Source organism: Streptomyces lancefieldiae, from assembly GCF_031845825.1.
Taxonomy (GTDB): Bacteria; Actinomycetota; Actinomycetes; order Streptomycetales; family Streptomycetaceae; genus Streptomyces; species Streptomyces lancefieldiae.
This window is the reverse complement of sequence record NZ_JAVRFH010000009.1, coordinates 57672-115342: the sequence shown is the minus strand read 5'-3', so window position 1 is coordinate 115342 and position 57671 is coordinate 57672. Positions and strand designations below refer to the sequence as shown.

At 71.9% G+C, this 57671-nt stretch carries 43 protein-coding genes and 1 pseudogene (2 of these 44 cut by a window edge); 14 read left to right on the top strand and 30 right to left on the bottom strand.

The annotated features are described in order from the left end of the window. The 6 genes from RM812_RS11680 to RM812_RS11655 form a co-directional block, all read right to left on the bottom strand. Nucleotides 1-1266, bottom strand: the 5' portion of a protein-coding gene (locus tag RM812_RS11680; RefSeq protein WP_311572395.1) for an SWIM zinc finger family protein. It extends 693 nt beyond the left edge of the window; the window shows 1266 of its 1959 coding nt (coding positions 1-1266); the start codon lies at nucleotides 1264-1266; its stop codon lies off the left edge, out of view. Then, a complete protein-coding gene (locus RM812_RS11675) occupies nucleotides 1263-5276 on the bottom strand; it encodes a vWA domain-containing protein (protein WP_311572394.1) in 4014 nt (1337 codons plus the stop codon). Before RM812_RS11675 ends, RM812_RS11680 begins: the two co-directional genes overlap by 4 nt. 5 nt (nucleotides 5277-5281) lie before the next feature. After that, the gene (locus RM812_RS11670) at nucleotides 5282-6451 is read right to left on the bottom strand and encodes an ATP-binding protein (protein ID WP_311572393.1); all 1170 of its coding nucleotides are present in this window, start codon (nucleotides 6449-6451) and stop codon (nucleotides 5282-5284) included. Nucleotides 6452-6883: 432 nt separating this feature from the next. Then, nucleotides 6884-12238 carry a hypothetical protein gene (locus RM812_RS11665; RefSeq protein ID WP_394816444.1) on the bottom strand — a complete coding sequence of 1785 codons (5355 nt, stop codon included), beginning with the start codon at nucleotides 12236-12238 and terminating at the stop codon, nucleotides 6884-6886. After that, a complete protein-coding gene (locus RM812_RS11660; protein ID WP_311572392.1) occupies nucleotides 12235-13089 on the bottom strand; it encodes a DUF4132 domain-containing protein in 855 nt (284 codons plus the stop codon). The genes RM812_RS11665 and RM812_RS11660 overlap by 4 nt, the downstream gene beginning before the upstream one ends. 114 nt (nucleotides 13090-13203) lie before the next feature. Continuing rightward, the gene (locus tag RM812_RS11655) at nucleotides 13204-14289 is read right to left on the bottom strand and encodes a DNA polymerase III subunit beta family protein (protein WP_311572391.1); all 1086 of its coding nucleotides are present in this window, start codon (nucleotides 14287-14289) and stop codon (nucleotides 13204-13206) included. Between the two features lie 407 nt (nucleotides 14290-14696). Here RM812_RS11655 and RM812_RS11650 point away from each other — a divergent pair, with 407 nt between their 5' ends. Next, complete coding sequence (locus RM812_RS11650; protein WP_311572390.1) at nucleotides 14697-15092, top strand: SgcJ/EcaC family oxidoreductase; 396 nt, start codon at nucleotides 14697-14699, stop codon at nucleotides 15090-15092. 120 nt (nucleotides 15093-15212) lie between these two features. Here RM812_RS11650 and RM812_RS11645 read toward each other — a convergent pair whose 3' ends face one another. Further along, entirely contained in the window at nucleotides 15213-15551 is a 339-nt protein-coding gene (locus tag RM812_RS11645) for a MerR family transcriptional regulator (protein WP_311572389.1), read from the bottom strand. A gap of 857 nt (nucleotides 15552-16408) precedes the next feature. On the opposite strand from RM812_RS11645, the gene RM812_RS11640 reads away from it, so the two are divergent. Further along, entirely contained in the window at nucleotides 16409-16915 is a 507-nt protein-coding gene (locus tag RM812_RS11640; protein ID WP_311572388.1) for a hypothetical protein, read from the top strand. A gap of 71 nt (nucleotides 16916-16986) precedes the next feature. Here the strand turns inward: RM812_RS11640 and RM812_RS11635 are convergent, their stop codons facing one another. The 3 genes from RM812_RS11635 to RM812_RS11625 form a co-directional block, all read right to left on the bottom strand. After that, nucleotides 16987-18834, bottom strand: a complete 1848-nt coding sequence (locus RM812_RS11635; RefSeq protein WP_311572387.1) for a thiamine pyrophosphate-dependent enzyme — start codon at nucleotides 18832-18834, stop codon at nucleotides 16987-16989. A gap of 194 nt (nucleotides 18835-19028) precedes the next feature. After that, entirely contained in the window at nucleotides 19029-20120 is a 1092-nt protein-coding gene (gene speB / locus RM812_RS11630; protein ID WP_311572386.1) for an agmatinase, read from the bottom strand. 314 nt (nucleotides 20121-20434) lie between these two features. Continuing rightward, complete coding sequence (locus tag RM812_RS11625; RefSeq protein WP_311572385.1) at nucleotides 20435-20848, bottom strand: hypothetical protein; 414 nt, start codon at nucleotides 20846-20848, stop codon at nucleotides 20435-20437. On the opposite strand from RM812_RS11625, the gene RM812_RS11620 reads away from it, so the two are divergent. Then, nucleotides 20847-21716, top strand: a complete 870-nt coding sequence (locus tag RM812_RS11620; RefSeq protein ID WP_311572384.1) for a LysR family transcriptional regulator — start codon at nucleotides 20847-20849, stop codon at nucleotides 21714-21716. The genes RM812_RS11625 and RM812_RS11620 overlap by 2 nt on opposite strands. A gap of 428 nt (nucleotides 21717-22144) precedes the next feature. On the opposite strand, the gene adh is transcribed toward RM812_RS11620, so the two are convergent. From adh to RM812_RS11605, 3 genes are all read right to left on the bottom strand, one after another. Continuing rightward, complete coding sequence (gene adh, locus RM812_RS11615; protein WP_311572383.1) at nucleotides 22145-23668, bottom strand: aldehyde dehydrogenase; 1524 nt, start codon at nucleotides 23666-23668, stop codon at nucleotides 22145-22147. Nucleotides 23669-23802: 134 nt separating this feature from the next. Then, nucleotides 23803-25062, bottom strand: a complete 1260-nt coding sequence (locus RM812_RS11610) for a GAF domain-containing protein (RefSeq protein WP_311572382.1) — start codon at nucleotides 25060-25062, stop codon at nucleotides 23803-23805. Between the two features lie 111 nt (nucleotides 25063-25173). Beyond that, on the bottom strand, nucleotides 25174-25779 hold the full coding sequence (locus RM812_RS11605) for an N-acetylmuramoyl-L-alanine amidase (protein WP_311572381.1): 606 nt from the start codon (nucleotides 25777-25779) through the stop codon (nucleotides 25174-25176). A gap of 493 nt (nucleotides 25780-26272) precedes the next feature. Between RM812_RS11605 and RM812_RS11600 the strand changes: the two genes are divergently transcribed. After that, nucleotides 26273-27004 (top strand): TnsA-like heteromeric transposase endonuclease subunit, encoded by a 732-nt coding sequence (locus RM812_RS11600; RefSeq protein ID WP_311572380.1) that lies wholly within the window; start codon nucleotides 26273-26275, stop codon nucleotides 27002-27004. After that, nucleotides 27004-27729: a hypothetical protein gene (locus RM812_RS11595; RefSeq protein ID WP_311572379.1), complete on the top strand. Its 726-nt coding sequence runs from the start codon at nucleotides 27004-27006 to the stop codon at nucleotides 27727-27729. The genes RM812_RS11600 and RM812_RS11595 overlap by 1 nt, the downstream gene beginning before the upstream one ends. Nucleotides 27730-28985: 1256 nt before the next feature. Here RM812_RS11595 and RM812_RS11590 read toward each other — a convergent pair. From RM812_RS11590 to RM812_RS11570, 5 genes are all read right to left on the bottom strand, one after another. Beyond that, entirely contained in the window at nucleotides 28986-29663 is a 678-nt protein-coding gene (locus RM812_RS11590; protein WP_311572378.1) for a response regulator transcription factor, read from the bottom strand. After that, the gene (locus RM812_RS11585) at nucleotides 29660-30874 is read right to left on the bottom strand and encodes a sensor histidine kinase (RefSeq protein WP_311572377.1); all 1215 of its coding nucleotides are present in this window, start codon (nucleotides 30872-30874) and stop codon (nucleotides 29660-29662) included. The genes RM812_RS11590 and RM812_RS11585 overlap by 4 nt, the downstream gene beginning before the upstream one ends. A gap of 76 nt (nucleotides 30875-30950) precedes the next feature. Next, nucleotides 30951-33176 (bottom strand): MMPL family transporter, encoded by a 2226-nt coding sequence (locus RM812_RS11580; protein WP_311572376.1) that lies wholly within the window; start codon nucleotides 33174-33176, stop codon nucleotides 30951-30953. Nucleotides 33177-33598: 422 nt separating this feature from the next. Next, nucleotides 33599-34237 carry a response regulator transcription factor gene (locus tag RM812_RS11575; protein ID WP_311572375.1) on the bottom strand — a complete coding sequence of 213 codons (639 nt, stop codon included), beginning with the start codon at nucleotides 34235-34237 and terminating at the stop codon, nucleotides 33599-33601. Nucleotides 34238-34255: 18 nt separating this feature from the next. Next, nucleotides 34256-35506 carry a sensor histidine kinase gene (locus RM812_RS11570; RefSeq protein WP_311572374.1) on the bottom strand — a complete coding sequence of 417 codons (1251 nt, stop codon included), beginning with the start codon at nucleotides 35504-35506 and terminating at the stop codon, nucleotides 34256-34258. A 223-nt stretch (nucleotides 35507-35729) separates the two neighbouring features. Here RM812_RS11570 and RM812_RS11565 point away from each other — a divergent pair, with 223 nt between their 5' ends. Further along, nucleotides 35730-35936 (top strand): hypothetical protein, encoded by a 207-nt coding sequence (locus RM812_RS11565; RefSeq protein ID WP_311572373.1) that lies wholly within the window; start codon nucleotides 35730-35732, stop codon nucleotides 35934-35936. A gap of 13 nt (nucleotides 35937-35949) precedes the next feature. Then, nucleotides 35950-37614, top strand: coding sequence for a sulfite oxidase (locus RM812_RS11560; RefSeq protein WP_311572372.1), 1665 nt, complete (start codon nucleotides 35950-35952; stop codon nucleotides 37612-37614). Between the two features lie 572 nt (nucleotides 37615-38186). On the opposite strand, the gene RM812_RS11555 is transcribed toward RM812_RS11560, so the two are convergent. Both RM812_RS11555 and xylB read right to left on the bottom strand, forming a co-directional pair. Continuing rightward, entirely contained in the window at nucleotides 38187-39395 is a 1209-nt protein-coding gene (locus RM812_RS11555; protein WP_311572371.1) for an ROK family transcriptional regulator, read from the bottom strand. A 444-nt stretch (nucleotides 39396-39839) separates the two neighbouring features. Continuing rightward, on the bottom strand, nucleotides 39840-41285 hold the full coding sequence (gene xylB / locus RM812_RS11550; RefSeq protein WP_311572370.1) for a xylulokinase: 1446 nt from the start codon (nucleotides 41283-41285) through the stop codon (nucleotides 39840-39842). A 206-nt stretch (nucleotides 41286-41491) separates the two neighbouring features. Between xylB and xylA the strand changes: the two genes are divergently transcribed. Both xylA and RM812_RS11540 read left to right on the top strand, forming a co-directional pair. Then, the gene (gene xylA / locus RM812_RS11545; protein WP_311572369.1) at nucleotides 41492-42655 is read left to right on the top strand and encodes a xylose isomerase; all 1164 of its coding nucleotides are present in this window, start codon (nucleotides 41492-41494) and stop codon (nucleotides 42653-42655) included. A gap of 99 nt (nucleotides 42656-42754) precedes the next feature. Next, nucleotides 42755-43207, top strand: coding sequence for an NUDIX hydrolase (locus RM812_RS11540; RefSeq protein ID WP_311572368.1), 453 nt, complete (start codon nucleotides 42755-42757; stop codon nucleotides 43205-43207). Between the two features lie 156 nt (nucleotides 43208-43363). Here the strand turns inward: RM812_RS11540 and RM812_RS11535 are convergent, their stop codons facing one another. Both RM812_RS11535 and RM812_RS11530 read right to left on the bottom strand, forming a co-directional pair. After that, complete coding sequence (locus RM812_RS11535) at nucleotides 43364-44632, bottom strand: SWIM zinc finger family protein (RefSeq protein ID WP_311572367.1); 1269 nt, start codon at nucleotides 44630-44632, stop codon at nucleotides 43364-43366. Continuing rightward, entirely contained in the window at nucleotides 44629-47547 is a 2919-nt protein-coding gene (locus RM812_RS11530) for a DEAD/DEAH box helicase (protein WP_394816443.1), read from the bottom strand. The genes RM812_RS11535 and RM812_RS11530 overlap by 4 nt, the downstream gene beginning before the upstream one ends. 221 nt (nucleotides 47548-47768) lie before the next feature. Between RM812_RS11530 and RM812_RS11525 the strand changes: the two genes are divergently transcribed. Then, nucleotides 47769-47951 (top strand): hypothetical protein, encoded by a 183-nt coding sequence (locus RM812_RS11525; protein ID WP_311572531.1) that lies wholly within the window; start codon nucleotides 47769-47771, stop codon nucleotides 47949-47951. 24 nt (nucleotides 47952-47975) lie between these two features. Here RM812_RS11525 and RM812_RS11520 read toward each other — a convergent pair. The 3 genes and pseudogenes from RM812_RS11520 to RM812_RS11510 all read right to left on the bottom strand — a co-directional run. Beyond that, nucleotides 47976-49343, bottom strand: a pseudogene (locus tag RM812_RS11520) (tannase/feruloyl esterase family alpha/beta hydrolase); the annotation flags it as partial. 184 nt (nucleotides 49344-49527) lie between these two features. Further along, entirely contained in the window at nucleotides 49528-50436 is a 909-nt protein-coding gene (locus tag RM812_RS11515) for a hypothetical protein (RefSeq protein ID WP_311572365.1), read from the bottom strand. Nucleotides 50437-50575: 139 nt separating this feature from the next. Further along, entirely contained in the window at nucleotides 50576-50872 is a 297-nt protein-coding gene (locus tag RM812_RS11510; protein ID WP_311572364.1) for a hypothetical protein, read from the bottom strand. Nucleotides 50873-50967: 95 nt separating this feature from the next. On the opposite strand from RM812_RS11510, the gene RM812_RS11505 reads away from it, so the two are divergent. Further along, nucleotides 50968-51864, top strand: coding sequence for an oxygenase MpaB family protein (locus RM812_RS11505; protein ID WP_311572363.1), 897 nt, complete (start codon nucleotides 50968-50970; stop codon nucleotides 51862-51864). Here the strand turns inward: RM812_RS11505 and RM812_RS11500 are convergent. Then, nucleotides 51850-52374: a PadR family transcriptional regulator gene (locus RM812_RS11500; RefSeq protein WP_311572362.1), complete on the bottom strand. Its 525-nt coding sequence runs from the start codon at nucleotides 52372-52374 to the stop codon at nucleotides 51850-51852. The two genes, RM812_RS11505 and RM812_RS11500, sit on opposite strands and share 15 nt — an antisense overlap. Before the next feature lie 141 nt (nucleotides 52375-52515). Between RM812_RS11500 and RM812_RS11495 the strand changes: the two genes are divergently transcribed. Continuing rightward, a complete protein-coding gene (locus tag RM812_RS11495) occupies nucleotides 52516-53271 on the top strand; it encodes an alpha/beta fold hydrolase (protein ID WP_311572361.1) in 756 nt (251 codons plus the stop codon). Nucleotides 53272-53275: 4 nt separating this feature from the next. Here the strand turns inward: RM812_RS11495 and RM812_RS11490 are convergent, their stop codons facing one another. Then, nucleotides 53276-53875, bottom strand: a complete 600-nt coding sequence (locus RM812_RS11490) for a class I SAM-dependent methyltransferase (protein ID WP_311572360.1) — start codon at nucleotides 53873-53875, stop codon at nucleotides 53276-53278. Between the two features lie 685 nt (nucleotides 53876-54560). Continuing rightward, on the bottom strand, nucleotides 54561-54989 hold the full coding sequence (locus tag RM812_RS11485; RefSeq protein ID WP_311572359.1) for a PPOX class F420-dependent oxidoreductase: 429 nt from the start codon (nucleotides 54987-54989) through the stop codon (nucleotides 54561-54563). Between the two features lie 106 nt (nucleotides 54990-55095). Between RM812_RS11485 and RM812_RS11480 the strand changes: the two genes are divergently transcribed. Beyond that, nucleotides 55096-55509: a roadblock/LC7 domain-containing protein gene (locus RM812_RS11480; protein WP_311572358.1), complete on the top strand. Its 414-nt coding sequence runs from the start codon at nucleotides 55096-55098 to the stop codon at nucleotides 55507-55509. A gap of 137 nt (nucleotides 55510-55646) precedes the next feature. Then, the gene (locus RM812_RS11475; RefSeq protein ID WP_311572357.1) at nucleotides 55647-56579 is read left to right on the top strand and encodes a DUF6397 family protein; all 933 of its coding nucleotides are present in this window, start codon (nucleotides 55647-55649) and stop codon (nucleotides 56577-56579) included. Nucleotide 56580: 1 nt separating this feature from the next. On the opposite strand, the gene RM812_RS11470 is transcribed toward RM812_RS11475, so the two are convergent. Further along, nucleotides 56581-57447, bottom strand: coding sequence for an acyl-CoA thioesterase (locus RM812_RS11470; RefSeq protein ID WP_311572356.1), 867 nt, complete (start codon nucleotides 57445-57447; stop codon nucleotides 56581-56583). 19 nt (nucleotides 57448-57466) lie between these two features. Then, nucleotides 57467-57671, bottom strand: partial view of a DEAD/DEAH box helicase gene (locus tag RM812_RS11465; RefSeq protein ID WP_311572355.1) — the final stretch only. 2309 nt of this gene lie beyond the right edge of the window; 205 of the gene's 2514 nt are visible here — the last part of the coding sequence; its start codon lies off the right edge, out of view; its stop codon occupies nucleotides 57467-57469.

The following is a 57671-nucleotide window of genomic DNA, read 5'->3' as shown; positions in this document are numbered from 1 at the left end:
GCCGATGAGCGTGACGTCGAGGAACAGCAGGTCTCGCTCACCCGTCAACGCCCGGGAGACCTGCTCGGCCGGCGGCACCGCCCACAGGCGGTCGAGGGGCTCGGCGTGCCACGCGACGCCGGACGCGCGCACCGCCCGTACACCCGCACCCGCGCCCAGGCGGCCCGTCGGCGAGACGGTCGCACCGGACACGGCGAGCCCGGCGCGGGAGAGTTCGCGGTGCGTCAGGGACGTGTCGCCGAGGCGCACGGCGCGTTCGGCCGCGCCCGTGGCCCGGGAGGCGCCGCCCGGGGCGACGTCGGCGACCGTGTAGAGCCGGCCCGCTCCGTCGGCGGTCCAGGTGATGGCCCCCGCGTATCCGGTCGCCGTGAGGACGGGCTCGGCGAAGAGTCCGTACAGGCGCAGAGAGCCGTCCGGCGTGTACGGCTGCCGTACGGTGCCGCGCAGCTCGGCGAGTTCCGGGCCGGTCGCGGCGGGCAGGCGGTGGGCGAGGAGCAGGACGTCGCGGAGGGCGGCGACGAGGTCGGCGAGGCGGTAGGCGGGGTCGGCGCCACGGGCCGCGCGCAACGCCGTGACCACCGCGACCGCGCGACTCGCCGCCCGGGGGAGCCCCGCGAGCCGCGCCGTGTGCGCGGAGCGCAGCAGCTCGGCCTGGAGCACGGCTCCAGCCCCGTCGGCGCCGGCCTCCAGCACCTCGGCCGCGGCCTCGTGCAGGGCTACCGCGGCGGCGCGCTGTTCGGGGGTGGCCGTGTCGGCGGGCAGGGCCGGGGCAGATATCGGGGTGGGCGCCGCGGCCGGTGCGGTGGGGGACGGCTGAGGTGACCCGGGTGATTGCGTCCCGTCTCGATCCGGGATGGCGGTGCCGGAGCGGGTGCGGGTGCCGGTGCCGGTGCGGATGGGATGGGGGCTGGGAACGGCGGTCGCTGGTAGGGCGGTTGAGTCCGGAGGTGGCGGTGTCGTGCTCGCCGGCTCCGTGGGGTCCGCGACCGGGGCGGCCGATGCCGCGGCGGCACGGTGCAGGCAGTCGGGCGCCAGCAGACACCCGCAGCGGATCGCTTCGGCGCTGGTCACCACCCCGTCGGAAGTGTGCAGTTCGAGGCCGGTGTCGTCGTCCACGGCGATACGCACCACGTCGCCCTCCCGGACCGTCGGCCGTCCCGCCACCTTGGCGACGCCGGCGTCCAGCCGCTTGCGGAGGCGGGGCGTCAGCGCCGCGACCAGCTCGGCGGTCACCGACGGCGCGACCGGCGGAAGCTGCGGGTTCATGCGATCTTCTCTCCTACCCAGCGGGCGAGTTCGAGCGGACTGAGGGCGGCGACCGGCATGCCCGCCGTGACGAGTTGGCCCGCCACCCCGGTGGAGTACCGGGGGCGGCCGGTGTCGTCGAGGCTCGCGCAGCCAAGGACGTGGCAGCCGGCCTCGACCAGGGCGCGGACCTCGGCGAGCAGTCCGCCCAGCGGGTAGCCCTCCTCGAAGTCGCTGACGACCACCACGAGGGTGCGGGACGGCACGGTGACGAGCTCGCGGGCGTGCCGCAGTCCCGCGGCGATGTGGGTGCCGCCGCCCACGCTGACCTCGAGCAGCAGGGACAGCGGGTCGCGGACGTGGTCGGTCAGGTCGATGACCTCGGTGGAGAAGGCGAGGAAGTGCGTGGACAGGGTGGGTGCTCCGGCCAACACCGAGGCGGTGAGGGCGGCCCAGACCGTGGACGGCTCCATGGAACCCGACACATCGGTCACCAGGATCAGCCGCCAGTCGGCCGCCCGTCTGGCCCGCGCACGGAAGACGGGGCGCTCCGGGACGACCTGGACCGTGCCGTCCGGGCCGCGGTGCGCGGAGGCCAGGTTGGCCCGCAGGGTGCGCGGCAGGTCCAGGCCGCCGCCCGGCCGACGGCTGGGGCGTGGCAGGACCGCGCCGTGCAGCGCGGGGCGCAGCCGCGTGGCCAGCTCCCGGGTCAGCGCCTCGACCAGACGCCGCACGAGCGGCCGGAGCGTGGCCAGGCGGGCCTCGGGCAGGCCGCCCGCGTGCCGGAGCACGGTGTGCAGCAGATCGACGGAGGGCCGCACGCTGTCCGGGTCGAGCTCGGCCAGCACGTCCGGCCGGCCCGTCGCTGCCGCTGCCGCCAGGACCTCCTCCCGGATGCCCGGCCCGAACAGCGCCGCCAGCTCCTCGGACCACTCCCGCACACCCGGATAGGGGGTCTCCCGGCCGCCACCGCCGCCGGGCCCGGACAGGTCGCCCCGGCTGCCCTCGCCCCGCCCGCTGCCGTACAGCTCGTCCAACGCGGTGGCCGGTGCGGCGGCCGACGGGGGCAGTCGGTCGCCGCACCGGCCGAGCACGAGCCGCCAGCGGTCGGCGGGGGCCAGGCGGTGTTCCCCGGTGCCGACGGGTGGCGCGTCCGTGTCCCTGTCCCTGTTCCCGTCCGTGTCCCTGCCCCTGTCCGTGCCAGGGGGTGGGGCCGGGTGCGTGGTGGTGGACTCGGGTGCACCGGTCTCGCCGGCCGGGGGCTCGGGGAGCAGACCGAGCTCGCCGAGAGCGGCTCGTGCCGTGAGGTCCGCACGGGTCCACAGAGCGAGGGCGGCGGGGTCCAGGCCGTTCGTGTCGGCCGGCCGGCCGACGGCGAGACGTTCCTCGACGGTGGAGAGGAGACGGGCGCGGGCGGCCGGGCTGAGCGTGTCGAAGCCACCGCGCAGGGCGGGCAGCCGGTCCAGGAAGTCCCGGTCGGTCAGTTCGCAGACGCGGTCGAGCAGAGGCTCCAGCGCGGGGGGCGCCGACTCCAGCAGCGGGCCGGCGGCCGTCAGCAGCCCGGTCAGCCGGGCGGTGAGGGCGGACCGGGACGCACGGTCGCTCGCCGTGTCGACCCAGGAGGCGACACGGCCGCCGAAGACCTGCGGGTCCTCGTGTCCGAGGAGCACACGGACGGCTCCGGCGGCGCCGCGCATCAGGGGTGAGCCGTCGTGTGCCAGGCGGGCCAGGGCGTCGGTCAGGCGGAGGCCGCCGAGGGCGTCCGCCCGGTGGGCCAGCTCCAGCAGGGCGTGCGCGTCCGCCGGGTCCTCGGCCCCGGTGAGACCGTCCACCTGGCGGACCGCAGCGGAGGTGAGCAGTTCGGCCACGGCGGCGGCCCGGACGGCACGGTCCTCGTCGGCGCCGAGTCCCGGGACGTGCCCCGCCCGGAACCGGTCCAGCAGGTCCAGACCGGTGAGGAGTTCGGGCAGCGCGGCGGCACCCGGCAGCACCTCGGCCGCCTCCGCGAGCCGTGCGTCCGTCAACTCCGGCAGGCCGCACTCCGCCGCCCGCCGGAGTCCCTCCAGTGTCTGCCCGGCCGTGGGTCCGCCCGCGTCCCGCTCCGCCCGCCACCGCTCGCGCAGAATGCCCTCGGCGGCCTGGGCGGGGGTGACACCGCGTACGCCGGCCGCGGACAGCATGGCGTCCGTCGCCGGTGTCCAGCGCACCTCCCACCGCGTCGTCAGCGCCACCGCGCCACCCGCGCCGGCGACCTCCTTCGACTCCGCGTACGGCACACCGCACACCGACAGCCGGCGCAGCAGCAGGTCGCGCTCGCGGTCGAGGTCGGACCGCAGGGGATCCAGCCGCAGATCCCGGGCGGCCGCACTCGATCCGGCCGCACCCGACTCGGCCGCACCTGACTCGGCCGTCCCCGGGCCGGGCAGCCCCAGTGCCGAAAGCTCGGCCTCGACCGCCGGAGCGAGACCGCTGCGCGGCGCGCCCGGGGCGGGACGGCCGCCGCGCGTGCCGACGAGCACCTGTTCCATCGCCCGGGCGACGGCCCGTCCCCTGCCGTACGGCTCGCCCTGCGCGAGCACCGTCTGCACCGCTTCGACCAGCTCTCCCCGGCCCGCCGCGGGCAGGCCCCGCAGCCGTGCCAGGTCCGAGGCGAACCGCACGATCTCGCGCGCGTCGGGGGGCCCGGAGGGATGCCCGAGGGCACGCAGTCGCGCACACACCCGTACGGCCGCGCTCGTCAGCGCCTCGTCCAACGCGACCGGGTCACCGGCCGCCCGCAGCACCAGGTGCTGCCACTCGGGATCCCGGATGCCCGCGGGGTAGCCGGACCGCTCGTCGAGGAGGGCGTACGTGTACGGGATCAAGGACGTGATCCAACCGGATCGCCCGGCAGAGCCGGGGCGGTCGGTCGGGGCAGGCACGGGGGCTGGGGGACCAGGAGGCTCTGCGTGGTCGGGAGGCTCTGCGTGGTCGGGCCGGTGGGTGTGGTCCGGGTGGTTGGTGGGGGCGGGGCGACCGGTTGGGGCAGGTCGGTCAGCAGAGCCGGGGCCGTCGGTGGGGCCGGCTGGGCGGTGGGGAGGATCGGCGGGATCGATGACGCGGTCGGGCCGGCCGGTCGCGCGGTCGGGTCGGTCAGCAGTGTGGTCGTGGCGCTCGGTCGGGACGCGGCGGTCGGCCGGGTGGGCGGGTCGGTCGGACGGCTCTCGACGGTCGTTCGGCGGTCCGGGGCGGTCCGGCTCGTCTCCGGTCGGCGCAGCCGGGGACACCAGCGCCGGGGCGTGGAACGCACCGACGACCATGGCGGTCCGCCCACCGTCCACGGTGGCGGCGGCCAGGCGTGCGCGCATCCACCGCTCCCGCCGCAGATCCAGTTCGGACACGGCCTGGGAGGCGACGGCCTGCTCGCGCAGCGCCCATCCGGTGAGGAGGGCGGCACGGCGCAGCGCCTCGGGCGAAGACCCCGGCGCCGTGGCCTCGACGAGACGGTCCCAGAGGTCCTCGCCGGGGCGACCGGTGAGCCGGGACCGGAGGGCGGTGGTGAGCCCGGAACGGTCGGATTCGGGTGCCACGGCGGTACGCGCGCTGGATGCGGTGGGCGCACCGGCGTGCCCACCGTCACGCCACGCCCGGTCGGCCAACGGCAGGTCGCAGGCGATGACCTGGACTCCGTGCCGGGCGGCCCAGCGCACCGCGGCGAGCTCGGGGGAGAAGTCGGCGAAAGGGTAGAAGGCCGGCCCCCCGCCCACCTCGGCGGACGCGGCGGCCAGGGCGACCGGCGCCCTGGTCTCCTCGTGGCCCAGCCAGGGCAACCACTCCTGCATCTCGGCGGGAAGCTCCACCAGCAGGACGTCCGGAGCGGCCCCGTCCAGCAGCGCCGGCACGGCCGCGGCCAGGGCCGGCGAGTGATGCCGTACGCCGATGAGAAACGGCGTCGCGGGGTCCGTGAGCGCGGCGACCGCTTCGTCGGGCGAGAGGAGCGAGAGGAGAGAGGGTGGCGACGGCGAAGGGGAGAGGGAAGGGGAAGATGCCACGGGCGTCAGCCCTCCAGGACCGTGCGCAGGTCCCACAGGGTGCGCCAGGTGGCCGAACCCTGCTCCGCGCGACGCCGGACCGGGCCGTCCCAGTAACCGCGCAGCCGCGCCGCGTCGGCGGGGTCGTCCTTGCGGACCACGCCGAGGAGGTGCCCGGGAAGCAGCCCCAGCACGTCGCGGTCGCCCGGGAAATAAGCGGCGGCCAACCCGAGCGCGCCCGCGACGGACACCGCCTCCGCGGTACTCATCACGGTGGACGGCCGTTCGACCTCCCAGCCCTCCGCCGACCGGCCCTCGCGCAGGTCCCGGAACGCGATGACGAGAGCCTCCAGGACGGCCTCGTCAACCCGGAACGGCGCTCCGGCCCGTTCGACGGAGGCTCGTGCCTGGCTGCGGACCAGCGCCGTCTCGGCGCCGAGGTCCGGGATGGGGCCGACCGTCTCGAAGTTGAAGCGGCGCTTGAGCGCGGCGGACATCTCGGAGACGCCCTTGTCGCGCAGGTTCGCGGTGGCGATCAGGGTGAAACCGGGCGCGGCGTGTGCCAGGGCGTCTTCGGTGCCCGACAGTTCGGGGACGGCGATGCGGCGCTCGGAGAGCAGGGAGACCAGGGCGTCCTGCACCTCCGGCAGACAACGGGTCACCTCCTCGACCCGGGCGACGCCTCCCTGGGTCATCGCGGTCAGGACCGGGGAGGGCACGAGCGCCTTCCGGCTGGGCCCCTGGGCCAGCAGCAGCGCGTAGTTCCAGCCGTACTTGAGCTGGTCCTCGGTCGTGCCGGCCGTGCCCTGGACGACCAGGCCACTGGTGCCGCACACGGCGGCGGACAGCAGCTCGGACAGCATGGACTTGGCGGTGCCGGGCTCGCCGACGAGCAGCAGGCCGCGTTCGCCGGCGAGGGTGACGACGCACCGCTCGACCAGCGCCCGGTCGCCGACGAACTTGCCCGTCACCACCAGCCGGCGCGGCACGCCCTCGGGCGCCTCGGCGTCCTCGGGCAGTCGCAGGGCCCGGCCGTCGCTGCCCATGACGAAGGTGACGACGGCCCGGGGTGTGAGCCGCCAGGCGGGCGGGCGCGGTCCGTCGTCGTAGGCGGCGAGGAAGGCGAGTTCGGCGGCGTACCGGTCCTCGGGTGGCACGATCTGGCGGGTGGCGTCGGGGGAGAGAGTGGTGGTCATCGGCGGGACTTCCGGTGGGCAGGGGCAGGGGTCAGGGATTGGCCGGCGCAGAGCGCTCGGGCACGGTTCGGGGTGGCTCGCGGGGCGTGCACGGGCAAGAGCCGGGCGGTGCGTCGCGCCGCCGGGAGAGCGGGCAAGAGTCCGGCGGTGCGTCGCGCGGCCGGGAGAGCGGGCGGGCGTCATCGTGCGGCCCACCCCGCGGGGTCGGCGGCGGGCGCGACGGGCGGGTCCCTGTCGGCGCGTCTGCCGGGGTGCGTGGCGGACCCGGGCCGTGGTTGCGGGGCCGGTGCGCTCCGACCGGCGCGGCACCTTCGGGGTGGAACGACGCGCGGGCGCCACCCGCGCCCGGCCCCTCATCCGCCGCGGAGGGAGGGCACCCCCGAGGTCCCTCGGCGCCCCACCCTCCAGGAACCGCGGGGGCTTCGTCGGCGGTCATCCGCGGCGCCCCCTTCGCGTGACGCGGGTGGTGAGCTCCTCGTAGGCGGGCGCGTCTCCCGCGCGCCCGCGGTCCCAGGCACGGGCGAACAGCTCGGGTACCGGGAGCAGCGGAACGGCGCGGACGCTTTCCCGGACGGGATAGAGACTCTCCTTCCATGTCTCCAAGGGGAGCGCGGGCGTCTTGAGGTCGCGCCAACCGCAGGGGAGGAAGAGGGAGCGGCCGGCCCGGGGCCGTTTGGCCTCGACGACCAGGTCCGTCGCGGCGAGTTCGGCCCGGGCCTTCTTCAGCCGGGCGGGCTTCCAACCGGTCCAACGGGCGCAGTTGCGGTCCGTCGGGTCGGGCAGGGCGAGCAACTGCAGATACAGCGTCGCCGCGTCCTCACCCAGGCCGTAGGTCTCGGCCACCTCGGTGACGAGTGCCGGCACGCTCACCGCGGGGTTCTGCGCGTATCCGGCGGATCCTTCCGGATCGCGGCCGGCTGCGAGGGTCCGGGCCAGTGCGTCGCCGAGCACCTCCCGCACCGCGCGCAGGCCCGCCCCGTTCGTGGCGCCCACCAGCCCTTCGAGCAGCCCGAACACGGCATCGTCCGGACCGGTGAGGCCGGCCGGGCGGACCAGCACGGTCTCCTTGTCGCCGTACCAGGGATGCAGTACCAGCGCCTCACCGACCCGGATCATGCCGTCCGCGTCGGCACCGCCCGTGGCGGGCAGTCCGTAAGCCTTGCGCAGCTCGGTTGCCGTGGTTTCGCCCTTCTCCGTGGACTCGACGTCCAGGTGGAGCAGCAGCGCCGGGTCGGCGATGCGGTGGCGCAGCGCGGCCAGGCCCTCCGGCAGGGCCGCGCGCAGGGGGTGACCGTAGGGCAGCGCGTAGGCCAGTGAGGTCAGCGCCGCTACCGCGCTGGTCAGCATGTGGCGTCCGGGGACCGCGGCGGGGTCCTCCGCGACCAGCCGGCCGTCCTTGTCGAGCCGCTGGACCGTGGTGCGGCTGAGCCACGCCGTGCGGGGCGGGTTGAGGACGTCATCGGCCGAGCCGGCCGGCAGGCCGTCGAGAGCGGGGGCCAGATCCTCGGGCACGCGGACCAGGGAACCGAGGCGTTCGGCCCACACCCGTCCCGCGGCGTCCGTGTCGGGCCCCGCGGTCCACAACTCGGCGGGCTCGTCGGGCAGCAGGGCACCGATGAGTGACTCCCGGTCCGTGGCGAGGAGCGAGTTCAGCATGCCGTTGCCGACGTCCAGCCGACGTGGTTTCAGGCCGATCACGGCGAGCGCGTCGGTGTCGAGCCGCCGCGGCTGCCCCGCCAGGAGCACCGTGGCCTGGAGCGGGCCCAGACCGGTGCACGTGGCTGCGGCGAGCGCGCCCGGTGCCCCGGGCTGCCAGGGCGCGGGCCCCTTGTCCCGGATCAGCCGGGCGACGGCGGCGAGCTGGTCGGGCGGGAACGCCGAGGTGTACCGGGTCTCCTTCTCCAGGGCGAAACGGGCGACGGCCCCGAACGCGCCCGTCGGATCGTGATCGACGGCGAGCCAGTTGACACGGTCGTGGGCGTAGTCGATGCGCTGGCAGCCGAGGACGACCACGGTCCGGCCGTCCCGCCGCAGCACCTGGCCCGCGCGCTGCTGCTTGTCGTGCGGCTCACTCAGCACGATCTCCCGCAGAGTGCTCCCGGGAGCGGCGAGCGGCCCTTCGGTGAGAGCTTCGAACAGGAGAAGCAGCGCCTCGCGTTGGTCCTCCGCCGTGGTCGGCGCGGTGGCCCGGTAGGCCAGCGGCCGCAGCACGGCCAGGAGCGACGGCCACACCATGCCGATGCCGGGGACGGTGTGCTCGTCGCTGTGCCAACCGTCGCCGAGGGCGGTGAGGCGGGCGCGGTCCGGCAACTGCTTGCCCTCGGCGGGTTTTCCGGACAGCACGTGGTTCACGGCCCGGATCTGCCGCAGCGCGGTCCACTGGCTGGTGCCGCCCCACGATCCCCACATGCGGGCCAGACCGTCGGTGGCCGTGCGCAAGGTGTGGTCGTCGCCGTGCTCGGGGCGGTAGTCCGCGAACATGCCCTCGGTCCGGTTCCGGTCCGGCTTCGGCTGCTCGACGGGGGGCGTCACGAACCTGGTGACCGTGTCGGCGATCTGCAGGGTCGTGCGGACCAGCGCCGCCACGCCGGACAGGAGCCGCTCGTCGGTGAGCCCGGGAAGCGACCGGCACACAGCCTGCCGTACGACCTCCTCAGCGGACGGCACGGCGGACTCGCCGTCAGCGGCCATCCCACCGGGGCCGCCGGTCACCCCACCGGGACCGCCGATCACTCCGCCGGGACCTGCGGTTGTACCGCCGGGACCACCGGTCGCTCCGCCGGCCGTTCCGGAGCGAACCGTCGCGCCGGGTGCGCTTCCGCCCGTACCGGGGCCACGGCCACCGGCTGCTCCGGCGCCGGTGTCGGGACCACTGGCGGCCCCGTCCGCGCCGCCGGCGGCGGCCACCCGGGCCCGCCGCTCCGCCAATGCCTGCGCCGCCGCGCGCAGCACCTCGGCCGCCCGCTCGTCGGTGAGGGCGCGCAGCACGGCCGACGCGCGCTCGTCACGGGGACGCAGGGCGTGCCAGAAGGCGAGCGGCGGTATGAGCCGGGTGCCCGCGGCGAACTCCCCGCCCCGCTCGTTCGGTGTCACCCGCCCGAGCACGCCCGAGTCGCCGCCGTCGTCCCCCGAGAACAGGGCGATCCGGCGCTGCGCCCGGGCCACGACCGGTTCGGCGCCCCCGGGCAGCCGCAGCGCACCCAGCGGGACGGTGCGCTCCCCGTGCCGGGGTGACCGGAGCGTCACGGTGCGGCCGTCGGGCGTCCCTGCGGTCGTGCGGATCTCACCGGACTCGTCCTCGGCGCGCACCCAGCGGCCGAGTACCGCGCCGTCCGTACCGAACGGGCTCTGCTCCAACCCCGGCTGCACGGGCAGCACCTCGCACCACTCCTGCAGCAGCGTCGCGTCGTCGCGGATGCCGGACCGAAGAAGAGCGGGCAGGGAGGCGCGCCCGTGGGCGCCGGTCGTAGGGTCGTACTCCAGCCACACGTGCTGCCGGCCCTGCCTGCCCTGCCGCCAGTGCATGGTGCCGTCCGCGATGACGGCACGGCTCGCGGGCAGGACGGTGTCGCCGGCGTGCAGGGCGCGGCCGCCGGTGGCCCGGCCCCCGCCCTGCAGCGGGATGGACGGGGCACCCGCGTTGTCGTAGTGCCACCGGTGGGCGATCTGCTCACCGGTGAGCGTGACCACCTCGGACGGCCGGGTGGACCAGTAGCCGCGCTGTTTGCCCTCGTGCCACCACGCCACCAGCAGTTCCCCGTCGGTGTAGCGGAACTGCGGGCGCTGCCAGCGGTCCAGGTCGGCCGGCAGCCGAAGGTCGTGTTCGAGCAGTACCTCGTCCGGGCCGACGACGACCGCCTTGCCCCGTCGGCTCAGGATCAGGCACGGCCATGCCTCGTTGACGACCAGTGTGTTGTCGCGGTCCTTCCGCGTCCCGGCGTCGAGCAGGCAGACGGCCTCGTCGAGCGCGGGCCAGCCCAACTCGTCGAAGATGCCGGCCCGCAGGGTACGCCCGAGCAGCGGACCCGTCTCGTACGCGGCGGCACGGGCGACGGCCGCGGGGTTGACCCGGGGGGCCACCGACCGGAAGGGGCCCAGCCGGTGCAGTGCCTCGCGGGCCCCGGGCAGGCCCACCGCGCCGGCGAGTTCGTCGACCGCGCCGTCCAGCCACTCGCGCAGGACGTCGCCGAGCACGTGGTGCTCGGAGAGGTGCTCCAGTATCCCGGCAGCCTGCCGGTCGCGGCCCACGGCACCGACGGCCCGCAGCAACAGGGGGCGCAGCCGCGGGTCCGCCGCCACGGCGGCCAGATCACGCCGTTCGGGGCGGGTGTCACGCACCCAGCGGTCCAGCCCGAGGTGGACCTCGGTGCTCGCGTCGGGCAGGGCGAGGGGGATGTCCTGCGCCGCGCAGAGGTCCAGCAGACTGATGTCCGCGCCCGTGTGCCGGCGGCCCGCGAACAGGTCTACGGCCCGCCCGCCGGCGCGCAGCCGGGGCGCCATCCGTGCGACGAGGTCGAGGGTGGCCGGGGACGCGTCGCACACGGCGGCGCCGTGCTTGCGGTGGGCGGCCCAGCGGCTGAGCCAGTCCGCCGCGTCGACACCGTCCATCGTCTCACCGGGTCCGTCAGGCCCGACGACCCCGTCAGCCCCATCAGCACCGTGGTTCTCGCCGGTCAGCAGCCGGTCGGCGCCGCACTCGGCCAGGAGTGCCAGCCAGAACTCGTCGCTCTCGCTGCCGCGGTCCAGCCCGGCCGGCATGATCTCCAGCATCCGGGCCCGTACGGCCGGCCGCTGTTCGGCGAGGACGGGCAGGATGGCCCGATAGGCGGTCCAGAAGGAGGCGGGGGCCCGCACGGCGGCGGGCGAGGCGACCAGATCGGCGACGAGGTCGCACTCCGCATCAACCCGGGAGAGCCCGGCTGCCTTGATCAGCACGCGTGCGTCCTGCGGCAGCGACGCGTACGGCGGCATACCGGCCGCGCAGCGCTCCACCGTCAGCTGCCGGAACTGGTCCCACGCCTTTGTGGCGTCGAGCCGGCCGGCGAGATCCTTCACATGCTGCTTGAGCGCCTTGACCGTCAGCGCCCCGGCGAAGGCGAACTCCAGGAAGACGGCGCGCTGCCGATCCTCGTCGACGGTGAGCGCGTGCACCCGCTCGGCGTCGCGGGCCTTGCCGAAGAACGCGGCGGCATAGGTCGTGTTGTCGTACTGGAGGAAGACGCGTGCCGCCTGCTCGTAGAAGGTGGGCAGGAAGTGCGGCACCGCCCGGCCGAGCCGTTCGCCGAGCTCCTCGAAGCCCTCCTTCGCCGTACCGGGCCGGGACTTGGCCAGTCGGGCGAGCCGCTCGACGTCCTTGACCAGGGCCAGCGCGTGATGCCCGTTGGCCGGGTCGTTGACCAGCGCCCAGGCGGGGAAGCCGAGGGCCTCCCGCCGGATCTGCCCGACCTCGGGCGTCCGCGTCTCCCGCACGAGTCCGAGGAAGTCCAGGGCGAGGTCCTCGGCCTCGCCGAGGGTGCCCGGCACGAGCCGGACGACACTGCGGGCGCCCAGCGCGGCATGGGTGTAGGTACGGACGGTGAGGGTGTCGGCGTCCTCCCGGGCGGTGCTGCCCGGCGGCAGGACCGCGCCGGCGTCGAGCAGGGCGGCGGCGGTGGCGTCGTCGTAGGCGGTGGCCTCGAGAACGGCGGACGTGGCGTCGCGAACGACGGACGTGGCGTCGTCGTGGGCGGTCGTCCCGCCCGGCGCGACGTTCGGGTCGGTCGTGGTGGTGCCGTTCACGGTGTTCACGCCGCCCGCTCCTCGTCCTCGATGTCGCGTCCGGCGTACAGCGCGGCCGCCATGCGCATGCCCTCCGACCAGGCCACCGGTCCGATCCGGCCGAGCTTCAGCACGCGTCCCGCGGCGTCGGTCCACATCAGCGGACCGGTCTCCGTCTCCTCGTAGCCGTCGTAGTCGCCGACCCAGACGCGGGCCTCGACGCTCCGGCCGTCCTCCCGTACGGAGCAGACGGCGTAGCCGCCGCGCACGCGGTGGCCGAGCTGGGTGACCCGGCCGTGCAGGAAACGCAGCTCCTTGAAGACGCCGCCCGCGTACTCCTCGACCGAGGTGTCCTCGGTGTCGAGCGTGGCGGGACGGTGCCACACCTCGCGGAAGAGCTGATGGGCGCGCTGCTCGACGCCGAGCTCGACGGCGAACTCGCGCAGTTCCTCCAGGTCTTCGAGAAGTACGGGATGCGGGAGGCGGACGAGGTCGGGGGCGATGCGCACGGTGTCCCCGTCGAGGTCGACGAGGCCGAGCCCGCGCTCGGGATCGGCGTCCCGCAGGAATCCCGCGATCTCGCCGTCGGCGCCGGTGACCACGAGGTCGCGCAGGGCGGACTGCCAGGCCGGGTCGGGCCACACTCGCGTGAGGACGGCGATGGGGACGGGCAGCGACCGCACCATCCACCGCTCCACATCGGTCAGGCACTGGCGGTCGTGCCGCTCCAGCCACTCGACGAGCTGCCGCAGCCCCACCACGGCGGGGTCGTCCGCGAGCTTGGCCGGCACCGACTTCAGCCGTCGCCCGGACGCGTTGCGGCAGACCACCTTCCCGTCGTCCAGGGCGACCTCGTAGTCCCCGGCCGTCACCCACCCCATCCGTGCCTCCCCGCACCGCAGTGATCAACTGCTGGGAACTGTAGGCCAGCCCACTGACAACGCCGCGAGTGTCAGCGCTGCCGCGGGCTCGGGGCCGGGGGCGGGACCCTCCCGTCAGGTGTCCAGGCGCACCGGCATCAGCAGCGAGAAGGCATCCTCGTCGTCCGTCCGGCGGACCGCGAGGGGCGCCGTGGGGGCGCCGAACTCGAGGATCAGCCGGTCCCGGGCCCCGGCGGCGAGCGCGTCCAGCAGGAACCCGCGGTCGAGGGCGACGTTGTCCGGGGCGTCGTCACCGTCCTCGCAGACGGTCACCGTGCCGTCGTCGGCCACCCTGAGCACACTGAGGTCGTGCGACGCACCGCCCTGCTCGCGCGCCTCGCCCGCGCGGACGGGCCCCGTCTCCAACGCCTTGCGGAAGGCCGGCACATCGACGAGGACGCGCCGCCCGGACGGCAGGTGGACGAGCCGGCGGTAGTCGGGGAAGTCGTATGCCAGGCACTGCCCGGCCGCCTGACGGTCCCCGGTCTCCAGCGTGACGCGGTCACCGTCCACGGTGAAGCGGACGGGCTCGTCACCGCTCAGCAGCGCTCGCATCGCGTCGGCGAGCGGGGCGGGCACGACGACCTGCACGCGCGGCCCGCCGTGTCCGGTGGTACCGACGCGCGCGACGGCCAGCCGGTAACGGTCGGTGGCCACGACGCGAAGCACGTCGTCCTCCACGTCGAACAGGACTCCGCCCAGTACCGGCAGTTCGGGATCGGCACCTGCCGCGAAACGGACCGCGTCCAACGCGGCGGCCAGTTCGGCCGCGGGGACGGACAGCCGGACGGTGACGGTACCGGACGAAGTGGACATGGGGTTCTCCCTGTGGTCGAGTAGCGCTCGGAGTGTGGAGAACTCGCTGCGGGCATCGGCCAGCCCCAGTTCGAGACGGCGCAGGTGTGCCTGGAGAAGCCCCCGCACCAGGTCCGAATCCGCGCTGGACCAGCCGGCCAGCACCAGCCGGACGTCCGCCAGTGGCATGCCGGCCCGCCGCAGCCGGGCCAGCAACCGGGCCTCGTCGAGCTGCTCGGGGGCGTACCAGCGGTAGCCACTCACCGGATCCACCCGGGCAGGGACCAGCACACCGGCACGGTCGTAGAACCGCAGGGCGCTCACGCCCAGTCCGCTGTCGCGGGCCATCTCCCCAATGCTGCGCATCTCGCTCTCCACGTCCGGAACTCTGAGCCCTTGACCAGGTCGAGGGTCAAGCCCGGCATCGACGGCCCCACCGTGCGGGATCCGCGGCCACGGATCCATGGCCACGGATCCGCAGCCACGGATCTATGCCCACTGATCTACGGCCACGCATCCGACGCCACGGTTCCCACCAGCTTGGCCGCACGGCGCGCCCGTACGTCACCGGCTGTGATCCAGCTCGTACCGCGGAACCCCCGGCGCCTCCGCGGCGGTACGGACGCCGCTGCTCACCCAGGAGTGGCTCGACCTCGCCTTCACAGGGGCGCGGGGGCCCCTCCCTCGACCGCCCCACCGCCCCCGTGCCGCCCCGTCCACCCTCTTCCCCGGCCCTTGACCTCAAGCGGACTTGAGGTACCAGGGTGATCCGCATGAACACCGACGCCATTGCCGACATCAAGGCCATCGAACAGCTGGTGGCTACCGTCGAACGTACCCAGCGGGCCAAGGACGCCGACGGATTCCTCGCTCTCTTCCGCCCTGACGCGCTCTGGACGACCGCCCACGGCAAGGTCCTCCTGGGCCTCGACGCCATCGCCGAGTTCACCCGGGCCGTGCTGCCCCGGGCCGACTGGGACGGCGACGTCACGTACGAGGTCGTACACACGCAGTTCCTGCGGCCCGACGTCGCGGCCGTCAAGGTCCGGCAGATCTACCGCTCGGCCGAGGGCGACACGGAGGGTGCCCCGCTCTACGTCATGACGAAGCAGGACGACGGAGCCTGGCTGCTGCACGCCTGCCAGAACACCGAGGTCCGGGTCGACTGAGGTCGCAGCCGGTCCTTCGTGCCGTGGTGGGGAACGGCCTGCGGCGGTGGGCCGCCCCCCTCCGAGCACCCCGGCCGAGTCCCCTTTGTGGGTGAGCCTGCCCGGCAGTGGGGAAGCACGTCAGGCATCGGCCTTGTCGTGCGGGTCACCGGGGCGTCGTCGCAGTTCCTCGTTGATGCGCCGGGCGTCCTCGAGTTGGTCTTCCAGAATGACGATGCGGCAGGCCGCCTCGACGGAGGTCCCCTGATCGACGAGCTCGCGGGCGCGGGCCGCGATGCGCAGCTGGTAGCGGGAGTAGCGGCGGTGACCGCCTTCGGAGCGCAGCGGAGTGATCAGCCGGGCTTCGCCGATGGCTCGCAGGAACGCGGGTGTGGTGCCGAGTATCTCGGCTGCTCGCCCCATGGTGTATGCGGGGTAGTCGTCGTCGTCGATACGGTTGAGCGGTGTGTCTGCGGGCATCTGCACCTCTGGTCGGGGAACGCGTCGAGGGGCCTTGGTGCCGTACGGCACCAAGGCCCCGAGGGATTGCAACACCATCTGCCGGCTTACTGCGGTGCCGGCCTTCTGTTTCCGCACCGGCCCCCGTCGGGGGGTGGGTGCGGGGATCGCGGATGAGTGACCGTGTGACCACCTTCCGTTCCGGGGCCTGCGGTACCCGAGCGGAACGCTCCCGCCCGGGCGATCCTGATGGCGTGTGCCTCCTTCTCTCTTCCTTCTGATGAACCGGTACTGCTGGTACTGCGTACTGCTGGCGGCCCTGGTGAGCCACCCGGCCCGGCAGTCAGCGAAGGGACCCTGGGAACCGCTGGCCCCGCCACTCCACTGCCGTGCCACAACCACTGTTCTGCATGCGGGCAGTTCGTCTCTGCCACGCCTCACTGACTTCCTGGCTACACCAAGACGATAACCCCGAGGGCGGTCGGATGTCTACATCAGCCACGATAGATTTCACTCCAAGCGGGTGAACGATTTCCTGTACCCATGCCGCCTGGCGGTCGCCGTGCCGGAGACATGCGCGCCAGGTCCGCGCGGCGGAAGCGAACGAGGTGCTCGTGCCCGCGCCCGATACCCACGGTGCCGGGACCGGGACGGTGCCGGCGGCAACCAGGGCGGGCTGCACCGCGACGGCGGGGGGCTACCCCTGGCAACGACGTACAACCGCGCCACCGAGCCCGTCCCGAAGCGGGCCCGCCTCGAGGCCCGGCAAGCCCTGGGCGGCAGTTGTCCCGGCCCACTCACTTTGCAAGATCACTAACGGGCTACAGTGCCCGTTGCACGGGGGCCGGTGGCCCCACACGTACAGGAGCGGAGCGAACATGCGGGGGAAGATTCTGGTTGCCGTAGCGGCATTGGCTGCCGTCGCCCTGAGCAGCGGATGCAGCAGCGAGGCGGCGGACGACGGTGGCCTGCCGAGCGCCGACAGCATGAAGGCCGCCCACGAGTACGTCAACACGTACGCGGCCTGCGGCCCGGTGGATCCGAACTCCGAGGAGGGCAGCAAGTCGGCAGCCGCCAAGGACCCGGCCTGGTCCATCGAGGAGCGGGGCGTGTGCGAGGACGCCAGTGGTCGCACCATCACGTTGCTGCGCACCAAGGACATGGCGGCCTTTCAGCGTGCGGTGCAGCGAGAGGGTGGCCGTGGGCTGCTCGTCGGCCAGGACTTCGCGGTCGAGCCCACGGGAGACGAATCCATCGCCGCACTGTTGAAGAGCGACCTGATGTACCTCAACTGCGACCCCGACGATGAGGTTCCCAGCGGCTACGAGAAGGAAGAGGCGCTGGTCGACGGCTGCTGGCTGACGAAGTACGTGAACCTCACCTGACGCGCGTCGCGGGACCGGCGCCCGGTCCGGGGGATGCCGGCGGGGCACGGGGTGCTTCTGTGCGACCGGGCTCATCGGTAGGGGGAGAGAGCGTCCTGGTGTTCTTGGAGGGCAGGGGACATGGCGACCCGGTGTTCCTCCAGAAGATTGCGGGCCATGCGGCCGGCCGCCGGTTCCCCCTTTCCGAACGCTTCGACGATGTGCTGGGCGTGGACCGGCTTGAGGCTCTCGCCGAAGGGCGCTTCGTAGGGGTCGGTGATCGCCTCGACGAGGCAGGGGCCGTCGTGGGCCATGGCCTGCGCGAAGACCTCCGCCGCCCGCGCGGGGTCTTCGACGCGGAACGCCCGGAGCCCGCATGCCCGCGCGACGGCCTGGAAGTCGATGGGATGCAGTTCGCACCCGTACTGGGGGTTTCCCAGCAGTGCGCTCTGCTCCCACACCTCCAGGGCCAGGGAGTTGTTGTGCAGCACGACGACCTTGACGGGCAGGTTGTACTGGGCCAGTGTCGCCAGTTCGCCCATGCCCATCGACAGTGATCCGTCTCCGGTGAACGCGATCACCGGCCGGTCGGGGTGGGCGAACTGGGCTCCGATCGCGTACGGCAGGGCGGCGCCCATCGTGCAGAGCGTGCCGGAGAACGAGTAGTTCATGCCCTTGCGCAGCAGCAGCCGTCCGCCCCAGGCGGTGACGGTGCCCGCGTCGCCGGTGACGATGGCGTGGTCGGGCAGGGCCTTGGACAGTTCCCAGGTGACCACCTGCGGCCGCATGGGCGTCCCCGAGGAGGCCGCCTGCTCGCCGATCAGGTCCCACCACGCCCGGTAGCTGTCCTGGGCGCGCTGGAGGAACGCGCGGTCCTCGTTGCGTTCCAGGTGCGGCAGCAGAGCGCCCAAAATCTTCTCCGCGTGGCCGACAAGGCCCACTTCGACGGGGTAGCGCATGCCGATCCGGTCGGCGTTCAGATCGATCTGCACTCCGCGTGCCTGCCCCGGCCTCGGCCAGAAGTCGTAGTAGGGGGTGGAGGAGCCCACGATCAGGAAACCGTCGCAGTCCTCGAACGCCTCGTGGGAGGCGCGCGTTCCGATCAGTCCCATGCCGCCGGTGGTGTAGGGACTGTCGTCCGGTACGCAGTCCTTGCCCAGCCCGGCCTTGATGATCGGCGCCCCCAGCACCTCCGCGACCTGTTCCAGCGCCTCACCCGCGCCACGCGCGCCGGCGCCGGCACAGATCGCCACGCGGCGGCAGGCGTTCAGGACTTCCGCTGCGGCGACGACCTGGTCCCGTGGTGGCATCACCTCGAATCCCTGCGAGGCCAAAGAGGTGTGGCCGGGGACGTTCTTGTCCGAGACGGTGTCCTGGTCCAGGGTCCAGGACTGCACGTCGATCGGGATCGCCAGGTGCGAGGGCGTGCGGTTCATCAGCGCGCTGCGCACCGCCAGGTCGGTCGCGGTGACCGCGTGGGTGGGGCCCATGACCCGTTCGGAGAACATGCATGCCTGCTCGAACAGCCGATCGCTGGGCACATCCTGCAAGAAATGCGCGCCAACCGTGTCGTGGTAGGCCAGACCGGTGATCGCGATGACCGCGGCGCCGTCGATGCGCGCGTCGTACAGACCGTTCAGGAGGTGGATCGCGCCCGGTCCGGCGGTCGCCACGCACGCGGCGGGCCGGCCGGTGAACTTCGCGTAGCCCACGCAGGCCAGTGCCGCGTTCTCCTCATGCCGCACGTGGACGAACTTCATCTGCGGATGGGTGCGCAGCGACTCGAAGAACCCGTTGACCTGGTCCCCGCAGATGCCGAAGCAGACGTCGACACCCCAGGCCAGCAGACGCTCGATGATCAGATCGGACGTGCTCTTCTTCGCCTCGGCCTGCGCCACAGCGATCCCCTTCTCCTCCGGCTCAAGAGTCGGCTTGTCCACCAGCTCGAGAATCGGCCGGGAGCCGACCTGGAAGCCGTGTGTCCGCCTTCACCTCCCGACGCTAGGAGCTGACCTCTCCCCACGCACCCGGGCGGGCAGGTCGTCCGGGCCCGACATGCCTCCACCACGCGCCGCTCAAACCCACCCGCGAGGCTGCCCCGGGTCTCCGCCCGGACGGCCGCCGGTCTGGCGGTCTACTGCTCATGGTCCGTGGAGTGGCGGTGCCCGTGCACCCGACCGTTGGCGATGTGATCGAGTTGTTCGTCGGCGTCCCGACCGTGGAGCAGTGGTTCACGCGGGTCCCAGGTGGTGCCCTCGCGTTGGTCCCTGCGGCGGCGTGCGATGGCCGAGAGCGCTTCGAGGACGACCCGGTTGCCCAGCAGGGCGGTGACGTCGGCGTGGTCGAAGGGCGGCGCGACCTCGACGAGGTCGAGACCGACCACGGGAAGCTCGTAACACAGGCGGCGGACGGCGTCCAGCAGTTGGCGGGGGGACAGGCCGCCGGGCTCGGGGGTGCCGGTGCCCGGCGCGGAGCCCGGGTCGACGACGTCGACGTCGACGGAGAGGAATACGCCCGTGCAGTCGTCGAGGGCGATGCCGGCCGCTTCGGTGAGGCAGTCGTCGAGTCCGCGCTCGACGATCTCGGTCATCTCGAAAGAGCGGAGCCGGTGCTGCTTCATCCACGTCAGCACCGGTTCGTCGGGCCAGTAACCGCGGAGCCCGACCTGGACGAAGCGGTCACCCCGGAGAGCGCCGGACTCGATCAGCCGGCGCATCGGCGTCCCGTGGGCGACGAGGGAGCCGAACTGGATGTCGGCGGTGTCCGCGTGGGCATCGAAATGGATCATCGACACCTTGCCGAAGCCGTGATGCCTGGCGACGCCCGTATGGTCGGGCCAGGCGATGGAGTGGTCGCCTCCCAGGACGACCGGGACGGCTCCGGAGGATGCGATCTTGAACACCGCTGCTTCGATCCGCTCGACGGATCGGGCCATGTCGCCGCTGAAGACGAAGACGTCGCCGGCGTCGTACACCTTCAGGTTCTTCAGGGCGTCGACCCGAAGCGCAAGGCTGGGACGCGAGCCGTCCTGCGGGAGGTAGCACGCCTGGCGGACCGCCGATGGTCCGAAGCGGGCACCGGAGCGGTAGGTGGTGCCTCCGTCCAGGGGCGCCCCGAGAATCACGACGTCCGCGTCGGCGTAGGTGGCCGGGTCGTCCAGGTCGCAGGCGTCCACCCCCAGGAAGGTGATCCGAGGGCCGAACATGGTGAGGGGCGGGTGGGACACGGGGCGCCTCTTTCGCATGCGGGTGTTCCGTAGCCCACGACGGTATGTCAGCGCCGGTGCCGGAGCCGGTACCGCCGCGTGTCGGGGAGCGGGGCTCGCTGGCTCCGCCGCTGCTGGTCAGAAGGGGCCCGCCGCGACCGGGCGCTCGACACGGTCCAGCGCCCGCCGGCCTTGTCCACGACCTGCGTGAGGGCGTGCTGGACGGACTGTTCGTCGCTGATGTCGACGCCGCGCCGGGCGAAGCCGAGCGCACCGGCGCGAGCGATCCCGCTGTGCCGCGCCGGTGACCGGACCGTCCCTGCCTGCTCAGCCGGTCATGACAGCGGCTCGTGGTTGACCCAGATCGCCTTGTACGGGCAGCGGCCCTGCCAACGCCTGATGAGGTCGACGGCCCCCGGCATGGTGAAGGTCGCGTTCAGCGCGTCGAGATCGGCCAGACGAAGCTGCACGACGGCGCTGGCGACGGCCACGGGGGAATGGTCGTCCCCCGGAACACGGATGTGATGCCGGGCCGCGAACGACTCGACCACCCCGGAGCCAGTCACGAGCTCTTCCAACTCTTTCAAGTACTGGTCCAGAACGTCCGCAGGAATGGGATCGTCGAACGCCACGATCATCGTGTGGTGAATCATGACCCCAGTGAACAGGGGCTTTTCCCGGATGTCCAAGACCTGCCGGTTCTCGTTCGATGCCTGCCAGGAATGGATGGCGGGATACTCTTGAGCCATGGCCGACCTGGAGACACGCGAGCTGGAGTACTTCGTCGCGCTGGCCGAGGAACTGCACTTCGGTCATGCCGCGGCCCGTCTGGCGATCGCCCAGCCCGCACTGTCGAAGGCCGTCCGGCGCCTTGAGTCCCGACTCGGGGCGAAGCTGCTGGAGCGTTCGAGTCGGCACGTCGCCCTCACCCCCGCCGGCGAAGCGCTACTCCACCACGGTCGGCACGCGCTCAATTCGATCGCAGTGGCAGCCGAGAAGGCACGCCGGGCCGGCGACCAGCAGCCCCACCTGCGCCTGGTGATCAAGCCCGGCGGCGACGCGGACCTCCTGTCCGGCATCCTGGCCGCCTATGCTCGCCGACCGGACGCACGCCAGGTGGACATCCTCTTCGGCGGAGCCACCGACCGTGCCGACCACGTCCGCGACGGCAGAGCCGACGTGGCCCTGTTGTACGCGCCGTTCGATGACATGACCGGACTGGACCACGAGACGCTGTCGGTCGAGGGCCGCGTCGCGATCCTGCCGCCGGACCACCGGCTAGCCTCCCGCACCGAGCTGAGTCTGGCCGACCTGGCCCAGGAGACGCTGCCACGCTGGAAGGGGGTGCGCTGGACAGGAGCGCCCGAGGGCAGGGAGGGACCCACCGTCACGGACGCCGCGGAGGCCCTGCAGATGATCAGGCTCGGGCGGACCATCGCGCTCCTGCCCCGTTCGCTCGCCCAGCCCATGCATCCGGACCTCGTGTACCGGCCCGTGACCGATGCTCCGAACAGCGAACTCGTCCTCGCATGGTCACACACCGACCGCCGCCCCCTCGTCGCCGCCTTCGTCGCCGCCGCAGTCGAAGCGGCAGGCGATGCCCCGGCCACTGCGTGAGGGCCTCAGCAGCTGTGGGACGCCGCCGCACGAACGCGCCCCGGGGTGCTGAGCAACGCCGTGGACCCGGGTTGGGTGCCCGACGAAGAGGGGCGGGCCGGGCGCGTGCGACGACCTCGAACTCGGCCACCGTACGCAGGAGTGGCTCGCCGCCAGCGACGACCCCGAGACTCTGACCGCCGGCGGTCACTGGTACCACCGCGAGCGGATGCAGCCACACCGCGCCGTACACGACGAGGCGTTCCAGAACAGCCTTCTGCGGGCGTTGGCCGAGGAGACCGGCACTGCGCTCTGAACGGTGGGACGACTGATCGACGGCCTCGGGCCCGACCTGAGGGGATGGCCCGTCTGCAGCAGGGCGCGCCCGTCGGTCCACCTGTACGACGGGCACACCCCCATGCACGGGTTTCCGCACCAGGCTTGAGGCTCTAGAAGAACCCGAGCTTCTTCGGGCTGTAGGAACAAAGAATGTTCTTCGTCTGCTGGTAGTGCTCCAACATCATCTTGTGCGTCTCCCGGCCGATCCCCGACTGCTTGTAGCCGCCGAAGGCGGCATGCGCCGGGTACGCGTGATAGCAGTTCGTCCAGACCCTCCCCGCCTGGATCGCGCGACCCGCGCGGTAGGCGGTGTTCATGTCGCGGGTCCACACCCCGGCGCCGAGACCGTACAGGGTGTCGTTGGCGGTCCTGACCGCGTCGTCGAAGTCGGTGAAGGACGTGACCGAGACGACCGGTCCGAAGATCTCCTCCTGGAAGATCCGCATCCGGTTGTGACCCTCGAAGATCGTCGGCTGGACGTAGTAGCCACCCTTCAACTCGCCGTCGTACTCCACGCGTTCGCCGCCGGTGAGTACCTTGGCGCCCTCCTGCCGACCGATGTCCAGATAGGAGAGGATCTTCTCCAACTGGTCAGTGGACGCCTGCGCGCCGATCATCGTGTCGGTGTCCAGGGGGTGCCCCGGCTTGATCAGCTCGGTGCGGGCGACGGCGGCCTCGATGAACTCGCCGTAGGTGCCGCGCTGGATCAGTGCCCGGGACGGGCAGGTGCACACCTCGCCCTGGTTGAGTGCGAACATCGTGAAGCCCTCGAGCGCCTTGTCGCGGAAGTCGTCGTCCTGCGCCCAGACGTCGTCGAAGAAGATGTTCGGCGACTTGCCGCCGAGCTCCAGCGTGACGGGCTTGATGTTCTCCGACGCGTACTGCATGATCAGCCGCCCGGTGGTGGTCTCTCCGGTGAACGCCACCTTCGCCACCCGCGGGCTGGACGCGAGCGGCTTGCCCGCCTCCACTCCGAAGCCGTTGACGATGTTCAGGACACCGGGCGGCAGCAGGTCCGCGACCAGGCTCAGCCAGTAGTGGATCGAGGCCGGGGTCTGCTCGGCGGGTTTCAGGACCACCGCGTTGCCGGCGGCGAGCGCGGGGGCGAGCTTCCAGGTCGCCATCAGGATCGGGAAGTTCCACGGGATGATCTGGGCGACGACACCCAGCGGCTCGTGGAAGTGGTACGCCACGGTGTCGTCGTCGACCTCGCCGAGCGAGCCCTCCTGCGCGCGGATCGCGCCGGCGAAGTAGCGGAAGTGGTCGATGGCGAGCGGGATGTCGGCCGCCAGCGTCTCGCGCACCGGCTTTCCGTTCTCCCAGCTCTCGGCGACAGCGAGGCGCTCCAGGTTCGCTTCCATACGATCAGCGATCTTCAACAGGATGGAGGAACGCTCGGTCACCGAGGTGCGGCCCCAGCCCGGGGCGGCCTCGTGCGCGGCGTCGAGCGCCCGCTCCACGTCCTCCGCCGTACCGCGCGCGACCTCGGTGAACGGCTGACCGTTCACCGGGGACGGGTTCTCGAAGTACTGCCCGCGCACCGGCGGCACGTACTCGCCACCGACGAAGTGGTCGTAGCGCGACTCATAGGAGACGATCGCGCCCTCGGTGCCGGGTGCCGCGTAACGGGTCATCCTGCCTGCCTCTCTCATCGGGCACTGCCCGCCGTTGGACAGCTCTGCCCGCGAGGCTAGGGAGCGGGACGTTGCGGAGACGTTGCGTGTGCGGCGGTCACGGCCCGGGTGGTGACCTCACTCGCCGGGAGGTGTCACCACCCGTTCGGCGCCGTCAGTTCGGACTCCAACGCGGCCAGCCGGGAGCGGGCAACGGCCGTGGGCCGGATCGCGGCCAGTGCGTGCCAGATGTCGCGATCGTCCTCGCCCCACGGCGCGTGCGCCCAGTCGGCCAGCAGGTCGGGATCGCGGGAGGCGATCAGTGAGGCGCGCAGATCGTCGGCGAGCCGGCGCCTGAGCCGTGCCACCGCCGGAGCCTGGGAGCCGGGCAGCAGCGGACCGGCGTACGCCGTCGCGGCCGCCGTGACCGCGCCGGCCCGCAGACGACGCTCGACGACGGCGGCGTCGGACTCGACCGGGATCGCGAGCCGGTACGGTCGGGAGACAAGCCGGCCCGGCCCCAGCACCCCGCGCAGCCGGGCCAGTTCGGCGCGCAACGTCACCGGCGTCACCGTCTCGTCCTCGTACAGGGCGCACAGCAACTCGTCACCGGACATGCCCTCCGGGTGGTGGGCCAGCAGCACGACGATCTCGCTGTGCCGCCGGCTCAGCCGGATTCTGCGACCGTCCGCGCTCAGCAGCGCCTCGTCGCGGCCCAACGCGGTCAGCTCGGCCGCGTCGGCGCCGGGCCGCTCCGGAGTGAGCAGAGCCAGCTGGGACTCGGCGGCGCGTGCGACCGCCTGGACGAAGCCCAGACTGTGCGGATGCGCCAGCCCGTCCCCGCCGGTGATGTCCACGGCACCGAGTACCCGACCGGTGTGGGGGTCGTGCACCGGAGCCGCCGCGCACGTCCACGGCTGGACGCGCCGGATGAAGTGCTCGGCCGCGAAGACCTGAACCGGCCGGTCGACGGCCACCGCCGTGCCCGGGGCGTTCGTCCCGACGGCGGACTCCGCCCAGCGGGCACCCGGGACGAAGTTCATCCGTCCCGCCCGCCGCCGGGTGGCCGGATGCCCCTCGACCCACAGCAGTCTGCCGTGCGCGTCGCAGACCGCGAGCAGGTGCTCGCCGTCGGCGGCGAACGTGCCCATGAGTTCTCGGACCAGTGGCATCACCCGGGCCAGCGGATGTTCGGCCCGGTAGGTGCCGAGGTCACCGTCCATCAGCTCCACGCTCGCGGTGACGTCCGGGCCGACACCTGCCCGGACCGACCGCCGCCATGACTCCGCCACCACGTCACGCACGGGCCGCGGCACCGTCCCCGCCGCGGTGAACATCTCGTGCGCGCGCCGCAGGGCCCGCGCGCGTTCGGCGGGGTCCGCCCCCGGTTCCAGAGCGAGCCATGAACCGGTCAACTCGGCCTCCCCGGACGGTGCGATGCGCCTGAAGACATCGTCACTCCGCCGATACGCGCGGACAACCTCTACGACCAGCCGGATCAACCGGACGTCGCAGTACGCCTGGAGTCAGGCGAAGTTGACCAGTCTGATGTACCGGGTCCAGTCCCAGAGGGGCCCGGGGTCGGTGTGGTCGCTGCCCGGTACTTCGTGGTGACCGATGATGTGCGTGCGGTCCCGGGGAATGCCGTATCTGGCGCAGACCGCCGCGGTGAGCAGGGCCGACTGCTCGTAGAGGGCGTTGGTGAAGTACTCGGGCCGGTCCACCCACCCCTCGTGTTCGATTCCGATGCTGCGGGTGTTGTAGTCCCAGTTCCCCGCGTGCCAGGCGACGTCCGCCTCATGGACGCACTGCGCCACGTGTCCGTCGGAGGACCGGACGACGTAGTGCGCGGACACCTGCCTGGCCGGATCGCGGAAGATGGCGAGGGTGTCGGCGTACGTCTCCTGCGTGACGTGGATGACCACGTGGTCGACGGGATAGGCCGTGGGGCGGCTCGACACGGTGTAGTTGGACGTGCTCGCCGGTTGCCACTCCGCGGAGGGGTAGTCGACGGCCTGGGGACGTGCGGCGGCGTGTGTGCCGGAGAGCAGGGTGTACGGGACGGCGGCGAGCGCGGCGCCCTTCAGGAGCCGCCGCCTGGTCGGAACCGGTGTTGTCCTTTCCCTTTCCATGGGGACTGCCTTTCGTCGGTGGGGCCCCCGGCGGGGTGGGGGTGCTCGGCTGCGCGACGTGACTGAGAAGAGAGAACCGAAGAGAGAACCGCTGGCGCGGACGGAGGCCCGACGGCCCCGGTGCGACGTGCGTCCGCGCGAATCACCGTACGGCGACTGCGGGTTGCGCAGTAGAGCGCCGCGCCGTTCCGTGGACAGCCGCCGCCTTGTGGACAGAGTGCTCACTCGATCGAGTGATGAGAGCGTGGAGCGCGCGTGTGACGAGGCAGCACAGTTGGCAAATCAGCACGCTTGTTGGCAAACGATGCTGACGTCACTCCGTGGTTACTCTGTGAAGTGATCAGTTGTGATCAACTACTGCGGGGCGCCGTGCAAGGTGGTGGTCTGGTGCGGTGAATCCGAAGGCTGTCCCCCAGGTTCGTTCTGACGCGTGCGTCCTGGACGAGCTGATGTCGTCGTACAGGAGCCTGGATGAGCCCGTACGCGGCTGGTGATGCGGGATGACTGGGCGAGTCGCTGGACGGCTGCGTGGCAGATCAACGGGTCGGAGGTCGTCTGGCCGGTCCGGGATCTGGGTTCGGTGCCGGTGCTGTCGTCGAAGCCGGTTCGCGGGTTCTCGTGGAGGACGAAGCAGAGGCACCGTCCCGGGCTGGAGTTCCTGGTCTCGACGGGGCGGAAGCACGGCTTTGAATCGCTGGAGGAGAGGGCAGCCCTGCTGGCCCTGGACTTCATGACGGTGATCGAGATGCTTCCGCAGCCCTTCGCCCTCGCTTTCGAGCACGTCGACGGCCACGCTGGGCACATCCCCGACTTCCTGGCGGTGATGGGGGACGGCGGGCATTGGCTGCTGGATATCCGGCCCGTCGGACTGGTCGGCGAGCTGGACGCGGTGAAGTTCGCAGCGTCCCGTGAGGCGGCGGCCGCATGCGGCCGGCGCTACTCGGTGATCACTGGCTGGCGGCCGCACGTGCTCTCGGGGTTGGACGCGCTGTCGGCACAGCGGCGGCCGATGACGGACCAGCTGGGCTGCCAGCCGGCCCTTATCGCGGCCGCCGCCGACGGGCCGGTTGAGTTCGGGGAACTGGTACAGGCGACACGGGTGCCGGCGGTGGGCCGCGCTCATGCGGTTCATCTGCTCTGGCATCGCAGGCTCGGCTTTGACCTGGGCCGTTCGCTGGGTGATTCGTCCCTGGTCTGGCCAGCGGGCTGGACGGGGTCCCGGTGATGGCCGCACAGAGGCTGCTGGAGCTGGCGCCGGGGGTCGGGTTCCGGATCGACGGCGTCGACTGGGTCGTCGACGAGGTGGAGCCCCAGCACGGTCGCGTGGTCCTGGTCAGCGCGGAGGGCCAGACGGAGGACCGGACGGTCAGCTGGCTCATGCACCACCGTCCTGAACCTCTGGCGGAGGTCGTGGAGATGCCGGGCCGGGAGAGACGGCGGGCCCAGCCCCGGACTCTGGCGGATCTGAATCACGAGACCTGGCACGTCCTGCGCTGGACGGGACTTCCGCCGCAGGGCGAGGTCCCGGCGTTCTCGGACAAGACCGTTGAGGCCCTCATGGCCGACGTCCGTCTGCGCAAGCTCAAGGTTCTCAGCGACTCCGAGCTCCTGCCCGCCCTGCTTCAGATCCTGCGGTCGGCAGCCCCTGTCGACCAGTGGCCCACCCAGATGACCAGGAAGGAGAAGGTGTCCCGCTCACGCCTGGCCTCCCAGGGCCGGGCCGCGGCATCAGACCGCCCGCCTGCGACGGCTCCGGCAGCTGGGGAGACAAGTCCGTACGCCGACGCTCAGGAGCCGGCCGGACCGTCCTGGCCGCGGGAGGCGCGAACCGTCCAGGCCGCAGTCGACGCGGACCTGCGCCGACGGCGCGAAGACCTCGAGCAGCCTCCGAAGGCTCCTCAACTGCTGGATGACGCTCTGCGGCAGCGGAGCTTGTTCCCTGCTGCCTGATCACACTCGGCAGCAAGCCACCCATCAGCCGTGTGAACAACGCTGCGGGTCAATACACCTAGCGCCGAGCGCATCCCTCGCGCGCGCCCTCGATCACGACATCGGCCGCCCCGGGCCGGCTCCATCACTGCGGATCTCCACCACCGCCCAGAAGCGCTGGGACAGTGACGTCTTCTCCGCCCGCGGCACAACCTCCCTGCTGGCGATCTCGGCACGAATCCTGAACCTCTCCCTGTCAGAGCTCCGCCTCGAACTCAGGCGGGTCATCGCCGCGATGCCCCCACTCGACGACGCTGCATGGGGCCAGACATGGCTGAACCTACGACGCGACAGCTCACCGCTGTTCCGGCACGAAGTCCTCCAGTTACTTGACCAGCGATTCCCTCGCCCCCTTCCCACTCACGTTGCTCTGCCCGGGTTCCTGCTGATCCGCCGGCGCAGCTACTCGCCGAAAGCGATCCCCCAGTTCTCCCCGAGGAATGGGCGGAGATCATCACGGCACCGCTCGGCCACACATCAGGCCGCTCTCCCGGGAAGACCGCAATCCGCAGAGCGCTCGCAGCCCACCTCGTCCAGGCCGTCACGGGCATGTCGTTGAAAGACGCGGGAACCTATCTCGGCATCCCCCCTGCTTGGATGGCCTCTTGGGGAAGATTCCGCCCACTGGAGGAGCGCTTACACGGTCGCCGAGCCGATCTGTCCATGCTGTTCCAACGTCTTACCGATCACGTCGCTGACCAGCCGACCGAGGACTACGCCGCCCGACGGAAACGCTTCGCGAACTGGACTCTCCCCGAGTCGGACCTGCAGAGGACCGTTGAGAACTACCCCAGCAGACGCCGACTCCTCGCCCGCGGCTCCCAGAGAGGCGCTCGGATGCGCATCGGCTTCTCCGCCCTGGTCTGGTCCCAGCTCACTGGCAGTGAGTGGCGTCTGGCACCTGACCTGCAACCACTCCCCGTCGAGGGAGTCGCGATGGTCGACGCTGGAGTCATCCACCAACTCCAGGGGCGCAATCCGGACCATCAGCCCTTCTACACCTACCTCCACAACCTCCTACCGGACTACGCTGCCGAAATCCTCGGTCAGAGACATGACGTTCCCTCACCGCGGGCTGCCAACTAACCTGGGCCACTCTGCTACAAGGGGTGTGTCCAGTCCTCTGTCTGGCTCCATCCGAACGCGGATTGTGCCAAACCAGACTGAGTCGTCCCGCTGGGTCGGTGGGATGAGTGAACGCAAGCCTTCCCAGAGCTTCAAGTCCGCGGTGGCTCTACCCGAATCAGCCCTGATTGGTAGGCCATGGCGACGAGTTGGGCCCGGTGCCGGGCCCCCAGCTTGGCCATCGCTCGCTGTACATGGGTGCGCACGGTGAGGAGCGAGAGGTGCATCTTCTCTGCGATCTCGTCGTTGGAGAGGCCCTCGGCGACCTGGATGAGGACTTCACGTTCGCGGGCGGTGAGGTCGGACAGGGAAGCGGGTGTGAGGCCGCTGTCCGTGTGGGGGCGGGCGAGGAAGCGGGTGACCAGGGCGCGGGTCGCTGCTGGGGACAGCGTGGTTTCGCCGGCCGCGACCGAGCGGATGGCGGCGAGGAATCCTTCGGGGCGGATGTCCTTGCTGAGGAATCCGTCGGCACCCGCGCGCAGCGCCTCGGCTACGTACTCGTCGGTCTCGAACGTGGTGAGGATCAGGACGCGGGTGTTCTTGAGGGTTTCGTCGCGGCAGATCTCCCGGGTCGCGGCGAGTCCGTCGAGGACGGGCATGCGGATGTCCATGGCGACGATATCGGGGAGGGTGGCGCGGGCGAGTTCGATCGCCTCGGCGCCATCGGCCGCGATACCCACCACTTCCATGTCGTCGCAGGAGTCGATCAGCAGCCGGAAGGCGGATGTGAGAAGGGCTTGGTCGTCGGCGAGTAGTACGCGCAGGGTCATGACCGGGTCCTTTCGCCGTGGTCGGGCCCTCGTGGGTCTACGGGCAGTTCGGCGCGTACCTCGAATCCGCCGCCCGGCCGGCCGCCGGCGGTGACGTGCCCTCCGGCGGAGGTGGCACGTTCGCGCATGCCGATCAGGCCGTACCCTGTTCCGTTTCTGGTCTGCCGCTGGGCCGGTCCGTTGTCGTTGACCGTGATCGTGACGAGTGTGCGGGTGTATTCCAGGCTTACGGTGGCCTCGGGGGTGCCTGCGTGTTTGGTGACGTTGGTCAGTGCTTCCTGCACGATGCGGTAGGCCGTCAGGTCTACGCCTGGCGACAGCGGGCGTTCTTCGCCCCGCCGGACGAGGTGGACGGTCAACCCGGCCCGCTCCAGCGAGGCGATCAGCTGCGGGAGCCGGTACAGCCCGGGAGCGGGTTCCCGGGGGGCTTCCTGGTCATCTTCGGACCGTAGCAGGCCGATGGTCGCCTTGAGTTCGCGCAGCGCGTCGGACGTCGTGTCGGCGAGACGGTCGATGATCTTCTGTGCCTCGTCGGGTTTGGTCCGCAGGAAGTAGGACGCGGTGCCTGCTTCGATGTGTGCGAGGGCGATGTGGTGGGCGACGATGTCGTGGAGTTCGCGGGCGATGCGGGTGCGTTCCTCGCCGACGCGGCGGCGGGCCTCTTCCTCGCGGGTGCGTTCTGCCAGTTCGGCGCGTGCCTCGACGGCGGCGATGTAGTCGCGGCGGGTCCGGATTCCGTAGGCGACTGCGCCCGAGAGCAGGATGGTGGCGACGATGCCGGGCTGGCTGGGACGGATCATGGAACCGGTTTGCTCGATCATGGAGGCGGCGAACGCCACGGCGGCGGTCCCGGCGGTGTAGCGCATGCCGGTTTGCTGGTCGGTCCGCAGGCCGAGGGAGAACACGGCGACCAGGACGGTGCTCAGGATCAGGGGGGAGAAGTCGAAGCCCACGTGGCTGCCGATCACGGCGAGGGCCGTCCCGCACGCGGTGGTCACCGCTACGACGGCCCGTGGGTGCCTGCGGCGCCACAGGAGCGCCGCCGAGGGAACGGCCGCGACGAGAGCGACGGCTGGGGCCGGGGGCCCGATGAATGCAGCCTCCGAGTCGAGGGTGCTGCCCAGCAGGACGAGCCCCCAGGTGACCACGGCCAGGACGGCGTCGACGATGCGCGTGCGGCGGCGTGTCCGCAGTGGCCGGTCGAGGGACATGTGCGTTTCTCCTGTCGGATGCCCCGGTGGCCGGGGGGCGGGCCGTTCGCACGGACAGCCCGCCCCTTGACTCCTGTCAGACGCGTGTGGGTTCGGGCGTGTTCACCTCAGGGGCGGTTTCAAGGGTACGGACCAGCTTCTCGCCCTCGATGTCGACGTCGGGCACGATCCGGTCGAGCCACCTGGGCAGCTTCCATGCCCGGTCGCCGAGGAGTGCGAGGACCGTCGGCACGAGGGTCATCCTGACCACGAAGGCGTCGAGGAATACGGCGGAGGCAAGCCCGAGCCCGATCATCTTGATGAACGATTCGCTCATCCCGATGAAGCCGCCGAACACCGCGATCATGATGACGGCGGCCGCGACGACGACGCGCGCGCTGTGCCGGAACCCGGTGACGACGGCTTGCCGGGGCCCCGCCCCGTGGATGTACGCCTCCCTGATGCGTGTCACGAGGAAGACCTCGTAGTCCATCGCGAGGCCGAACACCACCCCGATCAGGAAGATCGGCATCAGGCTCATGACCGGCCCGGTCTGCTCCACGCCGATCAGACCCGCGAGCCAGCCCCACTGGAAGACCGCGACGATCACGCCGAAGGAGGCGCCTACGGAGAACAGGAAGCCGAGGGCCGCCTTGAGGGGTACCAGGACGGAGCGGAACACGACCATCAGGAGGAGGACGGCGAGTCCGACGACCACCGCGAGGTAGGGCAGCAGGCTGTCGGTGACCTTCTGCGACACGTCGATGTTCACGGCGGTCGTGCCGGTGACGAGCATCGTCGCGCCGGTCTCGGACGTGAGCCCGGCCGCCTCGCCGCGAAGGGTGTGGACGAGGTCGTTGGTCTCGGAGGCGGTCGGGGCGGTAGCGGGCACGACGCTGAACAGCGCGGTGTCGCCGCTCTTGTTGGACATCGGGGGCGACACGGACACGACACCCTCGGTCTTGGCGAGGGCGGCTGCCGCCTGCTGGGCCGCGCCCTTGGGGTCGGTGGCCTTCTTGGCGTCTACGACGATGGTGAGCGGCCCGTTGAAGCCGGGGCCGAAGCCGTCGGCGAGCGCGTCGTAGGCGCGGCGCTGGGTGGTGGAAGTGGGCTGCGATTCCTCACCCGGGATCCCGAGCTCCAGGGAGAACGTGGGGATGGCCATGACCCCCAGGCCGAGCACGCTGAAGATCAGTACGGCGAGCGGGCGGCGGGTGACGAAGGACGCCCAGCGGGTGCCCATGCTGGGCTTCCCGGTTTTGTTGTCGCGCTCCTGTTCGGTGCTTTCCGTGTCACCGCGTTCTTTGCCCTTGCGCTGGCCGCGCGGCAGGACCGCCTGCTGGAGGAAGCCGAGGAGTGCGGGGAGCAGAGTGAGGGCGATGACGACGGCGATGAGGACGGTGCCTGCCCCGGCGAGCCCCATCTTGGTGAGCTGAGGGATGCCGACGACGGACAGGCCGGCGAGCGCGATGATCACGGTCAGGCCGGCGAAGACGACGGCTGAACCCGCTGTGCCGACGGCTCGCCCTGCCGCGTCCTCGGCGCTGAGTCCCCCCGCTCGTTCCGAGCGGTAGCGGGAGACGATGAACAGGGCGTAGTCGATGCCGACGGCGAGGCCCAGCATCAGAGCGAGGGTCGTGGTCGTCGTGGAGAAGCCGATGGCGATGATCGCGGCGATGCCGACGGCGATGCCGATGATCGCGGTGAGCAGGGGAAGGCCCGCGGCTGCCAGTGAGCCGAACGTGATGATGAGGACGACCGCGGCGGCGGCGATGCCGATGATCTCGGTGGTCCCGCCCAGTTCAGGTGCGGGCTCCAGGGCGGAGCCGCCGACGTCGACGGTGAGCCCGGCGCCCCGCCCGTCCTGGACCGTGTTCTTCAGCGTGTCCTTGGTCGCGTCCGTGAGGTCGGTGCTCTTCTCCTTGTAACTCACGGTGGAGTAGGCGGTCGTGCCGTCCTTGCTCACGGCGCCGGGCGTCGTGAACGGATCGATCGCGCCCTTGACCTGGCTGCCGCCCCCTACCTCGGTGACGATCTTCTCGACGGCCGCCTTGTTGGCACCCGAGGTGACCTTCTGCCCGTCGGGAGCGACGAACACGATCCGCGCCTCGGCGCCGTTCGAGCCGGCTCCGGGAAAGCGCTCGTCGAGCAGGTCGAATGCCTGCTGCGACTCCGTTCCCGGCATCGAGAAGCCGTCCTCCTCCGCGGCCGGGGCCTTGGCCGCCGCGAAAACACAAGCGGCCAGAACAACCACCCACAGCAGGGCGACGAGCCGTCGTTTCCGGAAAGAGAAATGCCCTAGTCGGTAGAGGAAGGTAGCCACAGGTCGGGCACTCCAGTCGTGATCGTCAAGAGTTGGCGGATTGCCTCTCATGCTTCGCGATCAGGTGCGTCATCGTCATCATGTGCCTGCGGACACCTCTACGTACTGTTCGTGCAGTACGCAGAGTGGACGGTGTCCACCCTCAGGCGGAGCGGATGGGCTTCGGGCCGCGCATTGGCGGCGAGGACAAGGTCACGCCCGGCAGTCGCATCCGCACGCAGACGTGGGGGTCGCCGATCGGAGTTCGATGGCGTATCGATCTCGGCCGAGGCATTGCTGACGCGAGTGCCGTGCACTCATCCGCAGCGCCCGGGCTCGCCCGACACAGACACCGTTGTCCACCTCACCATCGATACGGGCCGTCGATGTGATCACTGCGGCGTCGAGAATGAGCTGACCCTGCTTGTCCGGCATCCGGAGCGTCATGGGTGCGGCGGGGCGAGGATGCCTCGGGAGAGTGCGACGGTGACGGCTGCGGTGCGGTCGCTGACACCCAGCTTGACGAACGCGCGCAGCAGGTGTGTTTTGACGGTCGCTTCGCCGATGTACAGCTGCTGGCCGATCTCGTTGTTGGACAGGCCGCGTGCGACGAGGCTGAGGACCTGGGTTTCGCGGGGGGTCAGTTGTTGTCCGACGGGTGCCTGGACGTGCGTGACCAGCCGGGCGGCCACGGGTGGGGCGAGGACGGTTTCGCCGCGGGCCGCTGCCCGGATCGCGTCGGTCAGGGTACTGATCGGGGTGTCCTTGAGCAGGTATCCGGTGGCGCCGGCTTCGATGGCCGGCAGGATGTCGGCGTCACCTTCGTAGGTGGTCAGCACGAGAACGCGGACGCCCGGGTGCTCCTGGCGGATGCGGGCCGTCGCGGTGGCGCCGTCGGTCCCGCCGGGCATCCGCAGGTCCATCAGGACGACGTCCGGGCTCGTCGCGGAGGCGAGGGCGATGGCTTCGTCGCCAGAGCCGGCTTCGCCCACGACCCGCAGGTCGTCGTACGCCTCGAGCATGCCGCGGAGGCCGAAGCGTACGACGGGATGGTCGTCGACGATCAGGATATGGACAGTCATCGGGCCGGTTCCGCCTGCTCAGTGGTCATCGGGTGCGGGGTGGGGTTCGCGCGCAGGGCATGGGCTTCGCGTCGCCTGCTCGGCCGGGGTTGTCGGCAGTTCCACCCGCACCGTGCTGCCCTGTCCGGGAGCCGAGCGCACTGTGCAGGTTCCGTCGAGGGCGGTGGCGCGGGTGCGGATGCCGTCCAGGCCGTATCCGCCCTGGACGGTGGCCGGGTCGAAGCCCTGGCCGTCGTCGGTCACGGCCAGGGTCGTGCAGCCGTGGTCGTGGTGCAGTTCGATCCGCACGGTCGTGGCGTCGGCGTGCTTGGTGATGTTGGCCAGGGCCTCCTGGGCGGTGCGCAGGAGGGCGATGTCGGTGCCGGTGGGCGCGGCCGTTCGCTCGCCGGTGATCGACACGTCGACGTGGGTTCCGGTGTCGCGGGTGTGGCGGGCGGCGAGGCGGTCCAGGGCGTCCGCGAGGCTGCGGCCGGTCAGGTCGGCCGGGACCCGTGCGGCGATCAGCGAGCGTGCTTCGGCGAGGTTCTCGCGGGCGGTCTTCTCCAGGATGTCGAGCTGGTTGTCGGCGGCCGTCGTGTCCCGGAGCAGGGTCGTGCGTGCGGCTTGGGTGAGCATGAGGATGCTGGTGAAGCCCTGTGCCAGGGTGTCGTGGATCTCGGCGGCCAGGCGTTCGCGTTCCGCGTGGACGCCGGCTTCGTGGCCCGCGCGTTCCAGCGCGGCCCGTGTCCGGGTCAGTTCCTCGATCAACGCGGCGCGCTTGCGGTTCTGCTCGCGGATGCCGGTCAGGTAGGCGCCGACGAGGATCGTGACGGTCATGGGCACCAGAACGGTCACGCCGGCCATCGTCAGCGTGTAGCGGCTGATTCCGACCGGAGCGAGCATGGCCCAGGCGAGTTCGGCGTAGAGGAGCAGCAGCAGCGGCAGGCGCACCCGCCACCTCGCGATCATCACGAACAGCTGCGGGCAGAGCGCGAACATCAGCACGCCGCTCATCGGGGCGATGGCGAGCAGCAGCGGGAACGCAACCGCCAGGGCGGCGAAGTAGGCCGTGCCCCAGCGCTCGTCGCGGTTCTCCATGGCCTGGGGCGCGGCGACGGCGTACCACGCGATGATGATGGCCAGTGTGCTGAGGGCGAGCAGGCGCTGTCCGAGTGCCAGGGTGACGTCGGCCGCGATGGCGACGGCGAGCGGGATCGCGACGGCGCCGACGAGGACGTGCCATCCGGCGCGGTAGCGGTATCCGAAGTCGACGGTGCCGCGTCCTGCCACGCCCCGTCCTTTCGCCCGCCCGCCGGGATTCGGGCCCGAGTCTACGGATGCCCGATGTCCAGGATGCCTGGGTTCGGTGGTGAGGGGCGTCCACGTACCGGTGGACCCGGGCGTACGTCGATCGGTGGACAACGGGAGTCCACTCACCTGTTGGCGCGGCCGCGGCCTTCCCCCCGCCATGCTCAGGGGGCGGGCACTACGGCTTCGCACTGGGAGGTATGGCATGAAGAAGAACTGGCTCATGGTCGCTTTCGGGGCACTGCTGGTCTATGGCGGCGGGACCTGGACCTTGCAGGGGCTCGATGTCATGCGGGGCTCGGCGATGAGCGGCGTGACGTTGTGGGCGGTCATCGGTCCGATCGTGGCGGTCATCGGCCTGGTCCTGCTGGGCGTCGGACTCGCCCGGCTGCGCCGGACCCGCCGCCGGTAAGCGCCGACCGGGGATGAAGACTCAGACGGCAGACCGGCCGGTCACGGGCAAGCCGCCCAAACTGTGGTACGGCGAACTGGCCGGCCTTGCGGCCACCGCACTCGCCCTGGGCGTCGGCGAGCTGGTGGCCGCCGCGACGGGCGGGCCCTCCGCACCCCTCGTGGCCGTAGGGGGCGTGGCTGTGGACGCGGCGCCGACTGCGGTCAAGGAGTTCGCGGTCACGGTGTTCTACACCTACGACAAGCTGGCCCTGCAGGCCGGGATCGTCCTCGTGCTGGCGGCCTTCGCCGCGTTCATCGGTGTGCTGGCCATGCGCCGGCTCCCCTACGGGCTGGCCGGCGTCGCCATGTTCGGGGCGATCGGCGTACTCGCCTCGGCCACCCGCGCCGGCGCCACCTGGGCGTACCCCCTGCCATCCGTGGCCGGTGCGCTGACCGCCGCCGGCCTCCTGGTCCTGCTGCACCGCACCCTGCCGCGCCCAGCGGCAAGCCCGGCACAGGCGGTAGGGGACAGCGAAGGCCCGGGTTTGGACGTGGCGGCGCATGAAGCCACCGCCCCCGGGCAAGGCGCCAATGCGCCGTCGCCGTATACCCGCGTACCGGCAGTGGACGGCACACGCAGCCGCAGGCGCTTCCTCGTCCTGGCGGCCGGGTCGATCGGCGCGGCCATGGTCGCCGTGCCGGGCGGTCGCCGGCTCTGGGCACAGCGGGTGGCCGCGGCCCGGGCCGCGGTGGTGCTTCCGCCCCCGTCGAGCCCGGCCGCACCCTTGCCCGCCCGGGTCTCCGCCGGCGTGCCCGGAGTCGCACCGTTCGTGACGAGGAACGCGGACTTCTACCGGATCGACACCGCGCTGACCGTGCCGCAGATGGAACCGAAGGACTGGCAGCTGCGCATCCACGGCCGGGTGAAACAGCCCCTGACCCTGACCTACGAGCAGCTGCTGGCACGGCCGATGGTGGAGCGCCACATCACCCTGTCGTGTGTGTCCAACGAGGTCGGCGGCGAACTGGTCGGCAACGCCCGGTGGCTAGGGGTACTGATCAGGGAACTGCTGGAGGAAGCCGGGCCCGAAGAAGGCGCGGACCAGGTAGTGAGCCGCTCCGTGGACGGCTACACGGCCGGCACACCGACGGCAGCGTTGCGTGACGGACGGGACGCGTTGCTGGCGGTCGGGATGAACGGCGAGCCGCTGCCCGTCGAGCACGGCTTCCCGGTCCGGATGGTCGTACCCGGCCTGTACGGATACGTGTCGGCGACGAAGTGGTTGACGGAGCTGGAGCTGACCCGGTTCTCGGACTTCAGCGCCTACTGGGTACGACGCGACTACGCGGCGCTGGCCCCGGTGAAGACACAGTCACGGATCGACACACCGACTGCGGGCAAGCGCCTGGAATCCGGACTGGTGATGGTGGCAGGGGTGGCCTGGGCCCAGCAGCGCGGGGTGTCCGCGGTAGAGGTGCGCGTGGACGACGGCCCATGGCAGCAGGCCCAGCTCGCGGCAGTGCCTTCGGTGGACACGTGGCGGCAGTGGAGCTGGACGTGGCAAGCGACGCCGGGCAAGCACCGGCTGCAAGTACGCGCCACCGACGACACCGGCCAGGTGCAGACCGAACAGGTGCACGAGCCGCTGCCCGACGGCGCGACCGGCTGGCACACGATCAAGGTCACGGTTACCTGAGCACTTCCCCGGACCGGACTTCCCACCGAGAGAGAATGGTGCCTGACCTGCAAACACTGCCGATGAAGGCGGTCGGCGTGCTCGACGCCTCGATCGTCTCCTCTTCCATGGCCACAATCCAGCGCACAAGCGCGTCTGCGGGGACCTCCACGACCTCCTGCTGGACCACACTCATTCGCCCACAGGTAGGTCACACGGTGTGACCATCAGTTGCCAACCAACCTGCGTCATTCTTGCCAACTACGAGGCGTCACAAGCCACTGACCAGGGGCAGCAAGCTGACAGTTTTGCCAACTAACCTGCGTCGTCACAGCGCGGTCGGCCGACGAGGCAGGAAGGATCGCGGGCGGGTGGCGGCCACACAGGCTTCGTTCCCGTGAGCAGGGCACTCTTCGGCTTGTGTATCGGTCCGGCGAGCATGGCTGGCTCGGGTGCGGGTTCGAGTCCGCCACCTTCGCCGACCGGGCGCGGATCGGAGTTCGCGACCACCGTCGGCTTGGGCGCGGATCGGAGTTCGCGACCACCGTCGACGCGGGCGCGGACCGGAGTCCGCGACCACCGCCGGCACGGGCTCAGGTCCGCTCCGCCACCACCGCCGGATCGTCCAGCACGGCCCGCACCACCGCGTGCGCGGCACCGAGCAGCGGTCCTCGCGGACCCAGCTCCGACACGGAGACCGGGCAGGCCGGGCCTGCCGTGCGCCGGGCGAGTTCGTCCCGCAGTGACGGCAGCAACCACGGTGCGAGTCCGGCCAGTGCTCCGCCCAGGACCACGCTCTGCGGATCGAGCAGGTTGACCGCCCCGGTGAGTGCGATGCCGAGCGCGGTCCCCGCCTCGCGCAGGGCCTGCCGGACTGCCTCGTCGCCCTCCGCGGCACGCCCCGCGAGGAGCCCGACGCGATCCTCGCCCGGCGCCACGCCGGCCGCGCGCAGTACCGCCTTCTCACCGGCGTACTGCTCCAGGCAGCCTCGCCCTCCGCAGGCGCACTCCGGCCCGTCGGGGTGGACCGGCACATGACCCAGCTCGCCGGCGAATCCGCGGGTTCCGCGCAACAGCCGCCCGTCGACGACCACGGCCGCACCGATGCCGATCTCCGCCGAGACGTGCAGGAAGTCGCGAGGGGTGCCGTCACCGAGCCAGAGCTCGGCGAGGGCACCGAAGTTGGCCTCGTTGTCCACGGTCAGCGGCAGGTCCGCGGGCAGCAGCGCGCCGAGGTCCGCGTCGTGCCAGTCGAGGTTCGGGGCGCGTACGACCGTCCGGGCGTCCCGGGCCACGAGACCCGGGACGGCCACCGCGAGCCCGGCCGGCCACAGGCCCTCGGCCTCCGACTCGGAGACGACCTGCTGCACCAGGCCGGTGAGCTGCTCGATCACCGGCTCCAGTGAGCGGCCCCGGTTGCTGCCGTACCGCACGACACGCGACCGCACCTGGCCGCGCAGATCGACCGCGCAGACCGCGAGGTGGTCGACGCCGACCTCCGCTCCGATGCCCGCCGGGCCCCGCGCGCTCACGGCGAGCGCCGACCCGGGCCGGCCCACCCGGCCGGGACGCTCCGGGCCGAGCTCCTCCAGCAGGCCCGAGCGGATGAGCTCGTCCACGAGGGTCGACACCGCGGCCCGCGTCAGCCCGATCCGTGAGGCGACGGCGGCCCGGGACAGCGGACCTTCTGCGCTGACGGTGTGCATCACCCGGGCCAGGTTGCGGCGGCGCATGCCCTGCTGGGTGTCCGGCAGAGCGCGCCCGGCGCGGACCGGGTGGGCTTCGTGCGACGGTGCGGTCATTCCTCCGTCATTCCTCCGTCGTTCTCCGTCGTTCCTCCGTCAGTTCACGGTCGGCCCCCGGCGCGAGTCCGGTGGACGCGTCCGCCGGTGTCCGACGGACGGACACCGAGGAAGGCCGCCCCGCGGTAGGCCGGGACAGCCGTGGGGGACGGTCCTCGGCGACCTGCCCCCCCGGCATCCGTGAGGCACCCGCCGACGTGCGCTCCGTCGCGCGGCGTCCGTGCGGACGCGGTCCGACGACGAATGCCGGACCACGTCCTCCAAGACGCCCTCGACGGTGCGCACGTCGGTGGGTCACGCCCACGTGCCTCCGACGATCCCGTGCCTGCCGCGTCCCGCAGGAACGACCCGTGACGGTAGGCATCGGCGACGGCGCACTTCGGTGACGTCCAGTGGGAACGTCCGTGACGGTGCCCCGGCGGTGTCGCCCGCGCGGGCGCGTCCTCAGCGGGAGTCCGCGTTCCGCTCCAGCAACGGTGCCGCGTCGGAGAGTACCCCGGTGATCCGCGTCAGCGTCGCCTCGTCCCGTTCCACGGCGTCGAGCACAGGCCCGGCGGCCGTGTCCCAACGCCGCGCGACCGCAGCCGCGTCCTCGCCGGTCAGCAGGCCGGCCGCCTGCGCTGCGGCGCCGAGCGCGACCAGTTCCCTGGCCTCGGGGATCTGGACAGGACGCCCCGAAAGCCGTCGTACGGTCTGCTGCCACGCCGTACCGCGTGCCCCGCCGCCGATCAGCAGCAGGGGCGCGGACGGGTCCGCGTCGGCGTCGAGGACCAGGTCGAGTGCGCCGAGCAACGAGTGGACGGCGCCGTCGTACGCGGCCTGGAGCAGCTGGCCCGCGGTCGTGTCGTGGCGCAGTCCGTACAGCAGGCCGGAGGAGTGCGGCAGGTTCGGTGTGCGTTCACCGTCCAGGTAGGGCAGGAGCGTGACGTCGGTGCCTGGTTCGACGGCCTCCCGGTCCAGGCCCAGCAGGGCCGCGACGCGGTCGACGGCGAGCGTGCAGTTGAGGGTGCAGGCCAGCGGCAGCCAGTCGCCGCGTGCGTCGGCGAAGCCCGCCACGGTGCCGGTCGGGTCGGCGGGCCGACGCTGCGACACGGCGTACACAGTGCCGGACGTGCCCAGGCTCATCACCGGCGAGCCGGGACGCAGTCCGAGGCCCAGCGCGGCGGCCGCGTTGTCGCCGGTGCCGGCGGCGACCAGGGTTCCCTTGGAGAACGGCAGGTCGTGGCTGTCGCGCACGGTGCCGGCCACCTCGCCGGGCCGGACCACCCGGGGCAGCAACGCGGGATCGAGGCCCACGCGCGCGAGGATCTCCTCGTCGTACGCCTCCGTGCCGGACGCCCACCAGCCGGTGCCGGACGCGTCGCCGCGGTCGGTGGTCCCCTCACCGGTGAGCCGCTCGGTGAGGTAGTCGTGGGGGAGGCGTACGGCCCTCGCCGCGCGGGCCGCGTCCGGCTCGTGCTCGGCCAGCCACGCCCACTTGGTGACCGTGAAGGAGGCGCTCGGCACGAGGCCCGTGCGCTCCGCCCAGGTCTTGGGCCCGCCCAGCTCATCGATCAGACGGCGGGCCTGCGGCGCCGAGCGCACGTCGTTCCACAGGAGGGCCGGGCGCACCGGGTCGCCCTGGGCGTCCAGCGTGACCAGTCCGTGCTGCTGCCCGCCGATCGACACCGCGGCGGCCTCGCGCGCCGCGTCACCGCACTGGTTCAGGGCGTCGACCAGCGCGTCCCACCACTGGCGCGGGTCACTCTCGCGGCCGGCTCCGGAGGACACGGTGTGGGGTGCCTGGCCGCTCGCGACGACCCGGCCGGTGGCCGCGTCGACGACCAGCGCCTTGGTGGACTGGGTGGACGTGTCCACGCCGACGACGAGCGGACCCTCGGCTGCTGACATCGGGCTTCTCCCTCTTCCGCGGCTCTCTGCGGGGATATGACTGGATTGACCAGGGGTTTTATGGTTCCGCGGGCCTGTGTGACGCGGACGTCACTCCTTCGGGGACACCTTGTCCCTTCCCAGGACCGTGTGTGCATACTAATTTGTAAAGCGCCATGACGAAATAGTCGGCAGCGATTGATCGGCAGCGAGTGAGGAGCCGCGGAATGAACTACCAGCCCACTCCCGAGGACAGGTTCACGTTCGGTTTGTGGACGGTCGGCTGGCAGGGCCGTGACCCGTTCGGTGATGCCACCCGGCGGGCGTTGGACCCTGTGGAGTCGGTGCAGCGCCTGGCCGAGCTGGGTGCGTACGGCGTCACGTTCCACGACGACGACCTGATCCCCTTCGGGTCGAGCGACACGGAGCGGGAGGCGCACATCAAGCGGTTCCGGCAGGCGTTGGACGCGACCGGCATGAAGGTGCCGATGGCGACGACGAACCTGTTCACGCATCCGGTGTTCAAGGACGGCGCCTTCACGGCGAACGACCGGGACGTGCGCCGGTACGCGCTGCGCAAGACGATCCGCAACATCGACCTCGCGGCCGAGCTGGGCGCGAGCGTCTACGTCGCCTGGGGCGGCCGGGAGGGCGCGGAGTCCGGTGCGGCCAAGGACGTGCGGGACGCGCTGGACCGCATGAAGGAGGCCTTCGACCTGCTGGGCGAGTACGTCACCGAGCAGGGCTACGACCTGAAGTTCGCGATCGAGCCGAAGCCGAACGAGCCGCGCGGCGACATCCTGCTGCCGACGGTGGGGCACGCGCTGGCGTTCATCGAGCGGCTCGAGCGGCCGGAGCTGTACGGCGTGAACCCGGAGGTCGGCCACGAGCAGATGGCAGGGCTGAACTTCCCCCACGGGATCGCGCAGGCCCTGTGGGCGGGCAAGCTGTTCCACATCGACCTCAACGGCCAGTCGGGCATCAAGTACGACCAGGACCTGCGCTTCGGCGCGGGCGACCTGCGAGCCGCGTTCTGGCTCGTCGACCTGCTGGAGAGGGCCGGGTACGCGGGTCCGCGGCACTTCGACTTCAAGCCGCCGCGGACCGAGGACCTGGACGGGGTGTGGGCCTCGGCGGCCGGCTGCATGCGCAACTACCTGATCCTCAAGGAGCGGGCGGCTGCGTTCCGGGCGGACCCGCGGGTGCAGGAGGCCCTGGCCGCGGCCCGGCTGGACGAGCTGGCCCGTCCGACCGCCGAGGACGGTCTCGCGGGCCTGCTGGCCGACCGGACCGCCTACGACACCTTCGACGTGGACGAGGCCGCCGCCCGCGGCATGGGCTTCGAACACCTCGACCAGCTCGCCATGGACCACCTCCTCGGCGCCGGCTGACCCCACCGCACCACCACTGAGTGAACGCTCCGGCCCCCTCCGATTCACGTTGCCCGGAGGGGGCCGGAGCCCGTTCGGCCCCCTGGGAGGATGGCCCACATGAGCCAAGAGCGCGCAACACAGGTCGACCGGGCCTCCGGCGGGGAAGAGCCACAAGAGCCACTGGCCGTCGTGGCGGCGGCGATCGTTCAGCACGGACGTCTGCTGGTCGTGAGCAAGCAGGCCGCCCCGGAGGTCTTCTACCTGCCCGGCGGCAAGCCCGACCCGGGCGAGGAGCCGTTGCAGGCCCTGTGCCGTGAGCTGGACGAGGAATTGGGCGTCGAGCCCCGGGAGCCCCGGCTGCTCGCCCGGGTCGAGTCGGTGGCGGCCCTGGAGAAGGTGCCCATGCACCTGACGCTCTTCGAGGCCCGGATCGACCGACTGCCCCGGCCCGCGGCGGAGCTGGCCGACATGCAGTGGATCTCCGGACACGAACGCGACGTCCGGCTCGCACCGGCGGTCACGGACCACCTCCTCCCCATGCTGCGGCAGCGCGGCTCCATGGCACTGTAGGACGCCGCCGGGCGGCCACGTGTCCGGCAGTCAACACTCGCCCACCGGGGGCCCGGGGCGGACCCGGTGGGACGGCGGTGCGCGGAACACCGCTCGTCCTCCCCGCCCCCGCCGGTTCCCGCATCGGCAGTGCCGGCCGCGGTCGCCGGGGATGGATCAGGGTTCGTCCCCGGCCGTGAGTGCCGCCGAGGCCAGGGCGGTCGCCGGGTCCTGCGACGCGCCGCCCGCGGGGGTCCAACGACCGCGCTCCTTGCGGTACGGCCACCAACGGCCGTCTCGGTCCAGCCGGAGCTGGTACGGCGCGCCGACGACGGTCCACCGGTTGGCGCGGGGCCGGAGCGACGGCCGTTCGTCCTCGTCCCAGGCCGACTCCAGTGCCGCACGCGCGCGTGCGAGCGCGTCGCCGTCCACCGTCCACTCCTCCTCCAGCACGGAAAGAGCGGCACCGCCCCCGAGCCGCCACGCGCGCACGGCGACGGCCAGCGTCTCCCGGGTGCGCTCCGAGCCGTCGCCGAGACGGTGCAGCACGGCCGGGTCGGGATCACCCGCGGCCAGCCGTACCGCGTCCTGCGAGGCGGTCGGCTCCGGGCCCACGGGCTGCCGGCCGTGCCCGGTCCGCAGGGCCTCCGCGAGCAGACGGTGTGCCTCCGTCGCGGCCTGAGAGGCCAGGAACGACAGGGCGGCCGGGGCGACACCGGCCGGGGGTGCCTTCTCGGTGTCCAGGGACGGCGGCAGACCCGGCCCCTCCTGGAGTACCGGCAGGGCGGGCAGCGGAGGGAGCACGTGCCCCGCCGCGTACGCCTCCGCGGCCTCCACATCCTCCGGACGGGAGGAGGTCTCCTCGGCGGACGCGCCCCCGTGCGCCTGGAGCGCGTCGAGTACGGCGCTCTCCTCACGTCCCCGCATCAGCAGCAGGACGAACGGATCCTGGTCCAGCAGCCTGGCCACCTGGTAGCAGAGCGCCGCGGTGTGCCCGCAGTGGTCCCAGGCACCGCAGTCGCACTCCGGTTCCAGATCGCCCAGGCCCGGCAGCAGGTCGATGCCGGCGGCCGCGGCGTCCTCCACCAGGTGCGGCGGCATGTCGCGGTCCAGCAGGGCCGCGACGTGCCCGGACCGCTCGACCGCCATGTCGACGAAACGGTCCCACTGGGCATCCGACAGCTTCTCCCACAGCACGTCGGCCCGGTGCGCCGTGCGGTCCCGGTCCTGGACGACCGCGGTGATGCGCCCGGGCCGTACCGACACCGCGCCGACCGCTCCCGCGCGCGCGAGCCTGCGTCCCGTCTTCACCTGCCCCGCGTCCATCGCCGCGTCCTCCAGCGCCTTCAGCCATGCCATGCCCCACCAGGTCTGCGCGAAGCCCCGCCCCGGCGCGGGCGGCAGTGCGGCGAACGTCCGTTCCGCGTCCCCGCCGTACCGGGTCATCGGGTACCCCCTCGCAACTCGACCAGATCGGCCAGTTCGTCGTCCGTCAGCTCCGTGAGCGCCGACTCGCCTGTTCCCAGCACCGCGTCGGCCAGTTCCCGCTTGCGGTTCAGCAGGGCGGCGATGCGGTCCTCGATGGTTCCCTCGGCGATCAGCCGGTGCACCTGCACGGGACGGGTCTGGCCGATGCGGTAGGCGCGGTCGGTGGCCTGCGCCTCGACGGCGGGATTCCACCAGCGGTCGTAGTGCACGACGTGCTCCGCGCGCGTGAGGTTCAGTCCGGTGCCCGCTGCCTTCAGCGACAGCAGGAAGACCGGAACCTCACCGTCCTGGAACCGCCGCACCAACGACTCCCGCGCCGTGACGGACGTTCCGCCGTGCAGGAACAGCGAGGCCACGCCGCGGGCGGCCAGGTGTTCTTCGAGGAGGCGTGCCATCTGCACGTACTGCGTGAAGACCAGCACGCTCGCCTCCTCGGCGAGGATCGTGTCGAGCAGTTCGTCCAGCAGCTCCAGCTTGCCCGAGCGGCCCGTGATCGTCGGCCGGTCCTCCTTGAGGAACTGCGCCGGGTGGTTGCAGACCTGCTTGAGGCTGGTCAGCAGTCTCACGATCATGCCGCGTCGCGTCATACTGTCGGCCCCGGAGATCTCCGCGAGCGCCTCGCGCACCACCGCCTCGTACAGACCCGTCTGTTCCGCGGTCAGCGACACGGGATGGTCGGTCTCGGTCTTCGGTGGCAGCTCGGGCGCGATCCCGGGGTCCGACTTGCGGCGGCGCAGCAGAAACGGCCGCACGAGTCGCGCCAGCCGCTCCGCCGCCGCCGGGTCCTGACCGCCCTCGACGGCCTGTGCGTAGCGCCGGCGGAAGGTACCGAGCCCGCCCAGCAGCCCCGGGGTGGTCCAGTCGAGGACGGCCCACAGCTCCGAGAGGTTGTTCTCCACCGGAGTGCCCGTGAGCGCCACGCGCGCGCGTGCGCCGATGGAGCGCAGTCGCCGCGCGGTTTCCGAGTAGGGGTTCTTCACGTGCTGGGCCTCGTCCGCCACGACCATGCCCCACGGCACTGAGGCGAGCCGTTCGGTGTCCAGGCGCATCGTCCCGTAGGTGGTGAGTACGAACTCGCCGTCCGCGAGGTCCTCCAGGTCGCGTCGTGCGCCGTGGAACCGGCGTACGGGCGTGCCGGGCGCGAACCGCTCGACCTCCCGCTGCCAGTTGCCCATGAGTGAGGTCGGGCAGACCACCAGGGTGGGTCCGGCGGCGGACGCGTCCGTCTGCCGGTGCAGGTGGAGGGCGATCAGGGTGATGGTCTTGCCCAGACCCATGTCGTCGGCGAGACAGCAGCCCAGGCCCAACGACGTCATGTGGGCCAGCCAGCCGAGGCCGCGTCGCTGGTAGTCGCGCAGCGTGGCATCGAGGGCGGCGGGCTGTGCCACGGCGTCCTGCGCCTCGGGATCGGCGAGCCGGTCCCGCAGGGTGGCCAGCCATCCCGTGGGGCGCACCTCCACATGGCGCCCGTCGACCTCCGTCGAGCCCGTCAGGGCCGCGGCGAGCGCGTCGACGGGCGTGACCTTGTGGTCCTGCCGGGTGCGCGCGCGGTGGGCCTGCTCGGGGTCGACGAGAACCCATTGGTCGCGCAGCCGCACCACGGGGCGGCCGGCCTCGGCGAGTACATTCAGCTCCTCACGCGTGAGCCGTTCCTCGCCCAGGGCGAACGACCAGTTGAAGGCGAGCAGCGCGTCGGCGGACAGGAACGACGGGCCGGTGTCCGAGGAGCCCGTGCGTGGCACCGACTCGTCGCCGGGCGGTCCGACCTCCGCGCGGGCGGTGAGGTCACGGGAGAGTTCCCGTGGCCAGTGCACGTCGACTCCCGCGCCGGCGAGCGCCCGGGCGCCCGCACCGAGGAGTTCGGTGACCTCTTCGTCGGCGAGCTCGACGGCGTCCGGCACGGCGGCCGACAGCAACGGTGCGAGCGCCGGCCAGGCCCGCGCCGCACGGCGGAGCGCGAGCAGGGCGTCCATCCGCGCGCGCGTGCCGAACGAGTCGTCCATGGTGCCGGCCCACACCTCGGCGGTGTCCGCCACGAGCGCGGGATCGCTCACACTGTGCACCTGGAGCACGGCCCGGAACGCCGGCGGACTGTCCGCCCGGGGGGTGGCCGACAGGCCCCGCACCTCGACGCGCAGTGACAGCCGTACGCCCGCGTCATGTCCCGCGGCGACATCGGCGGCCCACGTGCGCAGCTCGGGCACCCGCTGCGGCTTCCGCGACGCGTAGGCCGGCCCGGCCGTCACGAGCTCGGCCGCGGGGGAGCGGGGCAGTGTGTCGGCGACGGCGTCCAGGAAGCCACGCACCAGCCGCTCCGGGTCGGACAGCCGCAGGGGCTCGCCGTCGTCGACCGGGACGGCGTGCGCCTCCGGAGGCATCGCGGCGGCGAGGTGGCGGACCCGCTCGGTGTCCTCCGCGCGCAGCGGACCCGTGCGCCACGCGTCGTGGTCGGTCGCGGACAGGCCGGGCAGCAACAGCCCGCGCGCCACGAGGTGCAGGGCCTCGACGACGACCGCGCCCCAGAACACGGCGGCCCGGTGGCCGTCCGAGTGAACACGCGCGCGGGTGAGGACCGGCAGGGCCGCCCGCACCGGCAGCAGGACCGCCGGCACGCTCACCCGGCTCACACCGTCGCCCTCGGGCAGTACGACCGTCAGATCCTCCACGGACCCCGACGAGACGGCCCGAGGGGCCTCACCGTCGGACCGCCAGAAGGCGACACGGCCGGCACGGGCCGGGTCCGCGGGGACGAATACGACACAGTGGCGGGCCAGTTCGGAGATCTCGGAGGGCGTCGGCGGGAGATGGGTCTGCGCAGCGATGACGTATTCCTCAAATTTGACTACCGGGGGACGCGATCGCTGATGATACATGATCCATGGGACCGCGAGGTGTGGCCGGGCCGTGGCTTGGGTCACCATGCAGATGACTGGACGCACTCCCCGGACGGCTCGCCGACGGGCTCTTCGGGGCCCGTGAGGGTACGGCCTCAGGGACGTCTCAGGGACGTGTCAGGGTCGCGATACGGAACCGCTGGGAGCTGGGACCCGTTTTCAGGACAGAGAGCGGCAGTGGCCGCGAAGGAGGCGACACCATGTCGAAGAACGCCAAGATCGCAGCAGGGGGTTTGGCGGCCGGGCTCATCCTGCTGATCTGGCTGCCCTGGTGGGCTGCCCTGCTGATAGTTCTGGGAGTACCGGCCGCCGCGTACCTGACCCTGGACCCCTCGCAGCGGCGCAGGCTGCGCCGCGTCACGCGGAAGGAGCTCGGCCGCTGAGTGCTGACGCCGCGCCGCGTCCGTCTCGGCCAGGGCACAGGAGTTGACCACGTCACCGTCCGTGGGCCTGTCGACCGTGTGGTCCGCGGGCGGTGGGGTGCCGCGCTCCACCCACTCGGTCAGCGCGTCGAACGCCGACCGGAAGCAGGGCAGGATCGGCCGGAGCCTGTCGGGATACGTGTCGTACAGCCCGTCGACGTGGGTGCCGCCCCGGATCGTGTAGTAGCGGTGCAGTTCGCCTCGCCCGCTCCCGTCGATCAGGCGTGCGTACACGTCGGAGTAGGTGGTCTTGGGCAGTAGCACGTCCAGATCGCCGTGCAGCGTGATCAACGGCTTGCCGATGCGTCCGGTCAGGGCCACCCGGGCCACCGCGCGGTGGACGGAGACGGGACGTGCCGCGTAGTCGTACCCCGCATCGGACGAACACGGCGCCAGGATCTCCTCCGGCAACGACCCGGCGGTCGGTCCCGGGCAGCGCGGATCACGGGCCGGGTCGAACTCGGCCCGGTAGATCTTCTGCGTCACGCCCCAGTAGGCCTTCTCGTGGTACGGCCACAGGAACTCGGAGCCGCGTGCGAAGCCCGCGGCGTACAAATCCTCGTCCCGTGCCGCGCCGAACATCCGGGCCACCGCGACCGGCAGTGTCGTGAAGAGACCGGGGTCCTTCGTGGTCCACAGCGCACCCTCCCAGTCCACGCCGCCGTCGTACAGTTCCGGGTGGTTCTCCAACTGCCAGCGGGTGAGGTAGCCGCCGTTGGAGACGCCGGTGATGTACGTGCGGCGCGGTGCGTGTCCGTAACGCCGGGCGGCCACCTGGCGGGCGGCCCGGGTGAGCTGGGTGGTCCGGGCGTTCCACTCGGCGATCGCGTCTCCCGGCCGGTTGCCGTCCCGGTAGAAGTCCGGTCCGCTGTTCCCCTTGTCGGTCGCGGCGTACGCGTACCCCTGCGCGAGGACCCGGTCGGAGATCGCCTTGTCCGTGGCGTACTGCCTCCGCGTGCCGGGCGCTCCCGTCACGACGAGGCCGCCGTTCCAGCGGTCCGGCAGCCGGATCACGAACTGCGCGTCGTGCCGCCAGCCGTGTGTGGCGTTGAAGTGGGACGAGTCCGGGAAGTACCCGTCGACCTGGATGCCGGGAACGCCGGACGGCGTGCTGGTTCCGCCGGCCGTCAGTCCCGCCTGGTCGGCCAGGTCGGTGTACCGGGTGCCGGCCAGCCCGGTGGTGGTCAGGTCGTTCAGGCAGGCGGTGCGCTGCCGCGCCGCGCCCGGCACCGGTAAGTGCTCCTGGCCGACGCAGTGTTCGCCCCCGTCGGTCGCGACGGCCGGGACGGGCCCCGTGAGCGAGACCGCCGTCAGAACGGCGGCGAGGAAGGTGACACCACGGGGCAGACGCATCAGGCTCTCCTGGCGCGAGGGGGAAGCGGGGGTGGGGCTCAGAGGTGACCCATCGTGCGAGCCAACACCGCACCTCTTCCATGGGCGTGACCCATATGGAGTAAGAGCCGGACATGGAGGTTGAAGACAGTCCGGGCGTCAGGGCTCGCGACTCCCCGTGGTGAACCGGCTCGCCACTCCCTGGTCAGCTCGGTCGTACGGCCATCTTGTCGAGGGCCTCCAGGAGCCCGGGCAGCGACGGCCCACGGCCCACCGGTATCACCTCACCGGGTTCCTCGTCGAGGAGGATGAAGGCGATGTCGTCGGTTCTGGCGACGAGCGACCAGCCAGGGCCGTCGGCACGCAGCGTCCGCGCGTCCCCCGGTGCGAACGACGACCGGACCCGGCCGAGCGGCGGGGGCGTGTCGACATAGGCGCGGGCCTCAGCGAGCACTCGCCGGATATCGCCTCGTCCGGAGGAACCGGACGTGGCCTGCTCCGCGGTACCGGTCCCGGCGACCTGTTCCGCGCTACCGGTCGCCACGCCCTCGTCGGCGCCGGAGACCTCTTCAGGGGCGTCCACCGCCCCCGACTCCTCGGCCGCCACCGTGAAGTTCGCGTCGTCGACCTGGTCCCGCCACTGCGCCCACTGAAGGGCGATCTCGTCGGCCCCCAGGCGCCGCTGCGCGGGGCCCCAGACAGTGGTGTCCGGCGGTGACAACGCGGGCCGGTCGGCGGACCCGGGGCCGGGATCATGCGGCGCGGGTACGCCGGGGGCCGCCACGGCGACCGCGAGGGGCCAGCCGGGCAGCGCGGCGACGACCGTACGCTCGTCGGGCGACAGGTCGTACTCCATACCGCAGTCCCAGGACGCCACGGCGACGGCGACGAGTGAGACGTCGTCGACGGCGACGGTCCACCGGGCGCCGTCACCGTCCTGACCGAGAACCAGCCCGTAGCCGTCGGCCAGTGGTGGGAGTCCGAGCGCCGCACATGCCTCCGGGTAGTCGTCGCCCAGTACACTCGGGAACTTCGCCGGCGTCAGCAGCACCGCCGTGAGCACGTAGAGCGCATCGTCCGCGGCGGCGACGGCGTCCTCGTCCGTCCCGGCCATCCCTGCCTCCCCATCGGTTCGTCCAATGGCGCGCACCCTAGTGCGACGGGGAAGGCCTTGTCACGACTCCCAGACGCACCCGAGCTGCAGCTTTCCGGCTGGACGGGGGCGAATCGACCACGCGTGCCGGACGGGCCGCTCACGTCACGGGCAGCCCCATGAGTGCGCGCGCCACGTCCCGCGGAGACTCGTCTCGTTCCCGCGCAAGTGTGATCACGGCCCGGCACGCCAGCTCGTTCACCCCGAACGACAGGGCCTCCGGCGACACCCAGCCCGCCGCCTCGTCCATCCGTTCCTGATCGTCGTCCGCACGAGCCGAGACGTACGCGGCGGCGGCCTCGAACAGGTTGTGCGAGCGCGGCTCCCCTCCCGTTTTCCCTTCCGTGCGCCGAGCGGCGCGGGATCTGTACCAAGCCTCGCGGATCCTGCCGAACAAGCTGACCACCCTCCCCTGGCGATTGCCCTGGTCCAATGTGCACATCAGGCTACTCAACGTAGAGTTGAGGGCTCGTCAGCAGAAGGGGGCCACCGGTGAAGCGCTTCGAACGGCTGGAACGGATCCGGCGGATGGACCCGTACGAGGACGCCTCGGAAATCTACCGGCTGGCCTCGGCCTACGAGTTCCCCTGGGACTTCGCCCGCGCCATGGAGCTGGCCCTCTACCGAACCTACGCCGTTCCGAGCATCGGCCGACTGCTGGCCGAGACCGCGGAGTTCACGGACCGGCCGCAGAAGCGGTACGACGACACGGCGCTGTTGCTCGACGCCGTCGTCGAGCACGGCTTCGGCAGCGAGCAGGGCCGTACGGCCATCCGGCGCATCAACCAGATGCACCGCAGCTACGACATCACCAACGACGACATGCGCTACGTCCTGTGCACGTTCGTCGTCATCCCCAAGCGCTGGATCGACGCCTTCGGATGGCGCAGGATGTCGCGCCACGAGACCATCGCCTCCGCCGTCCACTACCGCACCCTGGGACGGCACATGGGCATCAAGTACATCCCCGGGACCTACGAGGAGTTCGAAGCCTGCCTCGACGCCTACGAGGAGGCCAACTTCGCCTGGGACGAAGGGGCCCGTCGGGTCTCCGACGCCACACTCGACCTCATGACCTCCTGGTACCCGCGCCCCCTCGCCCCGCTCCTGCGCACCGGGACGCTCGCCCTGCTCGACGAGCCCCTCCTGCGGGCCTTCCGGTACGCCCCGCCGAGTGCCGCCGTCCGCGCGACCGTGCACCGCGCGGTGTGGTTGCGTGGGCGCGCGGTCCGCCTGATGCCACCGCGGCGCGCCCCGCACCACGCCCGGCAGAACCGGGAGATCAAGGGCTACCCGAACGGCTACCGTCTGGCGGAGCTGGGCACCCGCCCCACCCCGGGGGTACGGGGCTGTCCGGTCCGGCACATCGACACGTCAGCCGTCGAGTGAACGGATCGTGTCCCTCAGCCAGCTGAGTTCGGCCCGGGAGGTGGCGCGCGCGACGGTCAGAAGGCCACGCCGGAACGGATCGTCCAGCTCCTCGGCGCGCAGCGACCGGTCACCGTCGTAGAAGAAACTCGCGGGCTCCTCCAGAAAGGCCAGTCGGCGGCGCAGTACGGCGGCCTGGCCTGCGGCGTCGTCCAGGTGCCGGAGAAAGGCGAGGACCGTGAACCAGCGGTTCTCGTCGGTGATGTCATGCCGCGCGGGTTCGGCGAGCCGTCGGCGCAGCTCCCCTCGGCCCTCCTCGGTGAGTGTCAGGACGTGGCGCGGGGCGGCCACGGAGCCGGGCTGCGTGGTGCGCGCGAGGAGGCCCGCCTGCTCGAGACGCTTGATCGCGGGGTAGAGCGTGCTCTCGGCGACGGGCCGTACGTGCCCGGTGAGTGCGGTGATGCGCTTGCGCAGTTCGTAGCCGTGCAGGGGGGCGTCGTACAGGAATCCGAGGATGGCGAGCTCCAGCATGTCCGCATTCTCGCCCACGACGGCTGTACATCGGGCATCAGGTACCCCGGCGACCAGATACCTCGATCATGCGATACCTCGTGTCCGATGTACTCTCCTGGGAGTCGCGGAGGCGTTGTGCCCCGGCGGAAGGAGGACGAGATGAAAGAGGCCCAGTTCGGTGGCGAGGGCAGCCGCGTCCGCTGGACGGAGACCACAGGGGCGGAACCCGCGCGGGTGTACGTGCACGGGCTTGGGTCGATCTCGTCCGTGTACCACGCCCACATCGCGGCGAGTCCGGAACTGGCGGGCCGTCGCAGCCTCTTCGTCGACCTGCCCGGCCACGGCATCAGTGACCGGCCCGAGCACTTCGGCTACACCCTCGACGACCATGCCGACGCCCTGGCCGCAGTTCTGGACGCGGCGGGCCTGACCGGCGCCGAACTGGTCGCGCACAGTATGGGCGGCGCCGTCGCCATCGTCCTCGCCCACCGACGACCCGAGCTGGTCTCCCGCCTGGTCCTGACGGAGGCCAACCTCGACGCCTCCCCGCCGCCGACCGCCGGCAGCAGTGGCATCGCCTCCTACGAGGAGGACGATTTCGTCAACGGCGGCCACGCGCGCGTACTGGCGGACGTCGGCCCCCTGTGGGCGGCGACGATGCGGCTGGCCGACCCGCGAGCCCTGCACCGCTCCGCCGTCGGGCTGCGCCGGGGCTCGGAGCCCGTGATGCGCGTCCTCCTCGAGGGGCTTGAGGTCGACCGTGTGTACCTGCAGGGCGGACTCAGCGGTGAACTGGCGGGCCGAGAGGACCTGGAGGCTGCGGGTGTACGTGTGGTGACCGTGCCGGGAGCCGGGCACAACGTCATGTTCGACCGCCCCGACGTGTTCGCGGCAGCGGTCGCGGGGCGGTACTGAGCGGTCAGTCCTCGCGGACCGCCAACGCCAGGAAGCGGGCGTCCTCGTCGACGTACGACGTCATGCGCCATCCGGAAGCGGCCAGCAGCGGCCGGAGGTTCGGCTCGGCGCGCAGGTCGTCCGGCGCGATCCGCCGCCCCTGCCGCGCGGCAAGCGCCGCCCTCCCGATCGGGTGGAACAGCGCCAGCACACCGCCGGGACGCACGACGCGCCCCAACTCCCGCAGGTTCCGCGCGGGATCGGGCAGGTGCGCGACGAGGCCCGCCGCGAACACCGCGTCGAGCGATCCCGACCGCAGTGGCAGCGCGGCGACGTCGGTCAGCAGCAACCGCCCGGCGCGGTCCCTCCCGGCATCTACGGCGGCCTGGAGCATGGCGGGCGTCAGATCGGCTCCGAGGACCACCCCCGAGGGCCCCACGGCGGCGCGCAACGGGGGCAGGGCGCGTCCGGTGCCGCAGCCCGCGTCGAGCACGTGGTCCCCCTCCCGCAGTCCCAGCTCGGCGACCGCGGCCGCGTAGGCGGGGCCGTCGTCCGGGAACCGGCTGTCCCAGTCGGCGGCGCGGGCGCCGAAGAACTCCTGGACGTGCGTGTGGTCGTCGCTCATGCTCCGCATGATCCCCCAACGGCACGGAGAGTGCCGCAGCGCGCATCTTCGAACCTGACGCGATCGTTCCGGTGCCCGGCCGGGTCGTGGAGCAACGCTGACTCCCGCGGTGTCGTATGCGAAGGCCTGTGCCGGCGTGGCCCTCGGACCGTGCCGCACCGTGCGCGCGCGGGCCACCACCGGGCGCCCGCGCCGCGACTGGCTGATCACCGCCGTCCCCTCGCCGTCGGTATCGGGGGCTACCTCTTTCTGCCCCAGGCCTTCGTCGCGCTGCCGCCGACGGCGGGCGAGCGCGAGGCTCCGCCCCGCCCCAGCGGCCCGTCGGGAGCACTGCCTCGTGACGGCGGCCCCGGGCGTCGACCGCCCGGAGACAGCGTTCCGCACTGTGCCCCGAGCGAGGAGGTCATGTGTACGCCCCGGACGACCCGCGCAGCCGGCGCGGAAGTACTGTCCCAGCCGTCCGTGCGTGGCCATCGAGCCCACGCCGGACCACCGGCCGGCGGAGCCGTGGGCGATGCGCCGCACTGTGCGCACGGTGATGGTGCCGCGCGACGCCCGGGACCGCGGCTCGGGGAAGGAGGTGCTGATCCGGCCGGCCCGGCTCGTCGAGCAGCCGGGCGGATGCACACCGCCGGCTGCTCGACTCCGTGCGCTGACCGGACCGGCCACCGGCGCAGCAGGGGCCTCAGTCCGCCACGGCCTTCTGGGCCAGAACTTTGTCGATGGTGACACGGACGAGCAGCTCACCCGGAACCCCGTTGCGGGCTCCGAACTCCTCGGCGCGTTCCTCGCCCATGTAGCGGGCCGCGATGCGGGCGGCCCAATGCCGGAGGTCGTCGAGATCCTCCGAGAGCCGCGCGCGCCCCTGCAGCACGACATAGTCGAAGGGCGGCCGGTCGTCGTCCACGCACAGGGCGACTCGCCCGTCGCGGGCCAGATTGCGTCCCTTCACGGTGTCCTTGCCTGTGGTGAGCACCACGTCGTCCCCGTCCAACAGGAACCAGAGCGGCGCGACGTGCGGGCTGCCGTCCGCGCGGACGGTCGAGAGTTTCGCCGTGCGGGTGCCGTCCGAGGCGAACGCCCGCCACTCGTCATCGGTCATCTTCTGTGCCATGCCCCCATCCTGCTTGCCCGGAGCACGGACGTGGTGAAGGCTGGCGGGCAGATCCCCCGGCCAGGGGGAGACAACGCATACGGGGACAACACGGGGAGACCGGATCATGGCGCAGAACCAGGGACTCGGCTGGCTGCTGGACGACCTGACCGAGCGCGTCGAACACGTCAGGCATGCATTGGTCCTGTCCAACGACGGACTGGTGACCGGAGCGAGTACGGGCCTGCGACGCGAGGACGCCGAGCACCTCGCCGCCGTCTCGTCCGGACTGCACAGCCTGGCGAAGGGCTCGGGCCGTCACTTCGGCGCCGGCCGGGTACGGCAGACGATGGTCGAGTTCGACGACGCGGTGCTGTTCGTCACCGCGGCGGGCTCGGGCAGCTGCCTGTGCGTGCTCAGCGGCGCGGAAGCCGACATCGGACAGATCGCGTACGAGATGACGCTGCTCGTGAACCGGGTCGGCGAGCACCTCGATGTCGATGCCCGACAGCCGGGCCGGATATCGTCCATAGAGCACTGACCTGGGCATTCGATGCGCCCATGAGGACGGACGCGAAGTTTTCCACAGGCTCGCCACGGATGTCGTGACGGCGGCTACGGTTTTGTGTCAGGCGGGCGCGGACGGCGTCGGCCGCACACTCCACGGGGGAGACGAGCATGTCCGGCAACACCCTCACGCACGAGGCCACGGCCACCGTCGAGCAGACCGGCACCACCCGCGACACCGCTTACGCTCCGGGCCGTGCGGCGCGAGAACTCCGCCTCAAGCGCAGTGAGTTCGACCTCGCCGTACACCTCGGCCGCATCCGCACCGTACCCGACGAGGGAGGCGGCGGCCGACGCGTCCTCCCCGGTGAGATCGAGCGGATCCGGGCGGCGGAGGGTTTCCCGCAAGCACTGCGCGACAGCGTCCGGACCGTCGGGACGGCGGAGGGCGCGTCCCTCATGCAAGTGACCAGGGCCCGGTTCACCCGCCTGGCACGGCTGGGACTGCTGGTTCCCGTGAGGTTCTACGTCAACCGCTACCGCGCGGTCGTCTGGCTGTATCCGGCCGAGGAACTACGGCAGTTCGCGGCCGACGGGAGGAACGCCGCGCTGCTGAAGGGCCGTACCCCAGAGGGACTGCGTGACCAGCTGGCGGAGGGCCTGGACCTACGGCCCCGCAACTGGCGGGGACGGCACCTGGGATTCCTCCTCCGTCAGGCCGACGACCCGTGGGCCCGGGCGGCGGCCGTGGCCTCGCTGCTCGACCCGGTCGAGGTCTCGGAGATCGTCAGGGATCCCTACGAGCTCTCCCACCTGAACCGGTTCCGTCCGCTGTCGCCGGCCCAGGGCGCGCCGGGCTCCCCGGCCGGACACATCGCCGAGGAGATCAACACGGCGGCCGACCCGGACGAGATCGAGTGGCTCCGGGCGGACCTCGCGGGCGCGGTGGCAGCCGCTCGCCGGCAGCGCCCGGCGCCACGCCCGGATCTTCACCCGGTACCGCTGCCGCCCGGCCCGGCACCGGCACCGCAAGGGGCACAGGAACCGGAGGAACCCGGACGGCTTCGCGGTCTGCTCGGCCGGATGCGACGCAAAGGCCCTTGACCTACAGAGCCCGGAACAGGCCTTCCTGGACGACGGACACCAGCATGCGCCCCTCCCTGTCGTAGATCCGCCCGCGGGCCAGTCCCCGTCCACCGATGGCGATCGGCGACTCCTGGTCGTACAGGAACCACTCGTCCGCGCGGAACGGCCGGTGGAACCACATGGCGTGATCCAGCGACGCCATGTCGAAGCCCCGCGGGCCCCACAGCGGTTCCACCGGGATGCGCACCGCGTCCAGGAGGGTCATGTCACTGGCGTAGGTCAGGGCGCAGGTGTGCACGAGCGGGTCGTCGCCGAGCGGCCCGACCGCGCGCATCCACACGGCGCTGCGGGGCTCGGCGTCCTTGATTTCCTCGGCGCTCCAGCGCAGGCGGTCGACATAGCGGATGTCGAAGGGCTGGCGGCGGGCCATCCGCTCGAACTGCTCCGGCAGCGCGCCCAGATGTTCCCGCACCTCGTCGGCGACCGTCGGCAGGGACTCCGGAGCCGGGACCTTGCGGGCCGGCGGCAGCTGGTGCTCGAAATTCCCCTGCTCGGGCTTGTGGAAGGAGGCGGTGAGATTGAAGATCGTGCGGCCCTGCTGCACGGCGGTGACCCGGCGGGTCGTGAACGACCGCCCGTCCCGCACCCGTTCGACCTGGTACACGATCGGCACGCCGGGCCGCCCCGGGCGCAGGAAGTACGCGTGCAGCGAGTGCACCGGGCGCTCGCCGTCCGTGGTGCGGCCCGCGGCTACCAGCGCCTGGCCGGCCACCTGGCCGCCGAAGACCCGCTGCAGCGATTCCTCGGGACTGCGGCCACGGAATATGTCGACCTCGATCTGCTCGAGGTCGAGCAGGGAGACGAGGCTCTCGGCCGGGTTCGTCATCGGTGGGATTCTCCTGTGCTCACAGCTGGCCGACATCGGTGACGCGGACGACTGCCCGGCCCTCCGCGTCGGAGGCCGTGAGGTCGACCTCCGCGCTGATGCCCCAGTCGTGGTCGTCGTTGGGGTCGTCGAAGATCTGCCGCACTCGCCACAGGCCGCTTCGCGGTTCCTCCTCGATGACCAGCAGCTTGGGGCCGCGGGCGTCGGGTCCGGTGCCGAGGTCG

Bases quoted from the DNA above. Each gene is read 5' to 3' on its own strand.
- RM812_RS11670 (WP_311572393.1), bottom strand. From the start codon at position 6,451: ATGACCACCACTCTCTCCCCCGACGCCACCCGCCAGATCGTGCCACCC.
- RM812_RS11660 (WP_311572392.1), bottom strand. From the start codon at position 13,089: ATGGGGTGGGTGACGGCCGGGGACTACGAGGTCGCCCTGGACGACGGG.
- RM812_RS11655 (WP_311572391.1), bottom strand. From the start codon at position 14,289: ATGCGCAGCATTGGGGAGATGGCCCGCGACAGCGGACTGGGCGTGAGC.
- RM812_RS11650 (WP_311572390.1), top strand. From the start codon at position 14,697: ATGAACACCGACGCCATTGCCGACATCAAGGCCATCGAACAGCTGGTG.
- RM812_RS11645 (WP_311572389.1), bottom strand. From the start codon at position 15,551: ATGCCCGCAGACACACCGCTCAACCGTATCGACGACGACGACTACCCC.
- RM812_RS11640 (WP_311572388.1), top strand. From the start codon at position 16,409: ATGCGGGGGAAGATTCTGGTTGCCGTAGCGGCATTGGCTGCCGTCGCC.
- RM812_RS11620 (WP_311572384.1), top strand. From the start codon at position 20,847: ATGGCCGACCTGGAGACACGCGAGCTGGAGTACTTCGTCGCGCTGGCC.
- RM812_RS11625 (WP_311572385.1), bottom strand. From the start codon at position 20,848: ATGGCTCAAGAGTATCCCGCCATCCATTCCTGGCAGGCATCGAACGAG.
- adh (WP_311572383.1), bottom strand. From the start codon at position 23,668: ATGACCCGTTACGCGGCACCCGGCACCGAGGGCGCGATCGTCTCCTAT.
- RM812_RS11605 (WP_311572381.1), bottom strand. From the start codon at position 25,779: ATGGAAAGGGAAAGGACAACACCGGTTCCGACCAGGCGGCGGCTCCTG.
- RM812_RS11600 (WP_311572380.1), top strand. From the start codon at position 26,273: ATGCGGGATGACTGGGCGAGTCGCTGGACGGCTGCGTGGCAGATCAAC.
- RM812_RS11595 (WP_311572379.1), top strand. From the start codon at position 27,004: ATGGCCGCACAGAGGCTGCTGGAGCTGGCGCCGGGGGTCGGGTTCCGG.
- RM812_RS11590 (WP_311572378.1), bottom strand. From the start codon at position 29,663: ATGACCCTGCGCGTACTACTCGCCGACGACCAAGCCCTTCTCACATCC.
- RM812_RS11585 (WP_311572377.1), bottom strand. From the start codon at position 30,874: ATGTCCCTCGACCGGCCACTGCGGACACGCCGCCGCACGCGCATCGTC.
- RM812_RS11575 (WP_311572375.1), bottom strand. From the start codon at position 34,237: ATGACTGTCCATATCCTGATCGTCGACGACCATCCCGTCGTACGCTTC.
- RM812_RS11565 (WP_311572373.1), top strand. From the start codon at position 35,730: ATGAAGAAGAACTGGCTCATGGTCGCTTTCGGGGCACTGCTGGTCTAT.
- RM812_RS11560 (WP_311572372.1), top strand. From the start codon at position 35,950: ATGAAGACTCAGACGGCAGACCGGCCGGTCACGGGCAAGCCGCCCAAA.
- RM812_RS11555 (WP_311572371.1), bottom strand. From the start codon at position 39,395: ATGACCGCACCGTCGCACGAAGCCCACCCGGTCCGCGCCGGGCGCGCT.
- xylB (WP_311572370.1), bottom strand. From the start codon at position 41,285: ATGTCAGCAGCCGAGGGTCCGCTCGTCGTCGGCGTGGACACGTCCACC.
- xylA (WP_311572369.1), top strand. From the start codon at position 41,492: ATGAACTACCAGCCCACTCCCGAGGACAGGTTCACGTTCGGTTTGTGG.
- RM812_RS11540 (WP_311572368.1), top strand. From the start codon at position 42,755: ATGAGCCAAGAGCGCGCAACACAGGTCGACCGGGCCTCCGGCGGGGAA.
- RM812_RS11535 (WP_311572367.1), bottom strand. From the start codon at position 44,632: ATGACCCGGTACGGCGGGGACGCGGAACGGACGTTCGCCGCACTGCCG.
- RM812_RS11530 (WP_394816443.1), bottom strand. From the start codon at position 47,547: ATGTATCATCAGCGATCGCGTCCCCCGGTAGTCAAATTTGAGGAATAC.
- RM812_RS11525 (WP_311572531.1), top strand. From the start codon at position 47,769: ATGTCGAAGAACGCCAAGATCGCAGCAGGGGGTTTGGCGGCCGGGCTC.
- RM812_RS11515 (WP_311572365.1), bottom strand. From the start codon at position 50,436: ATGGCCGGGACGGACGAGGACGCCGTCGCCGCCGCGGACGATGCGCTC.
- RM812_RS11500 (WP_311572362.1), bottom strand. From the start codon at position 52,374: ATGCTGGAGCTCGCCATCCTCGGATTCCTGTACGACGCCCCCCTGCAC.
- RM812_RS11495 (WP_311572361.1), top strand. From the start codon at position 52,516: ATGAAAGAGGCCCAGTTCGGTGGCGAGGGCAGCCGCGTCCGCTGGACG.
- RM812_RS11490 (WP_311572360.1), bottom strand. From the start codon at position 53,875: ATGAGCGACGACCACACGCACGTCCAGGAGTTCTTCGGCGCCCGCGCC.
- RM812_RS11485 (WP_311572359.1), bottom strand. From the start codon at position 54,989: ATGGCACAGAAGATGACCGATGACGAGTGGCGGGCGTTCGCCTCGGAC.
- RM812_RS11480 (WP_311572358.1), top strand. From the start codon at position 55,096: ATGGCGCAGAACCAGGGACTCGGCTGGCTGCTGGACGACCTGACCGAG.
- RM812_RS11475 (WP_311572357.1), top strand. From the start codon at position 55,647: ATGTCCGGCAACACCCTCACGCACGAGGCCACGGCCACCGTCGAGCAG.
- RM812_RS11470 (WP_311572356.1), bottom strand. From the start codon at position 57,447: ATGACGAACCCGGCCGAGAGCCTCGTCTCCCTGCTCGACCTCGAGCAG.